The organism is Nitrosospira multiformis (assembly GCF_900110185.1).
Lineage (GTDB): Bacteria > Pseudomonadota > Gammaproteobacteria > Burkholderiales > Nitrosomonadaceae > Nitrosospira > Nitrosospira multiformis_A.
The window spans coordinates 1-56344 of sequence record NZ_FOCT01000016.1 but is presented as its reverse complement, the minus strand read 5'-3'; the positions used below and the strand labels follow the sequence as shown (position 1 = coordinate 56344).

General features: G+C 52.3%; 64 protein-coding genes and 3 pseudogenes (1 of these 67 cut by a window edge). 23 read left to right on the top strand and 44 right to left on the bottom strand.

Translation table 11 applies throughout. The features are described 5' to 3' along the window. The 4 genes in view from BMY01_RS14765 to BMY01_RS14750 are tightly spaced (at most 3 nt apart) and all read right to left on the bottom strand, a layout consistent with a single transcriptional unit that may run on beyond the window. Nucleotides 1–575: the 5' portion of an ABC-type transport auxiliary lipoprotein family protein gene (locus tag BMY01_RS14765; protein WP_074748888.1), read on the bottom strand. It extends 88 nt beyond the left edge of the window; only the first 575 of its 663 coding nucleotides appear in the window; the start codon lies at nt 573–575; its stop codon lies off the left edge, out of view. Next, entirely contained in the window at nt 572–1513 is a 942-nt protein-coding gene (locus BMY01_RS14760; RefSeq protein ID WP_074748887.1) for an MlaD family protein, read from the bottom strand. The genes BMY01_RS14765 and BMY01_RS14760 overlap by 4 nt, the downstream gene beginning before the upstream one ends. A 3-nt stretch (nt 1514–1516) precedes the next feature. Then, nucleotides 1517–2404 carry an ABC transporter ATP-binding protein gene (locus BMY01_RS14755; RefSeq protein ID WP_254772772.1) on the bottom strand — a complete coding sequence of 296 codons (888 nt, stop codon included), beginning with the start codon at nt 2402–2404 and terminating at the stop codon, nt 1517–1519. After that, nucleotides 2398–3555, bottom strand: coding sequence for an MlaE family ABC transporter permease (locus tag BMY01_RS14750; RefSeq protein ID WP_074748886.1), 1158 nt, complete (start codon nt 3553–3555; stop codon nt 2398–2400). Before BMY01_RS14750 ends, BMY01_RS14755 begins: the two co-directional genes overlap by 7 nt. A 15-nt stretch (nt 3556–3570) precedes the next feature. Here BMY01_RS14750 and BMY01_RS14745 point away from each other — a divergent pair, with 15 nt between their 5' ends. Continuing rightward, nucleotides 3571–3822, top strand: coding sequence for a hypothetical protein (locus tag BMY01_RS14745; RefSeq protein WP_074748885.1), 252 nt, complete (start codon nt 3571–3573; stop codon nt 3820–3822). A gap of 81 nt (nt 3823–3903) precedes the next feature. Here BMY01_RS14745 and BMY01_RS14740 read toward each other — a convergent pair whose 3' ends face one another. From BMY01_RS14740 to BMY01_RS14720, 5 genes are all read right to left on the bottom strand, one after another. Continuing rightward, entirely contained in the window at nt 3904–6483 is a 2580-nt protein-coding gene (locus tag BMY01_RS14740) for a PEP/pyruvate-binding domain-containing protein (protein WP_254772771.1), read from the bottom strand. Between the two features lie 31 nt (nt 6484–6514). Then, entirely contained in the window at nt 6515–8470 is a 1956-nt protein-coding gene (locus BMY01_RS14735; protein ID WP_254772770.1) for a S41 family peptidase, read from the bottom strand. Between the two features lie 18 nt (nt 8471–8488). After that, nucleotides 8489–10069, bottom strand: a complete 1581-nt coding sequence (locus tag BMY01_RS14730) for an amidohydrolase family protein (RefSeq protein ID WP_074748884.1) — start codon at nt 10067–10069, stop codon at nt 8489–8491. 64 nt (nt 10070–10133) lie between these two features. Further along, entirely contained in the window at nt 10134–10964 is an 831-nt protein-coding gene (locus BMY01_RS14725; RefSeq protein WP_074748883.1) for a uracil-DNA glycosylase family protein, read from the bottom strand. Between the two features lie 53 nt (nt 10965–11017). After that, nucleotides 11018–11338: a hypothetical protein gene (locus tag BMY01_RS14720; protein WP_254772769.1), complete on the bottom strand. Its 321-nt coding sequence runs from the start codon at nt 11336–11338 to the stop codon at nt 11018–11020. 324 nt (nt 11339–11662) lie between these two features. On the opposite strand from BMY01_RS14720, the gene BMY01_RS14715 reads away from it, so the two are divergent. The 4 genes from BMY01_RS14715 (at nt 11663) to BMY01_RS14700 (ending at nt 14915) form a co-directional block, all read left to right on the top strand. After that, nucleotides 11663–12478 (top strand): potassium channel family protein, encoded by an 816-nt coding sequence (locus tag BMY01_RS14715; protein ID WP_074748882.1) that lies wholly within the window; start codon nt 11663–11665, stop codon nt 12476–12478. A 90-nt stretch (nt 12479–12568) separates the two neighbouring features. After that, nucleotides 12569–12958, top strand: coding sequence for a LapA family protein (locus BMY01_RS14710; protein WP_074748881.1), 390 nt, complete (start codon nt 12569–12571; stop codon nt 12956–12958). 129 nt (nt 12959–13087) lie between these two features. After that, nucleotides 13088–14269: a PA0069 family radical SAM protein gene (locus BMY01_RS14705; protein ID WP_368086249.1), complete on the top strand. Its 1182-nt coding sequence runs from the start codon at nt 13088–13090 to the stop codon at nt 14267–14269. Nucleotides 14270–14399: 130 nt separating this feature from the next. Continuing rightward, a complete protein-coding gene (locus BMY01_RS14700) occupies nt 14400–14915 on the top strand; it encodes a hypothetical protein (RefSeq protein WP_074748878.1) in 516 nt (171 codons plus the stop codon). On the opposite strand, the gene dnaQ is transcribed toward BMY01_RS14700, so the two are convergent. The 3 genes from dnaQ to BMY01_RS14685 all read right to left on the bottom strand — a co-directional run bounded on the left by dnaQ (nt 14912) and on the right by BMY01_RS14685 (nt 16981). After that, nucleotides 14912–15619 carry a DNA polymerase III subunit epsilon gene (gene dnaQ / locus BMY01_RS14695; RefSeq protein WP_074748876.1) on the bottom strand — a complete coding sequence of 236 codons (708 nt, stop codon included), beginning with the start codon at nt 15617–15619 and terminating at the stop codon, nt 14912–14914. The genes BMY01_RS14700 and dnaQ overlap by 4 nt on opposite strands. A 118-nt stretch (nt 15620–15737) precedes the next feature. After that, on the bottom strand, nt 15738–16205 hold the full coding sequence (rnhA, locus tag BMY01_RS14690; RefSeq protein ID WP_074748874.1) for a ribonuclease HI: 468 nt from the start codon (nt 16203–16205) through the stop codon (nt 15738–15740). Further along, on the bottom strand, nt 16202–16981 hold the full coding sequence (locus tag BMY01_RS14685) for a class I SAM-dependent methyltransferase (protein WP_074748872.1): 780 nt from the start codon (nt 16979–16981) through the stop codon (nt 16202–16204). Before BMY01_RS14685 ends, rnhA begins: the two co-directional genes overlap by 4 nt. Before the next feature lie 158 nt (nt 16982–17139). Between BMY01_RS14685 and gloB the strand changes: the two genes are divergently transcribed. The 3 genes from gloB to gnd all read left to right on the top strand — a co-directional run bounded on the left by gloB (nt 17140) and on the right by gnd (nt 20263). Continuing rightward, a complete protein-coding gene (gene gloB, locus BMY01_RS14680; RefSeq protein WP_074748870.1) occupies nt 17140–17934 on the top strand; it encodes a hydroxyacylglutathione hydrolase in 795 nt (264 codons plus the stop codon). Between the two features lie 239 nt (nt 17935–18173). After that, a complete protein-coding gene (gene tal, locus BMY01_RS14675; protein ID WP_074748868.1) occupies nt 18174–19307 on the top strand; it encodes a transaldolase in 1134 nt (377 codons plus the stop codon). Nucleotides 19308–19357: 50 nt separating this feature from the next. Continuing rightward, the gene (gene gnd / locus BMY01_RS14670; protein WP_074748866.1) at nt 19358–20263 is read left to right on the top strand and encodes a phosphogluconate dehydrogenase (NAD(+)-dependent, decarboxylating); all 906 of its coding nucleotides are present in this window, start codon (nt 19358–19360) and stop codon (nt 20261–20263) included. 272 nt (nt 20264–20535) lie between these two features. Here the strand turns inward: gnd and BMY01_RS18460 are convergent, their stop codons facing one another. From BMY01_RS18460 to BMY01_RS18450, 3 genes are read right to left on the bottom strand one after another with little or no spacing between them, the layout of a single operon-like run. After that, a complete protein-coding gene (locus BMY01_RS18460; protein WP_074748864.1) occupies nt 20536–21000 on the bottom strand; it encodes a response regulator in 465 nt (154 codons plus the stop codon). Further along, on the bottom strand, nt 20990–21283 hold the full coding sequence (locus BMY01_RS18455; RefSeq protein ID WP_074748862.1) for a hypothetical protein: 294 nt from the start codon (nt 21281–21283) through the stop codon (nt 20990–20992). The genes BMY01_RS18460 and BMY01_RS18455 overlap by 11 nt, the downstream gene beginning before the upstream one ends. A 31-nt stretch (nt 21284–21314) precedes the next feature. Further along, a complete protein-coding gene (locus BMY01_RS18450) occupies nt 21315–21662 on the bottom strand; it encodes a PAS domain-containing protein (protein ID WP_074748860.1) in 348 nt (115 codons plus the stop codon). 249 nt (nt 21663–21911) lie between these two features. Here BMY01_RS18450 and BMY01_RS14650 point away from each other — a divergent pair, with 249 nt between their 5' ends. The 5 genes from BMY01_RS14650 (at nt 21912) to pgl (ending at nt 25451) form a co-directional block, all read left to right on the top strand. Next, nucleotides 21912–22367 carry a hypothetical protein gene (locus BMY01_RS14650; protein ID WP_254772768.1) on the top strand — a complete coding sequence of 152 codons (456 nt, stop codon included), beginning with the start codon at nt 21912–21914 and terminating at the stop codon, nt 22365–22367. A gap of 469 nt (nt 22368–22836) precedes the next feature. Next, nucleotides 22837–23028 carry a hypothetical protein gene (locus BMY01_RS14645; protein ID WP_139176938.1) on the top strand — a complete coding sequence of 64 codons (192 nt, stop codon included), beginning with the start codon at nt 22837–22839 and terminating at the stop codon, nt 23026–23028. Nucleotides 23029–23326: 298 nt separating this feature from the next. Beyond that, nucleotides 23327–23869: a hypothetical protein gene (locus BMY01_RS14640; RefSeq protein ID WP_139176937.1), complete on the top strand. Its 543-nt coding sequence runs from the start codon at nt 23327–23329 to the stop codon at nt 23867–23869. A 400-nt stretch (nt 23870–24269) separates the two neighbouring features. Continuing rightward, nucleotides 24270–24674 carry a DoxX family protein gene (locus BMY01_RS14635; protein ID WP_074748855.1) on the top strand — a complete coding sequence of 135 codons (405 nt, stop codon included), beginning with the start codon at nt 24270–24272 and terminating at the stop codon, nt 24672–24674. Nucleotides 24675–24737: 63 nt separating this feature from the next. Further along, nucleotides 24738–25451, top strand: coding sequence for a 6-phosphogluconolactonase (pgl, locus tag BMY01_RS14630; protein WP_074748853.1), 714 nt, complete (start codon nt 24738–24740; stop codon nt 25449–25451). Nucleotides 25452–25509: 58 nt separating this feature from the next. Here the strand turns inward: pgl and BMY01_RS14625 are convergent, their stop codons facing one another. After that, nucleotides 25510–26151, bottom strand: coding sequence for a helix-turn-helix transcriptional regulator (locus BMY01_RS14625; RefSeq protein ID WP_011380956.1), 642 nt, complete (start codon nt 26149–26151; stop codon nt 25510–25512). A gap of 312 nt (nt 26152–26463) precedes the next feature. Between BMY01_RS14625 and BMY01_RS14620 the strand changes: the two genes are divergently transcribed. Next, nucleotides 26464–26892, top strand: a complete 429-nt coding sequence (locus BMY01_RS14620; RefSeq protein WP_074748895.1) for a hypothetical protein — start codon at nt 26464–26466, stop codon at nt 26890–26892. Nucleotides 26893–26950: 58 nt separating this feature from the next. On the opposite strand, the gene BMY01_RS14615 is transcribed toward BMY01_RS14620, so the two are convergent. From BMY01_RS14615 to BMY01_RS14600, 4 genes are all read right to left on the bottom strand, one after another. Continuing rightward, nucleotides 26951–27733: an N-acyl homoserine lactonase family protein gene (locus tag BMY01_RS14615; protein ID WP_074748894.1), complete on the bottom strand. Its 783-nt coding sequence runs from the start codon at nt 27731–27733 to the stop codon at nt 26951–26953. Nucleotides 27734–27797: 64 nt separating this feature from the next. Beyond that, complete coding sequence (locus BMY01_RS14610) at nt 27798–28052, bottom strand: hypothetical protein (RefSeq protein WP_074748851.1); 255 nt, start codon at nt 28050–28052, stop codon at nt 27798–27800. Between the two features lie 82 nt (nt 28053–28134). Next, the gene (locus BMY01_RS14605; RefSeq protein WP_081353961.1) at nt 28135–29115 is read right to left on the bottom strand and encodes a bile acid:sodium symporter family protein; all 981 of its coding nucleotides are present in this window, start codon (nt 29113–29115) and stop codon (nt 28135–28137) included. Between the two features lie 37 nt (nt 29116–29152). Next, nucleotides 29153–29857 carry a class I SAM-dependent methyltransferase gene (locus BMY01_RS14600; protein WP_074748849.1) on the bottom strand — a complete coding sequence of 235 codons (705 nt, stop codon included), beginning with the start codon at nt 29855–29857 and terminating at the stop codon, nt 29153–29155. 372 nt (nt 29858–30229) lie between these two features. Between BMY01_RS14600 and BMY01_RS14595 the strand changes: the two genes are divergently transcribed. Further along, nucleotides 30230–30979, top strand: a complete 750-nt coding sequence (locus BMY01_RS14595) for a hypothetical protein (protein ID WP_074748847.1) — start codon at nt 30230–30232, stop codon at nt 30977–30979. 1 nt (nt 30980) lies between these two features. Here the strand turns inward: BMY01_RS14595 and BMY01_RS14590 are convergent, their stop codons facing one another. Further along, the gene (locus BMY01_RS14590; RefSeq protein ID WP_081353960.1) at nt 30981–32420 is read right to left on the bottom strand and encodes an ATP-binding protein; all 1440 of its coding nucleotides are present in this window, start codon (nt 32418–32420) and stop codon (nt 30981–30983) included. A gap of 1 nt (nt 32421) precedes the next feature. Then, entirely contained in the window at nt 32422–33120 is a 699-nt protein-coding gene (locus BMY01_RS14585) for a response regulator (protein WP_074748893.1), read from the bottom strand. Between the two features lie 216 nt (nt 33121–33336). Here BMY01_RS14585 and BMY01_RS14580 point away from each other — a divergent pair, with 216 nt between their 5' ends. After that, a complete protein-coding gene (locus tag BMY01_RS14580; RefSeq protein ID WP_074748845.1) occupies nt 33337–33825 on the top strand; it encodes a Spy/CpxP family protein refolding chaperone in 489 nt (162 codons plus the stop codon). A 185-nt stretch (nt 33826–34010) separates the two neighbouring features. Here the strand turns inward: BMY01_RS14580 and BMY01_RS14575 are convergent, their stop codons facing one another. The 4 genes from BMY01_RS14575 to BMY01_RS14560 are packed head-to-tail and all read right to left on the bottom strand — an operon-like array spanning nt 34011 to nt 37637. Then, entirely contained in the window at nt 34011–34610 is a 600-nt protein-coding gene (locus tag BMY01_RS14575; RefSeq protein WP_217638682.1) for a PqiC family protein, read from the bottom strand. Between the two features lie 26 nt (nt 34611–34636). After that, nucleotides 34637–36295 (bottom strand): PqiB family protein, encoded by a 1659-nt coding sequence (locus BMY01_RS14570; protein ID WP_074748841.1) that lies wholly within the window; start codon nt 36293–36295, stop codon nt 34637–34639. Further along, complete coding sequence (locus BMY01_RS14565) at nt 36282–36974, bottom strand: paraquat-inducible protein A (RefSeq protein WP_074748839.1); 693 nt, start codon at nt 36972–36974, stop codon at nt 36282–36284. Before BMY01_RS14565 ends, BMY01_RS14570 begins: the two co-directional genes overlap by 14 nt. A 3-nt stretch (nt 36975–36977) precedes the next feature. Continuing rightward, entirely contained in the window at nt 36978–37637 is a 660-nt protein-coding gene (locus BMY01_RS14560) for a paraquat-inducible protein A (protein WP_254772767.1), read from the bottom strand. A 415-nt stretch (nt 37638–38052) separates the two neighbouring features. On the opposite strand from BMY01_RS14560, the gene BMY01_RS18445 reads away from it, so the two are divergent. The 3 genes and pseudogenes from BMY01_RS18445 (at nt 38053) to BMY01_RS14540 (ending at nt 39507) form a co-directional block, all read left to right on the top strand. Next, on the top strand, nt 38053–38490 hold the full coding sequence (locus BMY01_RS18445) for a DsbA family protein (protein WP_074748837.1): 438 nt from the start codon (nt 38053–38055) through the stop codon (nt 38488–38490). Between the two features lie 189 nt (nt 38491–38679). After that, nucleotides 38680–39089: pseudogene (locus BMY01_RS18865) on the top strand (Na+/H+ antiporter NhaA). Between the two features lie 205 nt (nt 39090–39294). Continuing rightward, nucleotides 39295–39507, top strand: coding sequence for a hypothetical protein (locus tag BMY01_RS14540; protein ID WP_074748831.1), 213 nt, complete (start codon nt 39295–39297; stop codon nt 39505–39507). A gap of 421 nt (nt 39508–39928) precedes the next feature. Here the strand turns inward: BMY01_RS14540 and BMY01_RS14535 are convergent, their stop codons facing one another. The 6 genes from BMY01_RS14535 to BMY01_RS17890 all read right to left on the bottom strand — a co-directional run bounded on the left by BMY01_RS14535 (nt 39929) and on the right by BMY01_RS17890 (nt 45170). Further along, nucleotides 39929–40318, bottom strand: coding sequence for a hypothetical protein (locus BMY01_RS14535; RefSeq protein WP_074748830.1), 390 nt, complete (start codon nt 40316–40318; stop codon nt 39929–39931). Between the two features lie 410 nt (nt 40319–40728). After that, a complete protein-coding gene (locus BMY01_RS14530; protein ID WP_074748828.1) occupies nt 40729–41061 on the bottom strand; it encodes a hypothetical protein in 333 nt (110 codons plus the stop codon). Nucleotides 41062–41162: 101 nt separating this feature from the next. After that, entirely contained in the window at nt 41163–41348 is a 186-nt protein-coding gene (locus tag BMY01_RS14525; RefSeq protein WP_074748827.1) for a hypothetical protein, read from the bottom strand. Nucleotides 41349–41554: 206 nt separating this feature from the next. After that, the gene (locus tag BMY01_RS14520; protein ID WP_074748825.1) at nt 41555–41893 is read right to left on the bottom strand and encodes a P-II family nitrogen regulator; all 339 of its coding nucleotides are present in this window, start codon (nt 41891–41893) and stop codon (nt 41555–41557) included. Continuing rightward, complete coding sequence (locus tag BMY01_RS14515; protein ID WP_074748823.1) at nt 41890–44970, bottom strand: efflux RND transporter permease subunit; 3081 nt, start codon at nt 44968–44970, stop codon at nt 41890–41892. The genes BMY01_RS14520 and BMY01_RS14515 overlap by 4 nt, the downstream gene beginning before the upstream one ends. Next, nucleotides 44967–45170 (bottom strand): permuted SH3 domain-containing protein, encoded by a 204-nt coding sequence (locus BMY01_RS17890; RefSeq protein WP_175463285.1) that lies wholly within the window; start codon nt 45168–45170, stop codon nt 44967–44969. Before BMY01_RS17890 ends, BMY01_RS14515 begins: the two co-directional genes overlap by 4 nt. Before the next feature lie 347 nt (nt 45171–45517). On the opposite strand from BMY01_RS17890, the gene BMY01_RS14510 reads away from it, so the two are divergent. Continuing rightward, nucleotides 45518–46327, top strand: a complete 810-nt coding sequence (locus BMY01_RS14510; RefSeq protein WP_217638681.1) for a winged helix-turn-helix domain-containing protein — start codon at nt 45518–45520, stop codon at nt 46325–46327. Nucleotides 46328–46366: 39 nt separating this feature from the next. Here the strand turns inward: BMY01_RS14510 and BMY01_RS14505 are convergent, their stop codons facing one another. Further along, complete coding sequence (locus BMY01_RS14505; RefSeq protein WP_074748821.1) at nt 46367–47020, bottom strand: hypothetical protein; 654 nt, start codon at nt 47018–47020, stop codon at nt 46367–46369. 759 nt (nt 47021–47779) lie between these two features. Between BMY01_RS14505 and BMY01_RS14500 the strand changes: the two genes are divergently transcribed. Continuing rightward, entirely contained in the window at nt 47780–48340 is a 561-nt protein-coding gene (locus BMY01_RS14500; protein ID WP_368086247.1) for a lipocalin family protein, read from the top strand. Nucleotides 48341–48403: 63 nt separating this feature from the next. On the opposite strand, the gene BMY01_RS14495 is transcribed toward BMY01_RS14500, so the two are convergent. The 6 genes and pseudogenes from BMY01_RS14495 to BMY01_RS18860 form a co-directional block, all read right to left on the bottom strand. Next, entirely contained in the window at nt 48404–48856 is a 453-nt protein-coding gene (locus tag BMY01_RS14495; protein ID WP_074748817.1) for a PAS domain-containing protein, read from the bottom strand. Between the two features lie 70 nt (nt 48857–48926). Beyond that, a complete protein-coding gene (locus BMY01_RS14490) occupies nt 48927–49409 on the bottom strand; it encodes an SRPBCC family protein (RefSeq protein WP_368086246.1) in 483 nt (160 codons plus the stop codon). A 664-nt stretch (nt 49410–50073) separates the two neighbouring features. After that, nucleotides 50074–51192: pseudogene (locus tag BMY01_RS17570) on the bottom strand (IS3 family transposase). Nucleotides 51193–51260: 68 nt separating this feature from the next. Beyond that, a pseudogene (locus BMY01_RS18430) lies at nt 51261–51761 on the bottom strand (IS6 family transposase); the annotation flags it as partial. 125 nt (nt 51762–51886) lie between these two features. Beyond that, complete coding sequence (locus BMY01_RS14470; protein ID WP_074748809.1) at nt 51887–52117, bottom strand: hypothetical protein; 231 nt, start codon at nt 52115–52117, stop codon at nt 51887–51889. Between the two features lie 25 nt (nt 52118–52142). Then, on the bottom strand, nt 52143–52337 hold the full coding sequence (locus BMY01_RS18860) for a tetratricopeptide repeat protein (protein WP_368086250.1): 195 nt from the start codon (nt 52335–52337) through the stop codon (nt 52143–52145). Here BMY01_RS18860 and BMY01_RS17885 point away from each other — a divergent pair. Continuing rightward, nucleotides 52326–52745 (top strand): hypothetical protein, encoded by a 420-nt coding sequence (locus BMY01_RS17885; protein ID WP_074748807.1) that lies wholly within the window; start codon nt 52326–52328, stop codon nt 52743–52745. The two genes, BMY01_RS18860 and BMY01_RS17885, sit on opposite strands and share 12 nt — an antisense overlap. 165 nt (nt 52746–52910) lie before the next feature. On the opposite strand, the gene BMY01_RS17880 is transcribed toward BMY01_RS17885, so the two are convergent. Next, a complete protein-coding gene (locus BMY01_RS17880; protein WP_175463284.1) occupies nt 52911–53075 on the bottom strand; it encodes a hypothetical protein in 165 nt (54 codons plus the stop codon). 362 nt (nt 53076–53437) lie between these two features. On the opposite strand from BMY01_RS17880, the gene BMY01_RS17560 reads away from it, so the two are divergent. Further along, nucleotides 53438–53680: a hypothetical protein gene (locus tag BMY01_RS17560; protein WP_139176935.1), complete on the top strand. Its 243-nt coding sequence runs from the start codon at nt 53438–53440 to the stop codon at nt 53678–53680. A gap of 894 nt (nt 53681–54574) precedes the next feature. On the opposite strand, the gene BMY01_RS14455 is transcribed toward BMY01_RS17560, so the two are convergent. The 4 genes from BMY01_RS14455 to BMY01_RS18855 form a co-directional block, all read right to left on the bottom strand. After that, nucleotides 54575–54859, bottom strand: coding sequence for a type II toxin-antitoxin system RelE/ParE family toxin (locus BMY01_RS14455; RefSeq protein WP_074748803.1), 285 nt, complete (start codon nt 54857–54859; stop codon nt 54575–54577). Then, nucleotides 54856–55065, bottom strand: a complete 210-nt coding sequence (locus BMY01_RS14450; RefSeq protein WP_074748801.1) for an addiction module protein — start codon at nt 55063–55065, stop codon at nt 54856–54858. Before BMY01_RS14450 ends, BMY01_RS14455 begins: the two co-directional genes overlap by 4 nt. Then, entirely contained in the window at nt 55062–55643 is a 582-nt protein-coding gene (locus BMY01_RS14445; RefSeq protein ID WP_074748800.1) for a recombinase family protein, read from the bottom strand. Before BMY01_RS14445 ends, BMY01_RS14450 begins: the two co-directional genes overlap by 4 nt. 619 nt (nt 55644–56262) lie before the next feature. Further along, nucleotides 56263–56344 (bottom strand): PEP-CTERM sorting domain-containing protein (locus BMY01_RS18855; protein WP_139176940.1); only part of this gene is annotated, 82 nt, incomplete at its 5' end.

Here is a 56344-nt window from a genome sequence, read left to right as displayed (position 1 = left end):
AAAGCCGTGATGATTCCTGATGTCCCCCGGCTCTGCACAGGTTCGCTGACTTCAAAGCGGCGCACTGCTACGATACGGTTGCGCAGCGGCTGCGACAGGGTGGCGTAAAAATAAATGGTGGCCTGCGGTCCATCATTTTTATACTCCACCTGGAACGCACTCAGGTCACCGCCAAGCTCCAGATTGGCAATAAGATTATTGTTGTTGCCATTAATGATGGAATTGAACCTGTCATCCGCCCGGAAAGCCGCTGCCAGCCGGTTGCGAAGCAGAACCGGCACGGGATCGCTCCAGCGGATGCCCTTGTACGAGCTGAGCTGGCTACCTTGGCGCAGCACCAGCACGCGTGGACTATCCGTGATGTAGTTGCTGTGGGGCGTTGCAAGGCGCAACGTCCAGGGCAAGGGATTGCCGGACGAACGGGGAGCAGACTCGGCAGCAGGCAATTGATAGATTTCCAGATTTTCGGTCGCAGGCAATATCGAGCATGAGGACACGAAGAGAAGTATCGTCGCTATCCCGAAACGTCGAAGCAGGCGCAGATGGAAATAGCTTGCGCCAGGGGTTGGGTTCATGGTTCAAGCTCCTCGATTTTTTCCCGCCCTGTAAGGTAGGCAGCAGGGTTCTCATCGAGCCGGCGTACGGTTCTTGCCAGTGTAGACATGGTGTAACGTAGTTCCTGCAGGGCAGGTCCCAGCTCGTTCATGCCCTGCATGCCTCCGCTCAACGCGGCCTGATTCTCCAACAGTAACTGATCCACCGACGCGCTGACTTTCGCTAAGGAAGCTGTGGCGCGATCGAGGTTGCCAAGGGTTGGAGCGCCCTTCTCGCTCACGAGCGTGTTCGTTGCCGCCACCAGTTGCGTAGCCTCCCGCAGCGCGGAATTCGCCTGCGCGCTGGCGGCGGCCAGTTCGCCCACGATTCCCCGCACATTATCGTTCTGGCTCGCGATCACCTCGGTCGTCTGCTCCAGGTTCTCCAGCGTCCTGCTCAGGCGCTTGGCATTTTCTTGAGAAAGAATCTCCTTGGCGCGCATCACCAGCTGGGTGACATCGGCCATCATGTTGTCGCTGTGCTCCAGCAGCTTGGCGATAGGCGATGGGGTGGCCACGATGACCGGGTCCTTGTGGTCATCCTTTGCCACGAGGTCGGGGCTGTCGGGCGATCCGCCGCTGAATTCGATCACGGAATTGCCGGTGATGCCTGTTAGCGCGAGTCGTGCCTGAGTATCCTCTTTGATCGGCGTGCTGCCCTGCACGCGCACCCGCGCGATCACTTTGCGGGGGTCTTGCGGGTCCAGCGCGAGCTTGACCACGTCACCCACCGTGATGCCGCTGTACTGAACGGCGCTCCCTATGGAGAGACCTCTGACTGCCTCATTGAAGACCACGGTGTAGTAGCGCTGCACGGAGTCGCCCGGAGCCTTGCTCAGCCACAGGGTGAACAGCAGTGCGGCCGTTACCGTCATAACGGTAAAGAATCCGATCAGTACATGGTGCGCGCGCGGTTCCATCGGTTATCTCCCTATCTCCCTGGTCCTGACCATCGTACCGCCCGTCTCCGCCGCATGGCTGGCGGCGCGGCCGCGCGGTCCGTGAAAATACTCCTGCACCCATTCGTCCTCGACGGCTTCGACCGTTTGAAGCGGGCCCGTCACGAGAACACATTTCTGCGACAACACCGCAACGCGGTCGCAGATCGTATAGAGCGTATCGAGGTCGTGGGTCACGATAAAGACCGTGAGGCCCAGTGCATCGCGCAAGGTGGTGATGAGTTGGTCGAATTCCGCCGCGCCGATGGGATCGAGCCCTGCGGTGGGCTCGTCGAGAAAGAGGATGTCGGGGTCCAGCGCAAGCGCGCGCGCTAATGCTGCCCGCTTGATCATGCCACCCGATAGGGAGGACGGATATTTCGCGGCTGCACTCGCCGGCAGGCCGGCGAGCGCCAGCTTCACGATCGCCAGGTGCTCGGCATCGGCCCGGGTGAGGTCGGCATTTTCAATGAGTGGGAGCGCGATGTTTTCCACGACGGTTAGAGAGGAAAACAACGCCCCACGCTGGAAAAGCACACCGAAGCGCTGCTCCAGTGGCGCACGCTGCTCGGGTGCGAGCTGGAGCAAATCCGTGCCGAGAATACGCACACTGCCCGCAGTGGGGGTTTGCAGCCCAACGATGGAGCGTAGCAGGACCGATTTGCCCGAGCCGGATCCACCTATCACGCCGAGGATCTCGCCCCGATGGACGTCGAGGTCCAGCTTGTCGTGCACGAGTTGCCTGCCAAAACGGTTGGTCAGGCCCCGCACTTGGATAATCGCTTCACCGCTCCGCGCCGAAGTGCCGGTTGCCTGGCTGTCAGGGCTCGTCCGGTCGGTTTTGGACGGAAACAGCGCCTCGTCCGTTACCATCCCATCTCCATGAAAAACAGGGCCGCCACTGCGTCCAGAAAAATGACGACGAATATGGAATGTACCACACTGGCTGTCGTGTGCTGTCCCACGGACAATGCGCTGCCGCTGACCTTGAGCCCTTCGAGGCAGCCAACGACTCCGATCACGAAGGCGAATACGGGGGCCTTTGACATCCCCACCAGGAAATGCCGCAGCTCGATCTGATCATGGAAAATGGTGAGGAACATCGCCAGTGAAATATCCAGTTGCAGAGCGCACACCAGCGCGCCGCCCAGGATTCCGGAAATCATTCCCACGAAAGTGAGGATGGGCAGGGATACGAACAATGCCAGCACGCGCGGGAGCACCAGCAGGTTGACGGGGTTCAAGCCCAGCACGCGGGTTGCGTCGATCTCCTCGTTGATCTTCATGGAACCGAGCTGAGCAGTGAACGTGCTCGCGGTGCGGCCGGCCATGAGGATGGCGGTAAGCAGGACGCCCAGCTCCCGCAGGAAGGCGAAGGTCACGAGATTGACGGTGTAGATGCTCGCCCCGAAATTGGCCAGCACGGTTGCCCCCAGAAAGGCGATCACGGCGCCCACCATGAAATTGAGCAGACCGATGATGGGTACCGCATTCAGGCCCGTTTCGTGGATTTGCGCCACGATCGATGTCAGACGCCAGCGTTCCGGATATAGCAGGCCTCGGGCCAACGCATCAAGTGTGAAACCCATGAAGCCCAGCAGTGCCAGGATTTGCTGCCGGAAGATTTCCAGCGCAACTCCGGCGTGACCGAATATTTCGATAAAGGCACCCCGCTGCCGCCTTTCGGATACCTTGCCGGCAGCTCCCATCGCGTTGGTCACCATTAGCAGCAGCGCGCTCCGTTCGCGGCTCAGCGCCGCATCGGAAGCGGCAAGCTCTCCGGCGAGCTCCGCCCCGAGCAGTTCGTAAAGGCGTGCGGCACCCGCGGTATCCAACGCCGCAAGCTCGCCCAGGTTTACGTTGCGACGCGCTGCCGCCAGACCCCCTGACCGATGCCGGAGCAGGGCAATCTGCTCGCCCAAGGCAGCATAGTTTTCGAGTGTCCAATTGCCACGCACATTCAGCCGTGGGGGATTTTCAGAAGCATCCCAGAGCAGGAGTTCTGAATCAACGCCAGATGTCATGGAGTTGCAATTTTTTTGCGTGAAAGTGGCGCTATCGCGGGAGATAAATCAGGAGGCCGCAGCGCAACAACCGGGCGGATCAACCACACTCATCTGTTTCAGGCGAACCGGAATCGGGCATATATCACCCATGATATAAGGGTGGCCGCTGGGCATCACGCAAAAACAGGGATCAACAAAGTGGATTGGCTTGCTGTGGCCTGGCAACTGATTGAAACGCTAGTCGTTTATATCGTTGCTGTCAAGTCAGTCATATTGTCCAGCTGACAGTAGATAGCTAATTCGGTCACTGATTCGGGTTATTTTCCTCCTTTAGCCAAAGCGGTCCGTTATTGCTAAGGCGATCCGTTACTGCCCATTTCGTTCAAGCAACGTCACCCCGCCACTCATGCCATCGACTTCCACCATATCCCCATCCTTCAGTTCGGCCAACACTCCTGTCAGATTAACGACCGCAGGAATAGCAAACTCACGGGCAACGATTGCCCCGTGCGAGAGATAGCCGCCCGTCTCTACAACCAATCCTGCTGCCCTGAGGAAAAGAGGTGTCCAGCCGGGGTCAGTGGAGGAAGCAACCAGAATATCGCCCTGCTGCAATTTGTAGCCGTCAGCCGGGTGGAGCAGAAGGCGCGCTTTACCTCTCGCCAAGCCTGTGCCGGTCGGGATGCCCTGATAGCGACGCGAGTTATTTGAGGCTGTGGCTGAGGTTGTGGCGGACTCATGTGCCTGCCATTCCTGCCTTGAATACCTCGATGCCTCGACCAGAACATCCGGTGCTGCTTCCCGCGACCATTGTTCGAAAAGCCTGTTCCGTTCGCTCACGCGAGCCTTTACTCCAGTCTCGGGAATATCGCTATCTAGCACACGCAATATCTCGGAGAGCATGAGTTGAAAAATATCCGCTTCCTGCACCAGTACTCCCTGTTCAACCAAATAGCGTCCCGCTGCGAGCAGCAGGTGCCGCCCGGGCTCCATCAGTGCAGTCAGGGCGCTGCGTGCCGCTTCACGCTGATTGCATTCCTGCGTCGCTGCTTTTGCCAATTTCAGAATAAAAATACGTTTCCAGAACGGTACGCCAGATCGGATGCGCGCCAGTGCTTCAGTCACTGCCGCTTTCTGGCGAGCCCGCAACGCCGCTTCATCCACTTCGGCTAGTTGCTCCAGTTGCGATAGTAAATATTCCGGCGCCTCCCGCCACCTCGGATTCCGGAAGTAACTTTCATACAATCCTCGATGCCCGTAACGCTCAAGAAACTCATTGAAGGCACCCTGAAACTTGGGGTTCTCGGAATGCAGAGGATGGCTGGAAGCTTCTACGCTCTCCTTGTTTTCCCGCCACAAACGCGCCAGAGCCATCAGTTCATACGACTGGCATGCAGTAACGCTGGGCTCACCACCGGCGAGCAAAGCGGTAGCCAATGCATATCCTTCACCCGGAAAACACTTATCCAACTGCTCGACCAGCATTGCCAGGCTTCCGCCGCCTGAGCCCTGCAAGAAAAACAAATCGACGGCGCTACGGGCAACGTGAAAATGATGGAGAATTTCTGCCCGCAGCCCTGCCGCATCCTCGGGAAGGGACTCCTTGCGCCATTGGGCCCCCTCGGCCATGGCGCGCTCTACAGCACGCTGGCCGCGGCGACGCTGACCTGGGGATCGCAGCATATAACGCACCGCCCTTCGCAAACGTGTAAAGCCATCCCCAGGACTTGCGGGCGGCAGCGTGATTTCCGGCTGCTTGCCGCCGATCAGCGCATTCGTCAGCTTGGGAATCACACCTAATGCATCGAAAACTTCCCATTGCAACAGCGAAAGCTGTAAATAAAGACGACCATGGAACAGTCCTGCGCGTTGCAATCCTGGCAGCAATGGATAACCCGCCAGAATGTAGCCCTGTGTGAGCAGTTCGTTAACCAGCCTGCGCGCATTGCACCAGTCAATCGGTGACAGCGGCTCGGGGACTACTTCGCAGGTGTTGCCGCGCGTCCAGTAGGTCGGCTGTGTTTGCAGCGCGGGATAGGTGTAATGGGGCCGGGCAGTGACTGACCGGGCCTGCGTCAACCAGAACTGTTCGCCGTCCCATACCCATTCCAGATCATAGAACGGATGGGTGAAATCCAGGGCCACCGCCGCGTCGCGCAGCAGTTCAGCCAGGGCTAGGGCTTGATCGGATGAAAGAACAGACCCCGTTGCCTCGGCGGCGGATGTCGCGACCATTGTCGTTCCGCCTTCCTGCCGCGCGACTGCCTTGGCCGCCTTGCTGCCAATCTGCTCGTGCAGTAATACCCAGTGATCATCGAGCAAATCTTCGGCAAAAACGTATTCATCACCGGTTGCCTGTCCGCCGACCAATGATTCACCCAACCCCCATTGCGCATGGATGACAAGCCTGTCATCACGTCCGGTAATCGGGTCACAAGTGAAGGCGATGCCGGAAGCAATGGCAGGCAGCAGCGGCATGACGATTACTGCCATGCCTGGCATGGATGCATCTTGGTTCAATCTTTGACGGTAAGCAATAGCGGTGGGGGAGGATAACGAGGCCCACACCTCCCGAACGGCGAGCTGTACCTGTTCGATACCGCATACATTCAGGCAAGTACGGTAAATACCCGCGAACGAAGCCGTGGCTGAGTCTTCACCGGCAGCCGAAGAGCGTACTGCCAGCGGCTGATTCAACCAGCCACGGGTGGCAAGAGCCTTTTGCAATGCTGCTGACAATTCGGGAGGGATCGCGGGAGGGATCGCCTCATCGTCATGCAAGGGTCGCCATCCAGCCGGGATAACCACTCCCTCCGGCACCGGCAGACCCAATTGCTTCAATCGTGCCAGATGCCATGCCTTGCCGCCTACGGTCGCTGCATCCGCAGCTAGAACACTTTCCCAATCGAGAATTTCCAATTGCGTGATTTGTGTGATTACGGGCACTTCTCCAGTCCCTCTTGGTGAAAACGCCACCTCATCCGGCATTTAACACCAACCTTCGCCGCTGACAGATTTCGCCATTACGACGACCAACAAACTCGACTATTTCTGCGTCAGGCCGGGGCAGTTGAAGTGTTCCATCACTGATGCCGCGCACTGCTTCAAACGGGCGTCCGTTCATGTATGTTTCCAGTTCGTCCAGACCTCTTGTTGCTATGCTCATGGTACGCTCCTCAATCTGCACTTTCATCGCCGTCTGCGGGATGCCGGAAAGAAGGCCGGCGCAAAATGCGATCAAGTCCCGGTTTTCGTGTAGCAGATCGTCAAGTGTCATTTCATACGCGATTCCGGGAACCCCCAGGTCTTCGATTGGCAACCCGTCCGCCGCACCGCTACGCAGCGCGCGGCGGATGGCGAGAGTGTAGCCCACGTCCGGCGGCAGGGCGTTCAGTTCAAAGGATGTGCTGCGCAGGGCTTCGCGCAAGTCAAAATGCGTCCACACATTCGCTCCCCCAGCACCGGTAGCTTCTCCCACGCAAACCACTAGGCCTATTTCATTATCCGCGAAACCTGCGACGAATAAGTCACCCGACGAATAAGTATTTGGATCGACAACACATACAACAGGCCCGCTGTATTTCTGGCCGATATCGTTACACCACGCAGGATCGGTTAGCGGCAATGATTGTGAGTACGGCTCTCCCGTTGCTATCGCCGCCTCAAGTGAAGGCAGCCACGCTTCAAACTCCATGCGATTGAAGGGACTGGATGCCATGGCCCGTGTCATGGGAGAAGCGAGCAGGCTGAAGCGTGCCGGTTTTATCGGGTTTGGCGTAAAGAGCTGTAGCAAGCGCTCCGCCGCCCAGATCAGCCCGCCGGGGTTACCCCGCAGATCAAGGATCAGGCCGCTGTCAGGCAATATATCCAACAGGCGCATTATCTCGGCGATGAATGCGTCATCGTCCTCGACATCGAAGCTCCAGATACGCAAATAGCCCAGCTCGCCGGGTGAGCTGTTTTTGACAATGCGGACTGCCAATGCATCCTGGAACCGGGTCCTTATCCACTTTACCCACTTCTCATCGCGTGCAATGGCAACCCCACCGCGATCGGCCTCCCATACCTCCCCGGAAAACATGAGTTTCTTGGTGCGACGCACGGCTTCCGCCGCCGGATCAGCGGCAATATAGCGCGATGCGCGCGAACCTGGTTGATGATTGGTTTGCGCGCGTTCGGGCTGAACGACTCGCCATGGGATCCGTGTCTCCCGTAGCGTTCCGCGGGGTGAAGCGCGGTAAACGATATTCACTGCCATCTCGTCCGGCGGGGGTCCGCACTCCAGAGCGCGGAAAGTAAGAGATTCAAGGGCCCTTGCGCGCCGTGCATCCGGCCGTCCTCCGGTTTCCCGGTCTGCATGCAGATCAACTGCGCGAGCAAAGGGTATGCTGTTCCAGCTCTCCAGAATCACGCCAGATTTAAATCTGGCGTCCTTTATCAGCTCGGGTGCTGATACTTTGGATACGACAAAGGTGGGTGCATCATAAGGACCATACTGCTCGACCAGGAAAGGCAGCGCTGCGACCGCTCCCTGTTTTGCGCCCGGTCCTGAATAGCGCGTGTGCGCATCGCGCAAACCCGAGATGATCGAGGTCAGCGCCAGGTGAAATTCTCCTTCAGATAACGCAGCCACTTGCGCGCGCAGCAGCTGCAACGCTTGCACCGGATCAAGCGCGTAGGCGGCCCGTTTCTGGGGAAGATGACAATAGACGCCACCGATCACAGCAATCAGTGTATCGATAATCTGTAAACGTTCTCCACCGTCCAGCACCCGCGCTCTGGGAATGCGAAAGTCAGGCCGCCGTCCCTTCCCCTTTTCCCTCTCCCTTTCCCTCCCCCTTTGCTCGTCGTGTGGAGATTCCCCAAGCAGGAAATCGCTGAGAAGCTGCCCTGTCTGGGCTTGAAGAAGAGATGCAGCATGCTGATTATCCATGAAAATCAACCCTAAGAATCAGCCGTAAAACTCACCGAGCCCATCGAGCAATCCCTCGTGAAACCCGCGCCCTGGAATCGAAGCGAAGAATGCTTCGTCATGCACAAGCGGCTGGATAGGCGGAACAATGATCTTCGATAAATCTTTTGGCAAACCGCCTACCGGCACTCGACCGGTGGGCATATCCAGCGCAAGACGTAATGGCGCAGGCGCACCGGTGCGAATGGCGGCAAACGCAAGGCGGCGCGCGCTTTCGATCGCTGCCTGGGGATCATTCCGGACTTCTTCCAACCGTTTTAGAACATCCTTATAAGACCACGCCTCATCATTACCCACAAATCGGGTGAGGGCAAGACGCCGCGTTTCGCCATTTACGGATATCCTGCTGGTTTGCACTGAACTCGCCTGCTGCATGAGTTGCTCGGTTCCATAAAGCGGCTTTCCATTCACTATCACCAGGCGGACATCCGTTTCGGTAGCGCGAAGAATGGTTTTGAAAGGATCGGACCGGGAAGCCCCTTCAGTAGGGGATGCAATTACAACCACATCCCCCAGTGCCCCGGGTTGCAGCCGCCCTGCCTGCCGCTGCCATGCTTCGGCCAGCACATCCCCCGGATTGGCAGTAATCATTTTGACCAGATCGAAGGGAGACAATCCCCATCCTTTCGCTTCGCTTATCAAGGAAGCGACCTTCAATTCACCGAGTACATTTCGTGTTCCGGATGGGCCCCAGTCCGATCCTATGCAGAGGCTGATCTCTCGTGCCAATGCTGATGGAACATCAGTGGTCGTGCCATACAGCCACAGATTCGAGAATGGGGACCAGACTATTGCACCCGGATCGCTCCAGGTATTGTATGAAGCGGGGTCGATAGCATTGGTATGAATGGCGACCAGTCTCCGCTGCAAGCATCCCGCGGTATGAGCAGCGCGGTACTCGCGCTGGACGATCGAACCGGGACGGCCCTCCGCACAATGGTAAATGAAGGTGGCGCCCTGCCGCATGCTGATCGCACGCTCGCCAAGCTGCTCGGGTTTGAGGGTGAGCGTCGAGGCAAGTACTTGATGACGCCCGATTTCCCCATCGAGCGTTTCATCTTCGATATTTCGCACCAGCCAGCCGTCCAACGGACGGTTGCTAGGGGGAGACCCTTGTATGCTGGTGGTGCCGCCAACCAGTGCGCGAATTTCCGCATAGGCGAGCAATTCCGCGGGTGCAGCCTCGATAAACGCATATGCCGGCCAGGTGATGCTTTCCGCGTAAGTCGGCCGTGTAGGCCAGATGTCATGGTGCTGGAACGGTACTGTGCGATTGGGCTCGATCCAAAGGGGTAGCGTCGCGTAGGCGAGATGACTGTGCAGGTCAATAAACCCGGGGACGACGAGATCATTACCCACATCCACCACGGGAGCATTATCGAATTCAGCAGAGCGCACTGAATGCGCTACAGTCGCTGCAACCCCTGCCCCCCTGGTTACCGCAGCAATACGGCCATCATCGCCGATCCATACCCTGCCCTGGAAACTTGCATTCTCGCTTTGGGCAACCTTCCGATCGTTGGTCAATGGAACGATCCGGCCGGCGACGATCAGGCTCATGTGCTGAAAGAATGTCTATTCAACGAACGCAAGGCTGAACCGTAGTATGTTTAATGGGCGATGGCTACGTTTGCTGCGGCAGCACCTCTTTGGGTACACGCACTACAATGGTGCGGCGCTTGTCCAGCACAGTCTCGCCCTTCCTGTCTGCCCAACCCTCTTCGGTGCGCATCCATGACGGCAGGCCGGGTGGAAGATCATCCGGCGGAATATCCGGAAGATCGTCCGAGTCGAAAGCAGGGCCATACAATTCAAGCTCACCCGCCACGTCCGGATTCTGTATAGCCGGCTTGAGCGTTCGCAGCCCACCGTTCCAGTTCTCGAGCATTTTTGTCGTTGCAGCTTCCTGTTCCGCGCGAGTGTGAGCGGAACTCTGCGGCCAGGTAGGGTGCGTCAAATGCTGGAAGGGCGGCGAAGAGCTGAACTCCACCGCAGCGGGTGAAGCAAGCCAATCCTGCCAGGCGGTATTAGCAAGTCCACCAAATGCGACTACAGCCTCGATCGCATTGCCACGAAGAATCGCCGCAATCCACCGGTTGCGGTAAGCGGCAATCAACTGATTTGCGATATGACGTGTTCCTCCCCCTTGGCCATATACGCTGTAGAGGAAGGTATTGATGAAGACGTAGCTTCGGATGACACCGAGCCGCTTCAGAAATCCTTGTGCGCGCTTTCCGGCTGTGCCGACAAGAACCCGACGCACGATTGCCTCATGCTGCGCCGGATCCTGCCCCAAGATAAGTACGCGCGCGCTTCCATCCAGCCGTCCCCGATGAAAAATGGGCCCCCATTCCGTCCGAAAATCAGCGATGGGATAAGCATCCTCGCCAGGGTACTCCGACACCAATTTGACAAACGGTTGCTTGTAATACCCGCGATCAAACGGAATAGCCATGAAATATCTCCTTGGTTAGTCTCCGATCGAATGCGGCGCGCTACGCCGGGAGGCTAGCGGCCAGCCTGCGCCTGTTGGGCCAATTCCGTGAGCTGGTCCAGAAGTGCTCTCTTCTGATTTCCCAGTTCGGCATAGCGTGCATACAACTGGTTCAGGTCGCGGGTGTATTGCTGGATGCGTTCCGTGCGCTCCCGCTGCAGCCTGATATTGTCATCATAATTTGTCGGCGGTGCATCCTTCACCACGCCCATTGTCAGGTAGCCTTGCACGGTGAGTGGCTGGCTATCCTGTATTTCGTTGCGCCGCAATTCCTGAATCATCTGGAATTGCTGGTAAACAGTCTGTTGTTCCTGGCTCAGGTGATTCAAAGCCATCTCAAGCTCTGCCATACCGGGATCAGATCCGGGTCCATCACTCCTGAAAAAATCAGCAGCAGTGCAAGGATAATAGGTTTCATGTCATCCGGATAATTCCTTATGAATATTATGAGCCCGAAATCGCATGTTCATGGCAATCTCTGGCGATACTCTTTGGGCATCTTGCTCAACTGAATGGCATTCCATGCCGTCGCCACGCTTCGCAGGTATCCCATTGTGCTTAAATTAAGAAAGGGAAAGGTTATCAGCAACGATTTCGGCTTCCTTCTTCAAAGATAGCATGGATATAGAACCTGGATTGGCTTCGAGGAGAATTATGACATGAATGAACAACCGTTCCCCTTGCGGGACAGGATAGTGGATGAGCGCCGCACGCTTCTGCAACAGCTGCAGGATTGGCTGGAGATACCCATGCTGGTGCTCGCTTTCATATGGCTCGCATTGATGGTGGTGGAAATTGTCTGGGGACTCAACCCTCTGGTTGAATCTGTGGGCTACATCATCTGGGTAATTTTTATTCTCGATTTTATTTTGGAGTTTTGGCTGGCGCCGGAAAAACTGGACTATCTTAAAAAGAACTGGCTCAGCGGCATCGCCCTCATGGCGCCTGCATTACGCGCCCTCCGGCTCGTTCGCATCGTGCGGCTTGCGCGCCTCGGCAGGATCGCGGGAATGTCGCGTGGTCTGAGGTTGCTGCGGGTATTGAGCAGCGTCAACCGGGGCATGCGTGCACTGGGCGCCACGATGCGCAGGCGAGGCTTTGGCTACGTCCTCTTACTGACACTGATCGTTACCCTCGCCGGAGCAGCAGGAATGTATGGTTTCGAGAATAACCCGAATAATAATCCGGAGGTGGGCCTGCATAGCTATGGCGCCGCCCTGTGGTGGACAGCCATGATCATGACGACGATGGGCTCCGAGTATTGGCCGCAAACCGCGGAAGGGCGGGTGTTATGCTTTTTTCTTGCGCTGTACAGCTTTGCCATGTTCGGTTATGTCACCGCGACATTGGCTACTTTTTTCGTGGGACGGGATGCCGAAAATCCCGATACGGAGATTGCAGGAGCTGAATCCATCTCTGGGCTTCGGGCGGAGATCGCCGCCCTGCGTGAAGAAATTCAGGGATTGCGTAAATGATGGATTGGTTTTCTCGTCATAATATGTTTAGTGTTAAGCTTATTCCTGTTTCCGCCGATCCCTGACCGACCAATTATTGCGGGAAAAATCATGCAATATTATTTGATATTCGCCCTAGCCCTCGCCATTATTTCCATAGCATTCGCTCTGCAAAACGATATGATTGTGACAGTGACATTTGGCATATGGAGCTTCGATAGTTCGCTCGCCATGATGCTGGTGATTGCGGCAGGCATAGGAGCAACCATTTCTGTCTTGTTGTCGTGGCCCAGTCTAATCAAGAATCAATGGGTGAGTGCTCGTCTGCGCAGACAGGTGAGCAAACTGGAGGAAGACAAGGCTGCCCTGGAGCAGCGCACTACGCAACTGGAAGAAGAACTGGCAAAACTCACTCCTGAGCCTATCCCCGAACCGCCTCCACGCTATCTCGGACTAAAATCGATGCTCCTCGGAAGCGATAAACCAAACACAAGCGAATAACGTATGCCTGGGGATCGAGCCTCATTTCATCGCTTCTAACCATGGCCATACAACGTCTATTTCTAATGCACTCCCATGTCCGACGCTGATTCACACAGGGAAGCTGAGCTGCCATTTGTGCAGCCCCCCTTGAAAGCAAAGAAAGGAAGAGGAGCGGTATCCAATCTCCAGGGGCGGTACGAGCAATGGACGCGTGAAGCCATCGATGATGGCTGGGGAAATGGCGGTATCATCGGAACCGCCGACAGAGACAAGACAGAAGATGACGAGCCGGATACAAGCTTGACATGGAAGACCCAGATCATCGAGGAACATGCCAAAACCATACTAAGCCGCAATCAATCGCCGGATGTGCCGTTCAGTATTTCGCTCAATCCTTATCGCGGATGCGAACATGGGTGCATCTACTGTTTCGCGCGCCCCACTCACAGTTACCTGGGATTGTCGCCTGGGCTGGATTTCGAAAGGAAAATATTTGCCAAGATCAATGCGCCGGAGCTTTTGAGACGGGAGCTGGCAAAACAATCGTATGTGCCGGAACCCATCGCGCTCGGCGTCAATACGGACGCATACCAGCCCTGCGAGCGCGACTTGCGGTTGACACGGCGCGTGCTGGAAGTGCTACGTGAGTGCGAACATCCGGTCGCGCTGATTTCCAAGTCATCGCTGATGGAGCGCGACATGGATTTGCTCTCCGATATGGCTTCAAGACGATTGGCTGTGGCCGCGGTGACAATCACCACTCTCGATCCTGCGGTTGCGCGCACGCTCGAACCGCGGGCAAGTGCTCCAGCACGCCGTCTACGGACGATTCGCACGCTGGCCGATGCCGGAATTCCGGTCGGCGTCAGCGTTGCACCGGTGATTCCGTTTGTCACCGAGCCCGATCTGGAGCGAGTACTGACGGCAGCAGCAGAAGCCGGAGCAATCAATGCAGGCTATGTCATGTTGCGCCTGCCCTGGGAAATCAGCCCGCTGTTCAGGCAGTGGCTGGAAGCCCATTTTCCTGATCGCGCTGCCCGGGTCATGAGCCGGATACGCGACATCAGGGGTGGCAAGGATTACGATTCGAGCTTCGGTAGGCGCATGCGCGGCGAGGGGATCTGGGCCGACTTGATTCGGCAGCGATTCGACAAAACGGTGAAACGCCTGGGGCTCAATGCCCATTCGCGCCGTTTCAAGAGACTGGATAGCTCGCGTTTCCGTGCGCCTGCCATTACCAACTCAATAAAGTCAGTGACACTTCCAGAAGTTAGCAGCAAAGCAAATGACAAAAAGCCAAAAGGCACTGGCCAATTCGAGTTATTTTAATAGCTCCCTGTTTTGATAATCAACTTAAACGCTCGGAACATCCTGTCAGAAATCTTTCTTCAAAAACATCTCATCACACTATTCATTAATCATACGCCCCATTCACTGCTGCCAATTCTCAGTCCTCAGCATGAAAATACCTGTATTCGTTTCTTCCCCTACCACCTTATCTCCATCACAGGCGGCTGCCCGTGCGGTCCTCATTCGGCAGCTTGAAGACAACGATTTGGAACCTCGTGCCTTAGGACGTTCGGATTACCCCACCGAGCTTCCATTGCGTGAAGTCCTTCTGATTGCTCGACACTGCTCGGGAGGCATCGTACTTGGGTTCGAACAATTTCGTGCTGAGATCGGAATAATCAAGCCGGGTACTCCGGATGAGAAGCGGGTCAGCGTACCAACCCCGTTTCCCACCGCATGGAATCACTTGGAATCCGGCATTCTCTTTGGACTGCGTCTTCCTATTCTAGTCTTTCGCGAAAATGGGATTTCGGGTGGTGTTTTCGATAACGGTGTTTCCGATGTATTTGTCCACTCTATTCCGCCACCCGAAATCAAAGGTACCGCAAAAGATGCATTGAGGCAGATCTTTCAGCGATGGGCAGGTAAGGTTCGCGATCACTACTACTATGACTTTAAACGTTAAACCTCTGCCGGAATAAGCCGCATCCATAGGCATTTACCCTTGCTTTCCTTTTCGATCATTTCCAGTTGACGGGCGTGCGCTTCCAGTTCTTCGGCGCTGGCAGGCAGGACGACCAGTTGCAAATCATGCAGACTACTGATATCGAGATCAAGCGGCGATGGCGCTTCGAGTTCCATGAGCAGGCTCTCCTGCCCGCGCGTCATGGCAAGATAAACTTCCGCAAGCAGTTCCGCATCCAGCAGCGCACCGTGCAGCGCGCGCCGCGAGTTATCCACCTCGTACCGCTCACACAACGCATCCAGACTGTTCCTTTTACCGGGAAACAGCTCTTTCGCCATTTTTAAGGTATCGGTCACCGAGTGGCAACATTCGCAGAGAGCCGGCAAGCTGGCAAGCCCCAGCTCATGGTCAAGGAATGCGACGTCGAACGCTGCATTATGCATGATCAGCTCGGCGCCATCGATGAACTCGAGCAGCTCGTGCACGACGTCAGCGAATCTTCGCTTGTCAAGAAGGAATTCGCTGGTTATTCCATGCACCTGCAAGGCGCCCTCCTCGATCTCGCGTTCCGGATTGAGATAATGATGGAAGCGTCGTCCTGTCAATCGCCGGCTCATCATTTCCACCGCTCCGATTTCGATAATTCGATGACCCAGCTTAGGCTCGAGTCCTGTGGTTTCCGTATCTATGAAAATCTGCCGCATCAACCAGCCTTTCTCTTGTATTGCGGATAATCACCCGGTTTAACTCTTCCCTCTTTGTCTTACAGAAACTCACTCCCGGCTGAATGACTTTCAGAAGATTGAGCGGGTGGCTATCCGTCTAATTTGCGGAAACACCCCGCAGCGCCGTCTGAACGCCTCGATTGGCAAGCATATCGGCATATTCGTTGCCATCATGGCCCGAATGCCCCCGCACCCATAGCCATTCTATTTTGTGGCGCTGCGTCAGCAGATCGAGTTCTCTCCACAAGTCATCATTTTTTACCGGTTTTTTGTCGGCGGTACGCCAATCGCGCTTTTTCCAGGCGTGTATCCACTCGCTGATACCCTTCTGTACATACAACGAGTCGGTGTGCAAGCGTACTTCACACGGCTTGGTCAGCGCTTCCAGCGCTCGGATGACAGCGAGCAGCTCCATGCGATTATTGGTGGTCATTTTCTCTCCACCGAATAATTCGCGTCTATGCCCGTTGTATTGCAGCAAGGCGCCCCACCCGCCCACCCCCGGATTCCCCTTGCACGCTCCATCGGTAAATATTTCGACTACCTCGGCGTGTTTCACTTTCACTTCTCGCCTCGCGGTAAAATTCCACTGCGCGCAGCCCTGCGTGGCTCATTCGCGGCAGCTGTGCCTTTGATCTGGGGTGCAATCGGCGACATTGCTCTCCTCCTCGCCCGCACTTCTTTCCATTCAGGCTTGATAACGCGCATGCCATGGACACGCTTGACTGCGGTGAGGAAATAGACGCCCCCGGAGAAGCGCCCCCAGCGGTCTCCTGCTTCCTCCATGAAATGAAAACGCGTCAGCCATTTCTCCTGACTGAATGGGGGTGCGTAGCAGCATTGGCGATCTTCCGTGATTTCAAAATCCAATAATGTCAGCCAATCCTTGAGCCGTGGCAACGCGATGAAATTACCCCGCCATGGAAAACTCCCCTCCCGCGGCGAGCCGAACAAACCTCTTATGCCCCAGAGGCTGCGGGGATTGAAACCGGAGATAATAAGGTTGCCTTCCGGCATCAGTACCCGCTGCACTTCCCGAAGTATCTGATGAGGATTGGAGCTGAATTCGAGCATATGGGGCATAAGCACGAGATCGGTGCTGTTCGTTTCGATCGGCAGAAAATCAGGAGTGGCAAGAACGTCAGCTCCTTTTTCAGGGGCCGCACAAAACTTGAGCGGCATACGGTTTGTGTGCAGGAAATCGTATTGCGGAAACCCGATCTGCATGGCGTTGTAACCGAATACGTTTGCCACCGCCCTATCGAAATATTTTTGCTCCCGTTCCAGCAGATACTGACCCAGGCAGGTTTCAAACCACTCGACTATACTTTTGGTTTGCATATTTAGCGTCAACTGGCGTTCAACCAGGAGTGTCTATGACTCGATCATGTAAAATCTCTCAGCTCATGAATCAGCAGAAATCTGCCTGACTTGTTGCTCACCCTTCGGGCACCTCCGCCGGCTGCTAGCCGCCCCAAAATACCTGAATAGCGCCCATCATGACTACTACTCCCAATATCGTTCCGATTCACGCTTTCAAGGACAATTACATCTGGCTCATCCGCGATCATTACCATGCTGCCGTTATAGACCCTGGCGATGCGTCCCCTGTTCTGGATTATCTGAGCCGCGAAAAGCTGAAGCTCATCGCCATTCTCAATACTCATCACCATCCCGATCACGTGGGCGGAAATGCTGAACTGTTGCGGGAATTTGCCGTACCCGTCTTTGGTCCGGCGAAAGAATCAATTCCGACGCTCACCCATCGTCTCAAGGAATGCAGTGATATAGAAAACGAAGAAGGCTGTGTATATCTTCCGGAATTCTCACTCAGCTTCCGGGTGCTCGATATCCCTGGCCACACCTCCGGACATATCGCCTATTATGGCGCAAACATGCTCTTTTGTGGTGATACCCTGTTTGGCTGCGGGTGCGGACGGTTGTTCGAAGGTACAGCGCAGCAAATGGTCGACTCACTGGAAAAACTGGCGGATTTGCCCAAGGACACGCTGATCTATTGCGGCCATGAATACACGCTCAGCAATATCCGCTTCGCAAGAACAGTCGAACCTGGCAATCAAGCATTGGCGAAGCGCGAAGTGGAAGCCGAAAAATTGCGTAACGAAGGCCTGCCCACCCTGCCCTCCACCATTGCGCTGGAAAAAGCGACCAATCCGTTCCTGCGCTGTACTGAAGTGGAAGTCATCGAAAGCGCCAGCAGCCATGCGGGGAAACCGCTAAACGATCGTGTCAGCGTATTTGCCGCCATCCGGGAATGGAAAAATCACTTTTGACATTATCTTTTTCTATACGCCGGTTCTCCAAAAGCTTGTCCCGAAAATAAATTTGAATGGTGAAGCAATTGCGTTGTCCTAATTTTGTGCTTTACTTGGGGTACTCACTACAACCCCTGCACGCACGCAAAAAATAGCAAGATTAGCGCGCTCCAGTCATGGAATACTGATTTCCGAATCCATGACGTCATCCACTCCGCCGCTCACTGTAGCGGCGCCACGCTTCCGGAGGACAATACATGAACCCATTGGAACAGCTATTGCAATGCAGACAAGCCATCTGGCTGGATTCGATCAGCCGCGACCTCATCAAGAGTGGGCAACTGCAGCGCCTGGTAACCGGGGACAAGCTGCATGGCCTGACAAGCAATCCCACTATTTTCGAGCAGGCAATCGGGCACAGCGATGCTTACGACAACGCGCTGCGCCAGCTATTGCGGACCAATGAAAAACAAACCGAAAAGACCCTGTTCGAGGCGCTGGCTATCGAGGATATTCGCATGGCTGCAGATGTGTTGCGGCCCGTATATGATGAAACCCATGGGGGAGACGGGTACGTCAGCCTGGAGGTATCACCCCACTTGGCACGTGATACCGGAGGCAGCATCGCGGAAGCCAAGCGCTTATGGCAAGCCGTGGAGCGGCCCAATCTCATGATTAAAATTCCCGCCACCCCCGAGGGAATTCCAGCAATTGAGCAACTGATAAGCGAAGGCATCAACGTCAATGTCACCCTGATGTTTTCTCTGTACCACTATGAGGCCGTGGCACATGCGTACATTACGGGGCTTGAACGCCGGGATGCTTATTCGCCCGGCGGAAACAAAATATGGCCTGTTTCGGTCGCCTCGTTTTTCGTCAGCCGGGTGGATAACATAATCGATCCCATGCTGGAAAAGATCGGCACCCAGGAAGCGCTCGCCTTGCGCGGGAAAATTGCCATTGCCAATGCCAAACTTGCCTATCAACGCTTCCGTGAGACATTTTACGGAGAGCCATTTAGTTGCTGGCGCAAAAAAGGCGTACACGTCCAGCGGCCATTGTGGGCCAGCACCAGCACAAAAAATCCCGCATATTCAGATGTGTTGTACGTCGAGGAATTGGTCGGCCCCGACACCATCAATACGATGCCACTCAAAACGCTGGAAGCATTCCGGGATCACGGGCGGGTTAGCGAAACTCTTGGAAAAGGACTCGCACAAGCTGAAGCCGACGTGGTGCAGCTTAAGGAGCTGGGGATCGATCTCAACGCAGTTACCGAAAAACTTCAAAATGATGGGGTCGATTCGTTCGCTGCATCCTATGACAAGCTTCTTGCCTCACTGAAGAAAAAACGCCAGGAAATTCTCACTACCAGCGACCAGACAGCCTGAACCGGTCCAAGATTATTATTCAGCAGAGAACAATTGCCAAGGGAGGGATCATGGAACTGGGAATGATTGGATTGGGGCGAATGGGAGGCGCGATGTCGCAACGGCTGCTGCAGGCGGGACACCAGGTGGCGGGTTACGCTCGCAGCACTGATACGGTGAAGCAGTTGGAAGAAAAGGGCCTCGTCGCGGCTTCCTCGGTGGAGGATCTGGTTAGTAAATTGAAGCCACAACGCATCATCTGGCTGATGATTCCGTCAGGAAAACCGGTGGATGAAACCATCGGCATTTTGATGCCGCTGCTGGAGGCTGATGACGTTATCATCGATGGCGGAAACTCGGATTACAAGGATACTCTGCGCCGGGCGGAAACGCTCAGAACGCGTCAGATTCACTATGTCGACGTGGGCACCAGCGGCGGTGTCTGGGGCCTTGAAAACGGCTACAGCATGATGGTGGGCGGCGACGATGCGGTGGTGGCACACCTGCGACCCCTCTTTGAAACTCTTGCTCCCGGCCCAGATAAAGGATGGGGTCACGTTGGTCCATGTGGCGCGGGTCATTTTACCAAAATGATCCACAATGGCATCGAGTACGGAATAATGCAGGCCTACGGCGAAGGTTTTGCAATCATGCACCATAAGGAAGAATTCAAGCTGGACTTGCATCAGGTTGCGGAAATCTGGCGCTACGGCAGCGTGATTCAATCCTGGCTGCTCAACCTGACCGCTGCTGCCCTGGAAAAAAACCCGGGTCTCGAAGGTATCGCCCCCTATGTTGCCGATTCCGGAGAGGGACGCTGGACGGTAGCCGAGGCGATAGACCTGAACGTCGCCGCGCCTGTCATTACCTTGTCGTTGTTGCAACGATTGCAATCACGGGATTCCGATTCGTTCTCCGACAAGCTGCTATCGGCGCTCCGCAATCAGTTCGGCGGACATGCAATGAAGAAGGAGTAACCGTACGATCAAACCCTTAGGCGCGGGAAGAGTTATAGCTTTAAGATTGAAGGTTGCGATATTTACGCTTGGAGCAACAGCAACGCTAAAACGCCGAGCCTGCTGAGGAAGTGGACAAAGAACTAGCAAGTGGCTTATGGATTGTTTCGCACACGCGAAACAATCCAGCAAAATTCAACGGCTGATCGAAGCTTTCCTTTGCTCCCTAGCAAATTGCTCTGGCTTGGGAAAACTTTTTCAACCAAGATGGCGTCCCTGATGGGGAAATTACACTAATCCGCCATTCGGAGCATTTTGGCTATTTCTGAAATACGATAAGGCTTCCTTACAAATCTAAAGTTTTCCATGGGAGAATTTTCTGCTCTCGATGCAGGAAAGTTATAACCCGAAGCCAAGATTACTTTGATATTGATATTGGGAAGAAGGATACGTGCCTCTCGGGCAAGATCAATACCGTTCATCCCTGGCATGACAACATCACTGAATAGAACATCGATATCCGGCGTCTTTTTGAGGATTTCCAGTGCATTCTCACCCGTGTTTGCGGATAGCACGTCGTAGCCCATGTTCTGGAACAATTCAATGGTGATATCCAGAACATCCGCCTGATCATCCACCCCCAATGCCTTCTCATTTCCGCTTGCCAGGCTTCCGGAACCTTCATTCGTATCCCCTTCCAGTGCTGGCACGAATAGGGAAATAGCAGTGCCTCTGCCCACCGTTGTCTCAATTACCATATCCCCGCCGAATTGCTTGATCGTCCCGTATACCTGACTCATCCCCAACCCTGACCCTTTGCCAACCTCCTTCGTGGTAAAGAACGGTTCCACGGCCTGGGCCACCAATCCCGTTGACAATGACGTTAAGCAGGTTATTGAAGTCGTGAGCGATACCGCCCGTCAATTTGCCGATCGCTTCCAGTTTCTGGGACTGGAACAAGGCTTCTTTGGCACGCTCCAGCGCCTGCCCGGCCTCTCGCTTTTCCGTGATATCACGCGTGATTTTTGCAAAACCAATCAATCGCCAAGATCGTTTCTAATTGGACCTATCACTACACTTGCCCAAAGCCTGGAGCATCTTTCCGTACCCGCCAGCCTTCGCCTTCAAAGCGACCCTCCGCTTCCGCGGTCTGTAATGCCACCAATGGCAAGCCCTCGGCCTTGTCTTCCTCTATATAAAAGCGGGAGAAATGAGTGCCAACGGCTTCAGTTCGGGTGAAACCAGTGATCCCGCGTGCCCCTGGATTCCAATTGGTAATGGTGCCATCCACCGACAACATATAGATCGCGTAGTCTGTCACGCCCTCGACCAGTAACCGGAATTGCTCTTCACTGGCATGCAAAGCCTCGGTTGCCTTCTTGCGCTCGGTAATGTCACGGGTGATTTTAGCAAATGCCAATCAGCGTGCCCTTGGTATCCCGAATTGGATCAATGACGATGCTGGCCCAGAACCGATTACCATCCTTGAGGAGAAGGTTCCATTGCGAATAATCCAGTTCCAAATCAGCAAAAGTTGACGGATCGCATTCTAATTACACTTAAAACATAAACAAGTTGACAAAGTCTCGAAATTCACATATTCTTCATAAAGAGGCTGGATGTTGTTAACGTGACTGATTCGGTTATTCCAAAGTGCTGAAGAGGTGTGATGATGAAGATCGATAAAATTATCGCTACATTCTTCCTGTTCAGCCTTATAGTCGCAATGAGTTTGCCCGTCCAGGCAACGGCCGAGGTGGAAAGTTTCGATGTCGATGCAGCGCGTAACGCGGTGACTAGAAGTGATCACGAAGCCGTCGCCAGATATTACGACAATGCGGCCGTGGAGACGCATGCAAAAGCACAAGAGCAGAAACGCCTGCTCGAGCAGTATGAGGATAAAAGCTATCTCTACGGTAGAGAAGCCCAGGACATGCTGGCCCATACTTACGCATTAGCGCGCAAATATGAGAAGGAGACGCAAGCCAATACCAGGGAAGCGGCCCTGCACCGGCAAATGGCTTCGCAACTTGAAGAGAACGGCCTCATCCCCCTCAGTCTCAGTCTCAGTCTCAGTCTCAGTCTCAGTCTTCAAAAGCTGAGCACGATTTCCGACTTGAATTAGGATCTGTTCCTGCCTGGGTTAATCTCAGGGGTAATGTAATCAGAAACGGCAATGTATGGATGAACATCTGTATATTGCTACCAGTATTTCATACCTTCAGGCTATCTTACCCCTCGGTTCCGAGGATACTTTTCCTCTTTTCTAAATTGTTGCGGAATCTCAACCGTAACAAAACTCGCTGCATATTCCCTAATAAAATCGGTTCACACGCCGCTGTGAAATAACGTTCTCACAAACGCCTTTCTAATCAAGCAGAAGGAACCATGCTGGATCAATCATTCTTCAACTGATCGAAAAACGGAAATTAACGCAAGATTGACAGGACTCAACTAAAGCAAGTTTTTATCGAAAAATACTTTACAAATGTGATTTCTTCACATATTCTTCACACATGCTTCACAAACGTAGTAAGAAGTAACAAACGTAGCTTTAAAAAGTAGCTTTTTTCGCTATTGATTTCGTGGAGGGTATGATGATTAAAGGCAGAACAGTGGGCATTTTCTATTCAATGAGCCTGGCCGTTGCGCTGGTTTTTGCTGGGTTTAATGCTGCGGGTGTCGCCACTGCCAAGGAAAACAGCTATTCCATCGCAATTATTGATAAGAACAGTTACAGAGTAGCCGCCTTACAAAAACCCGTAGCACTTACAGAAGTTCGCTGATACTTTTCCCAAAATAGCAACAAACTCGCCGATGCAATGTTGAGTGTATTTTTCTCCATATTGCATCGGCTCCCCTCCTCGTAGCATTCCCTTCAGTAAAATCCGTGCTCTTGCTGTGAGTGCGCACATTCGAACAACCGATACGGGGATTCGGTCTATTCCCTATCTGCCTCGCTGCCATGAGCATAGGTACAGCTCTGTACTCTCGCGCGAACCACCTCTGTACTCTCGCGCGAACCACTTTAAACATAAAAAAATTGACGAAGTAACGTACATAAACTAATATTAAACAAAATAATTGGTTCTTTTTTACCCAATAAAAGCAACTACGTTTGATATTCCTGTTCCTGGTAAAACAATGATAGCGAGACAGACTTACGCCCTGCTTAGCGTATTGATTTTACTAACGCCACTCACTCAGGCGGCTGGGCATCCTGATACCCGGATCACCCAGACCATTGCGCAGAATGATGAGCAGAACTCAAATGCACATGAGGCAGCCGAGAAACATTTCGAAGATGAACTCATGAAAAAACATGAGACGGTTGCCAAATACTACGAAGATGAAGCAAGAAAGTCGCGAGCGAAGGTAAAGGAACTGGAGATAATGCTTGCGCATTACGAGGAAAAAAGCTACCTGTACGGAAAAAAAGCGCAGGACCTGCAAGCGCATACTGCAGCCCTGGTAAGAAAATATGAAGAAGCTGCAAAGGCAGATGCAAGAGAAGCTGCCTCTCACCGTCAAATTGCTTTGACACTTAAAGAAAAAAATCACCCTGCGTCAAAAACTCAAAAGTTGAGCGTTGTTGAATCCTATGGCCCAACTGTTTTATCGAAATAAGAGTAAGGGGCGGAGATAAGAGCATACGGAGAAATTCCGCAGCGGCATAGCCAAACTCCCACTTTTTCCCTTCATCCTCACGGACGGCAGGCAGTCCTGCTCCAGTCCCTCAAGATACTTCCCCAGGATTTCTTTACTGGCGACTCATTGGAGCCGGCTGAAATTCCGCTAAATAGTGATAACCTGGGGGCTACCGATACCCGCTAAAACTTGGTTGTTTGTCCTGTCAACTGCCGACCCGGCTTCCAGCCGTGATATGCTGAACAGGTTATCTGGAATATGAGCGTCACAAATAATTACCTGCGGGACGGGTCCACAATAATTTGTGAAGCGGTGAAGTTCAGATAAATAAGAAGCGAATGGATTTGGGCCTTCGATATCCAACTTCTCAAGGATACTTATGCAAAATTTCCTCCGAAATGATGATTTAGGCAAATTGATTCTGCGCCTGACTGTAGGAGTATTGATACTATTTCATGGGTTGCACAAAATACTTAACCCGGCATCCCTTGATTTCATCAGCAAGCAACTGATCGGCATCGATTTACCACCCGTACTGGCTTACGGAGTTTACCTCGGTGAAGTCGTCGCGGCGCTAATGGTGATCTTCGGTTTTTTCTCGCGTCTCGGCGGTTTGCTGATCTTCGGTAACATGATTTTTGCGCTTTTATTGGCCCACTCTGATCAGTTATTTACGTTCACCAACATGGGAGGCTGGGCGCTTGAATTGCAAGGGTTTTATTTATTTTCAGGTCTTACGATATTTTTCCTGGGTAGCGGAAGATGGGCCGTCCGGCAAGACTGACGAAGCCACCCGCGTCAATCTTCATTATGGTTACACATCAAAATAACAAAGGAATCTCTACTGATGGAGTCAACCGGTCTCCAACAATACAGATGGCATGAATACGCCGACCTGACCGCCCTCCAGGATGCAGCCGTGGCTGCTATCCTGGATAGCGCCGCCTCTGCCATTCAGGAGCGTGGACGCTTTAATCTCGTCCTTGCCGGGGGTGAATCGCCGCGCGAAATCTATCGGAGATTATGCAGTGCGCCAGCAGATTGGTCTCTCTGGCATATCTATTATGGAGACGAACGCTGCATGCCGCCCACTCAGGAAGAACTGAATTCCCATATGGCAGAAGAAGCATGGCTTAGCCATGTGCCCATTCCTCCGGCCCAGATTCATGCTATCCCCAATGGTCCCCGCGCAGATAAAGCTGCGGAAGCGTATGCACAAACACTGCGCGGTGTAGGTTATTTCGACTTGACGCTACTCGGACTCGGTTCCGATGGCCATACCGCAAGCCTGTTCCCGGGTAATGATTGGGGAATGGCGCCGGATTCGCCTGATACACTGGCAATATTCAATTCCCCCAAGCGTCCCCCACAGCGCGTGTCACTGAGTGCGGCGCGTTTAAATCGTTCACGAAGGATAATATTTCTGGTAAGCGGTGAATCAAAGCGTAATGCGGTAGCAAGATGGCGCGCTGGGGAGAATATACCGGCCAAGGCTATAATGGGGGAAAACGGTGTGGATATACTTGTGGAATCGACGTTACTGTTACCCTCGAAGGGGTGATGGGATTAAATCAATAAAAAGAAAAACAGAAAATGGAGGCAAAAAAAAGGAGTAGAAACTACTCCTTTTTGGATACAAACCTGAATCGACATAATTCTCCCCCGCGAGCCATACATTCATGTTGCTCAACCTTGCTGTCGGTAAAAGTCTCCATGAGTCCGCGGTCCAGATGACAAATTTCCATGTCTTTTGCCGCCATCTGGTGAAATACGCAATTATCCGCTTCAATCACCTTTTCGCCGTTTGGTAAGGTAGCACTTTTCGCGTTGTAGCCAAGCTGATCCATTACTTCTGTCAGCTTGTCAATTTTTTCCTCCTTTGTATTCAAATCCGGATATTGACCGCGTATCTGCTCTGCGATACCTGCACCGATTTCAGACAGGCGCTTACCCATGTTTTCAACGCCTTCTTCGCGCCGAACCGAGGCCAATACCAGTTGTGCCAGCCAAGAATACTGACGGGGAAAACTCTCCTTGCCAAGTTCGGTAAGAACGTAAAGCTGTTGAGGTCTTCCGCCTCCTGAGGGGCGCGTATTTCCAGCCGTTACCAGACCGGCACCCTCCAGAGAGGAAAGATGTTGCCGAACTGCATTTCTTGTAATCTCCAGACCTTTTGAAAGTTCATCCACGCTCAGACCTGGCCTGCTTCCACGCAAAAGCTTAAGTAACTGCTTCTGCCGTTCACCTATCGTATTTAGCATCTGATATACCCCCTTCCACCCCCGTCATATAAGAATTACCGGCTTCATTATAGACCACTGACAGCCTGCGCCTTGTCTTTAGACACTTTAAACATAAAATAGTTGACAAAATAGCTATAATTTCTTACAATTCTTTCACAAATAAAGAATAATCGGGGTTTGATCCGCCTTGATTCTACTTTCACCCAACCCTGCCCCCTGATTTTCAGGCAGAGTTGTCCTGAAATTGTGATTTATTCTACTCCACTGTTTTTTGTAATCTTTTCGCTATCTTTTGGCATTAACCGCTTTGATTTTAAAGGAAAGCGCAACATGAAAACAAGGAGAATTTTCGCGATTTTATCCTTCAGTTTACTGGCTGCATGTGCCCAAATGAGTCCGCATGAGGCTGTTCAGAACACGAATATTCGCAGAGCAGCGCAGAACGCCAGAACTCCCAGTGATCATGATGCGTTGAGCAAGTATTTTGAGAACGCAGCCAAGGAAATGCAAACCAAGGCTGACGAGCAAAAAAAATTACTCGAGCATTATGAAGAGAAGAGCTATCTCTATGGACGCCAGGCGCAGGATTTGAAGTCGCATACCGCTGCTCTCCTTCACAAATACGAAGCAAATGTGGATGAGAACATCAGAGCAGCTGCCATCCACCGGCAAATGGCGGTAGAGCAGGCGAAACGTGAATTTGCCACACGTGAAGGACGGGTTGTGAACGCAGAGAGTCGCACGCACCCCTCGAAGTAAGCAGAGCGCGCAGTAAAAATATCAGGAATCACCTTGCCACGGTCGTGAACCGTCTTTTTCAGTCTCTCCAGGCAGGGAAACGTGGCAAGCTCATGAAAAAATCCATATCGTGGTTAGGCCAGAGCTCGCACTTTTCCCTGCTCTCCAGCGCCTTTAACTTGCGGATGCTGGCCAGGGCCAGGGACGCGTTATCCTGCCAGCAGTATCCCGGCGCAATTTCCTCCACCAAATTCTCCCTCAGATCGGCAGCATCTCCACACAAGATAACCGGCGGTCCCTTTTGAAGCTCGATGAAGAGCGACATATGTCCAGCCGTGTGCCCAGGACTGCTAACCGCATGCACTCCCGGCGCGACGAGGTATTCGCCTGTCTTGATTTCCCACTGATTTGAGTTGGCCAACTCGTCGGCAAAGACGCTTCCGTCCGATCCAGTGCTCGCCGCGGCAAGCTCATCCGCCTGCACATGGATAGTGCAGCCTGGCAAATCATGGAGCCCCCCGATGTGATCGAAATGCAAATGGCCTATAAAAACGATGTCCACATCCCGTGGCCCGAAGCCCAGTTTCTCCAGATAACGGGGAATGCGCTGCCCTTCCTGCATGTTGGGCGGCTCAACCAGGGGACGCATGGGATCAAAATGACGTGCGCGCAAGATGGGATCTGAAATCTTGCGATAGTCGCAACCCGTATCATATAAGATGCGTCCGTTCGGCGTTTCGATCAAATAAGCAAGAATTGGTGCCGCGATAAATTCCCCATGCCCACGGTTACGAGTCGAAATGGTCTTTTCATAACGAATTGTTCCCGTCAGCAGCGGCCAGATTTTCATGATATGAGGCATATCGGTTCGCCGGTTCGGCATGTACGATCATCTCAGCTATGAGACGAAAGTAAATCGGCGCAAGCTAATAATCACCCTGCTGGGAAGACACCTCTTCCGAGTGGCCGGAACGATGTCCAATGCTGGATATCAGATGAGCGGAAAAATTCATGGCGAAAGGCACGAGCAGCATGGCTGCGAGGAGCACCAGAAGCACGACGTGACCGCCCATGCTGATTTCTCCCCGCGCCATTTTTCGGAAGAACCACACGACCAGTAGAAAGAAACCTGCCAGAGCGAGGATGGCGAGGATGCTGATCGTTACAAAGCTGCTATCCATCTATCACTGTCCCTTCAGCTCGCTCTGTCTGCACTTGATGAGCGCTATATTACTGCAATTTCCTGCAGTCACGAAAATAGCACTATTCCTCCTGCCGCACGGAGATTGTCAGCGGTACCGGCGGAATGACCCCTTCCTGAACTGGAGTTGGGTTTTGGCGCCATAATGCCGCGAGCACACTGCCCAATAGCGAATGCATAACCGCGGAAACCGCACCAACGACGGGTGCAAGCGGCAATAATGGAAAAGCCTGTTTGGCCAGCACGACGGCAAGTCCCGAGTTTTGCATCCCCACCTCGATGGCAATCGTGCGTGCGCTGTTACCGTAACAGCCAAACAAGCGGGCAAAGTAATAACCGAACAGGAAGCCAACCCCATGCAATAGCGCAGTCGCCAGGATAAGCTCTCCGCTATAGGCAAGAATAGCCTCTGCATTGGCGGCAAATATCACCGTACAGATAAAAACCACGCCTGCCACTGAAAGCAGCGGAGCAACAGGCAGAACCCGCATGACCAGGCGAGGCGCCCACCGGTTGAGCAGCACGCCCAGAAAGACAGGGATAATCACGACTTGAAAGGTCTGCTTGAACAACAACCAGGCATCGACCGGCACGAGAGCGCCCGCGAAAATCTGGGTCAGCAAGGGTGTGAGCACAACGGCTGCGAGCGTGGAGCAGATCGTCATGACGACTGAAAGCGCGACATCGGCGCCGGCGATGTAGCTGATCAGGTTTGAGGCGGTACCCCCCGGAGCGCATCCCACCAGGATAAGTCCCACCGCGAAATGAGGAGGCAGGCTCAACGCCTGGGCGACTATCCAGGCCGTCAAAGGCATGATGGAATACTGCGCGGCGAAGCCGATGGCTACCGCTCGCGGGCTCCGCCCGATGCGGCGAAAATCCTCTATGGATAGCGTGAGCCCCATGCCCAGCATAATGCAGGCAAGAACCGCCACCATCAGGGGACCCTGGTTGAACGAAGCCAGTGATTCCGGTGCATACAAGGCAAACAGCCCCGAGAGAATCATCCAGAGGGGGAACAGGAGGGTCAACTTCTGCAACATGGAGCTGGGTATCCGGTATAGCTGCTTATAGCTGCTATCAGTCGTTTCGCGAAAATAGAAGCGTATGATGCTGTGCGTGACGGCTGATCAGCCGGGTAGAACGAAGCCCCGCTTCCCCGGCCATTCTTCGCAGGGTGGAAAGGCATTCAGGATAATCATGATCGCGAACGTGCGCGCATGCTTCTTCCAGCTGCTCCGGCGGCACGCTCGTCCACTTTTCCCGCATGAAATTGAGATAACCGTCCAGAAAATCCTCCCGCGCCTCATTTTCTTCACGCACCACATCCACCAGTATCAGCCAGCCTTCTTTTGAGAGGCAGCGTCCCGCTGCCCGGAAAAACCGCGCCTTTTCATCCAGACTCAGATGATGAATGGCAAACCCGGAGAAAATAACATCCCACGTCTGATTCATGGACTCGATGGTCTGCAGGAGCTCTCCTTCGGTCAGGCTGGTTTCGCCTGGCAATCCTGCGAGGTATTCCCTCGCCTCCTTCAGCGCAGCCTCGGACAAATCCACGCCTTCGTATATCAAAGGAGGAGAGCGTTTCAGGCAAGGCGCAAGATAGCGGGCGTTGCCACAACCGAGATCCAGTAGGCGATACTCTCCCCGATCAGCACGCGACCTCAAAAGCTCCCCAACTCCGGCGTAGATCTCCCGGTGAAACATGTAGTTGTGCTCCGTGATCAGATCATAGAGCGACCAGGACCGGGTGAAGATGGCAACAGGTTCAGCGGATAGCATGAATCGGGAAGGCGTTCATTACGATGGTAAAATTTCGGCCGATTTTCACAATAGACGGGAGAATTCCTTTATTTTAACCTTTTGAAAATGCGTTGGCGACGACCAACTCATTGATAAGACAAGAGGGCTTTGCACCTGGCATGCTCATACGCCCGCGTTTTTTACTACAATATGGTGGGAACCTGCGGTAAAGCCACAATAGGGAGGCGAAAGGAGTCCTCCAGGGTATCCCATACCAAAATGCATGGAAGATCGATAGGGAATTTGGAGTCTCCCAAATAGAACAGAGAATACGAACGCCTAGATATGAGTGGCGAACACTACGGGTGCAAAGTCCGGGAGGCATCACTTTCTTGATTATGAGGAAATGGAATGAACATACCAGCGGGATTCGATAAAGAAGCTTTGCGATACGTAGCCGACGCTCTTGAGATGAAGTCAAAAACTGTTGAAGTGGACAATGCGACAGATTATCCATGCCATCCAGAGAGCGCCCCCGCGCAAGCGGCTCGCTTTATCCGGGCTGTAATTGCCGATGCCCCAGTGCCCCCTGCACATTCAATTGCACCCAAGCCATTCCACGTCGAGAGCCTTCCTGATCAGGAGGACCAGAGCATGGACTGGTGGCAAGATGCCATCAAAAATGCATTGGAGGCTGAGCACGAGCATTATCAGGAACGGAAGGAGAACGCTTCGACACTGCAAGCACAGAACAGCGAACGTGAAAACAATGAGCGTGAAAACAGCGGGCATGAAATGTGGCAGCTTGCAAGCGAGCGCGACAGCGCTACCGAATGGGCCGATAAACTGGCTCATGCGATAGCGGAACGTCTTGGTCTTGATATTGGCGAACTCAGCAATGCAAGCAATCCATGGCAGAAAGCGCTGGATTATTGCGAAACGCCAGCTCAAGAGATTGCTCCTCACGAGCACATGCTAAGACACGTTGCTTCTCATAATGAGTGGAATGCCAGTGATGCTGATGACAAACTCAGGAGAGCGGCCGAGGAAGTTGTTAACTTCCTGGATATGGACGTCAACGAGGAGCAGCTCGTAGATGGATTGAAGCTACTTGAAGGCGCTATTGAAAATCTCCGCGACGCATTGAAGGGGAAGTCCTGAGTCAGGGAAGTTCAGTGTTTTGCCCTTCTCCGCCATGCAACAGATTACTGCCATTGCCCTGATTCAAATTTTCATCAGATCTCATGGACAGCAAGTGAATCTGGATACTGAGCCCTTCATCCGATGCGTTTCTCGCTACGATTTTTCCACCATGTAGTCGAACAGCCCGCTCAGCGATGGCAAGCCCAAGCCCATGTCCACCTGTTGAGCGATCCCGGGCTTCTTCCAACCTGACGAAGGGTTGAAAAAGATGGGGCAGCATGTCTTTGGGTGCGCCAGGTCCGTGATCCCGAACCTGAACAACGATTCCATCACGACAGGTCGGGTCTGTCAGCATGCTTATTTCAACCGCCGTAGCGGGTTTTGTATATTTGATGGCATTGCGTACAACGTTTTCTATCGCACTGTGCAGAAGCCCGGGATTTGCCCATACGACCGCTGAGAAAGTATTCCTTAATTCTATCCGGCAGCCCATCGCTGATGCTTCGAATTGCGCATCCTCCACGAGTTCTTCAAGTAGTTCCCGTATGTCCACCTTTTCAGCATGAACGGAATCCACGCCTGCTTCCAGACGGGAGAGTTCGAGTAGACGCCCGAGGAGCTCATTCAAGCGTTCTATTTCCGTCTCCATGCGGTTCAATTCCTTTTCAGCCTGCCCGCCTGACCGCTGCCGCGCAAGCTCCAGCGCAGCCTGTAACCTTGCGAGAGGGGAACGAAGCTCATGTGAGGCGTCGCTCAGCAATTGCCGCTGCGCGCCAAATACCCTCTCGAGTCGCTCGGTCATCTTGTCAAATGCACTTGCCAGTTCCCCGATCTCGTCACGCCGTCCAGCCATGGAGGGAACGACGCGCTGTGCCAGATCGCCGTTTGCAATATGCTGCGCAGCATACCGTAAACGTTCGAGCGGAAAAGTGAGGTAGCGACTAAGCAGCAGGCAGATCAACGCGCTTAGCAGCGCGGCGATCGCTACGGGAAGCGCAATCACTCGCGGGCGCTGCAATATCCTGCGCAAGGTGATGCTTTGGAAGTCGGGAACCATGTAATAAAGACTTCCATCTGCAAGGCGTATGGGCTGATGGTGCGGATATCCTCTCCTGTTCAGACGATTGGGGTGTTGTCGCCTCCGCTCCAGCCTTGATGCGATATCAGGAGGAATTTCCCGATCGAGCAGATCGCGACCTGTCTCATCGATCAGGAAAATAGGAATTGCTTCACTCCGATCCAGGTAGTCGAGCCATTCCTTGAGGCCCTCAACACCCTTCTCCCTTGCGGCCGTCCGTCCCTGATCAAAATATCCCGATAGACGCTCTCGCATATTCCCGGCATCCTGCTGTACCCGGTTATGTTCAAGATAAGTGGAAGCAGCAAACAGAAGCAGCGCAGTGAAAATGATCAGCGTGAACCAGAAAGACAGGAATATTTTCCAGAAGAGCCTGTGCATGTCAGTTTCGTGAATAAATATAACCGACACCGCGGACCGTCTTGATGCGCTCCTGCCCATCGGGCATTGGCCCCAATTTTTTACGAAGACTGCTTACATGCACATCTAGGCTGCGGTCATAGCGGCTCAATTTCCGGCCAAGCGCGCGCTCGGACAAATCCGCCTTCGATACGACATTGCCGGCTTCCCGCAACAACACATCCAGCAAGCTGAATTCAGTGCTCGTCACAAATACGGGATTGTTGCCGCAGGTAACAGTACGTGAACCTGTATGCATAACGAGATCGTCCAATATGATCTTATCAGGCTCACCACTTCCATTGCGCCGATCACCTTGTATCTCTGCTCTTCTTAAAATTGCGCGAATCCGTGCCACCATTACACGGGGATTGGATGGCTTCGCCAGATAGTCATCTGCCCCGAGCTCAAGACCGACAATACTGTCGATGTCGTTCCCTCTCGCCGTCAGCATCAATACGGGAAGCAGAGATTGCATGCGCAGCTCACGTAATACATCGAAACCGTTCTGGTGCGGCATCATCACATCAAGTATCAACAGGTCATACCGGTTCACCGATATCTTGTTCAAGGTCGTGAGGCCGTCATAAGCCACATCGACGTCGAAGCCCTCGTCAGTGAAGTAATCCACCAGCATCCCACTCAATTCAATATCGTCATCCGCCAGTAATATCCGCGCCATCATTTCCCCAGGTCAGAATTTTGCAGGTTTCCAGATGCGGTGCATTTGCCTGCTACCGATATTGCCAAATCAAAGCAATCAAATATAGAAATTTATGGTTTTACATAACTTTACATTCCCATAACCCTAATTGACATTGCCTGGCCTTATTCTTTTCCAAGCCGTGCACATTCACGGTGGCATTCGCAAACATCACCATCAAGAGGAGTTGGCTAAATGAAAACAATCATGAAACTTTCATTGATCAGCGGGTTATTAGCAAGTGGCATTGTTTTGGCTGATCCACATTCTGATGCTTATCAGAAATATGCATCATCAGGCTACCATCACAGTGCAGACTCTCGCTCCGAGGGGCAAGGTATGGAAGGTAAAAAGGCATTCTGGGACAAAATGGCCGATCGCCTCCAGCTTACTTCGGAGCAACGCGCATCGATTGAAGCGATTATGGAAAAATCAAAACCGCAAACAGCAGCCATAAGGGAGAAAATACGAACAAATCGAAGGGAATTACGGGAACTGGCAAGAAACCCCCAAATTGACGATAGCCGCGTACAACAATTGGCGCGTGAACGAGGAAATCTGGTAACCGAATTGGTAACGGAGCGCACGAGAACGCGCCATGCCATTAACCAGATATTAACTGATGCCCAACAAGAACAGATGAAACAAATGCGTGAGAAGAACAGGCATCATGGTAAGGGCTGAAGCATAAACGGAAGCTTCATCTGCAACGACGGAGGCATGCAGGTCTATATCAATTAGCTCGATATTCATGAAGTCTTGACGGCCAGGCACCAGAACTGCTTGGCCGCCCCAACCCCAGTCCCCATATGGGGAAGAGTTGTAACAGAGCAGTGGCCGTATCAAAGTCACAGCGCAAGTCAAAGCGCTTATTCCTGCACAGCACACGTTGGAACACGGCCCATATCCAGCTCGATCACGTTCCTTGAAATGCTTCTGACCACGCTTGTTACTGCACGCTGCACGCCCTCTACAACACCTTCGACACCTGTGGCAACGGGCTCCGTAATCACCGCATAACAGGCGGCGCTACGAGCATCGGTAGGACGCGTAATCGTCCAACTGAATCTTGCCTTTACGCTGTCATCGATTATTGCATCGAACTGGCTAAGTTCAATTGCGATCCTGTAGACGATTTGATCGGGAGTACGGCCCCTGTGTGCCTTGTTTACGGCCCCGGTCCAGCCAGCGATACCAGAGGCGAACGCATCTCGCAGTTCATAGTTGAAGGGTGAAGACCAGCGATCTTGTTCAAGGATGAAAAGCTGTGTTTCAGGACCAGAATCTCCGTACCGTACAACCAATTGCGGGCGCGCAAGCCGTTCTGGAACATTGACTGGCAATATGTCAATGAAAATCGGGGTGGACAGATCTCGTGGCCGGGCCTTCATCTCGGGAGGCTCCGACAGCGTATAAAACCGCGTCTCCGGAACCGATACGCAGCCAGCGATCAATGATGCTGCTATCATAAAAAATGCGCTTCGCCCCAGGGCCGTCATTGTTTGTCTTCCCGCTTGCCCCGAATTATCGATTCAGGATGACGCTCCAGATAATCCGTCACAACTCTGAGTGAAATCGCCGCGCGCGACAATTCCTGCAATGTCTGACGTAAGTCCTGCTGCAGAGGCGCCTCTTCGGACAATGTCTGCCCCGCAGCATTTAGAGTCTCATGCACGTCCTTCATTGCCATGGCTATTTCGGGTGCCACATTGTTATTCAATTTCTCCGTCAGTTGCCCGGCGCTGTTCAGCGTCCTTTGGAGGCTTTTTAATGACTCCTGTAATTCGCTGCCAATTTGATCGAAAGGTACCTTGTTCAACTTTCGCGCTATCTCGGAAATCTGCGTTTGAGTTTCCTCTGCCGTATTGGGAATGGTGGGTATTGCCAACAGCGCCTGGGAAGCAGTTACATCGGCTTTACGCTTTGAAACATCTCCTTTTTTTGTGACGACGCCAGGAAAGAAATCGAAGGCCACATAAAGTTGTCCGGTAAGGAGATCAGCGCTTCGCAACTGCGCGCGCAAGCCGCGATCGATCATGAACTGCAAACGCTGTTGGGCTGTATATGTTGGTTCTTTTCGAAACTGTGCGTATCTCCGGCCCAGACGCTCCGGATAAACCTGAACCAGGACTGGCATAGTGAATTCGCGCAGCTTGGGGTCATAATCAATGCCTATCGATTTAACCTGTCCCAATACCAGTCCCCGGAAACTCACTTCTGCACCCGGTCTTAGACCACGGAGGGATTGTTTGAAATTAAGCAATATTATTTGCGCCTCGCCATCCGGCTCCTTTAATGCTTCAGTCTGATTCTCAGCCAGGATAAAGGCCGTGTCCTCTTTGGCGAGAGTGCCGGGATTGTCATCAGGGGATTGGAAGGAAAGACCGCCAAACAGAACAGTATCCATTGATTGCGACCTGATCTTTAACCCATCGGCATTAAGCTGCACATCGAAGCCGCTGGCGTGCCAGAAGCGGGTATTGATACCCACGAATCTGTCATAGGGCGAGTTAATGAATATCCGCATGATAATGCCTTTGCCATTTTCATCCAGATCATATGCGGTCACTTGCCCTACTTTGATCCCATGGAAATAGACAGGCGAACCTATATCCACCGAGCCGATATCGGCCGCATGTAAAAAATACTGCTTTCCGGAAGCACCGCGGGTAACTATTGGCGGCGTCTCAAGTCCCATAAATTTGTTTGCCTGCTCGGCGGAAATGCCCTCATCCGCTCCGATGTAGGTGCCTGATACCAGGGTCGCAAGCCCGGACACCTGCAAACCTGAGATACGTGGACGCACGACCCAGAAACGGCTGTCGGCTGCGGTGAAACTTTGGGCTTCCTTCTTCAATCGCACGGTTACCGAAACGTGAGTGCGATCTTCGCTGAGCGCGATTGACTGAACGGTGCCGATCTCGACTTCTTTGTACTTGACCTTGGTTTTGCCTGCCTCGAGTCCTTCGCCGGAGAGAAATGTAATGGTGATCGCAGGACCGCGCTGAATCCAGGCCTGAGCCAGAAGCGAAATTCCAATAACCGCGGCAAGTATCGGAACCAGCCAGATTAACGAGGAGAGCCAGTTTCGCTGGCCCACCTTCTTTGGCAAAGGAACGCCCTGTGCGGGATCATTTGCCTCATCTTGATTCATGTGATCTTCCGGGATCATGTTCAGTCACATCCCACATCAAACGAGGATCAAAGCTGATCGAAGCAAGCATGGTCAGTACCACCACTGCGGCAAAGGCAGCGATACCCTCCCCCGGGTGCACCGTGGCAAAGCCTTTGATCTGTATGAGCCCGGTCATCAGCGTTACTACAAAAACATCCAGCATCGACCAACGGCCAATTACCGCGATAACGCGATAAAGTTTCGCTCGTAGCAAGAGGTGCCGCTTACTGTGGTCTTGTACCGCGATCAATAGCTGAGTAAGGACCGCCAGCTTGAATAAAGGCACGAGAAAGCTGGCAGTAAAAACAATAAGCGCCAATCCCCAGGAACCGGAATTCCAGAAATAAATGATGCCACTCATGATCGTGTCTTGCTGTTCCTTTCCGAGGAAAGGAACAGTGATCATGACCGGTAATATATTGGCCGGGACATACATTATGTAGGCGGCGATCACTAAAGCCCAGGTGCGGCGGAGACTGTCAGGTTTACGCAGGTGCAATCCTGCACCGCAGCGGCCGCAGCGGTCATGAGCCTTTACATCTTCCCATAAGGTCGCACAATGAGGACATGACACCATGCCCAGCTTCGCCGCAGTCTTTACGGACACTCCGCTCTCCGGCGGCTGGCTGGCTGGTTGAACGGTTCTATTTGCTGGCACGCTTTATTTCCCCTGTTTCTTGTAGCCACATCTGCTGATATAGAGACAACGCGGGTCAAACGAAAACACCGCGGTCAGCAGGAAAGCAAGAGCACCAAATGCCCACAGCGCAATGCCAGGCAGTACGGTTGCCATACTCGTCAGTTTGACGAACGCAACGATGACACCGAGCAGAAATACCTCCACCATTACCCATGGTCGCAAGACCTGGATCAGGCGTCCCGATAAATTAAACGTTGTTGGGTGTCCAAATCTTCTAAATCTGATTGGAAAGGTAAGCAAATAAATCAAAGCCAGAAGTTGAATCAAGGGAAACAGAATTGTTGTGGCCAACACCAGCAATGCCACGAAGAGCATCCCCTCGCCTCTCAAGGAACGGACCGAGCCTATAAGCGTTGCCTGGCTGAACAAACCACTCCGCAGTTCCAGTTCAAGGATTGGAAAGACGTTTGCAACGAGATACATACATAAGCCGGCAATTGCCAGTGGCAAGACATGCCTGCGCTGAGCACGCCTGTCGCGTTCCAGCTCGGCGCCGCAACGGCGGCAGAATGCGACTTCGCTGCGGCCCAGCGCTAATCTGCGATAAACCGCATCGCATTCTTCACAAGCAATCAAGCCAGGCACTTCCCGCATGGTTAATTTATTGAGATTGTCTTTCATTCATACAATGTGGACTCCAAATGACATTCCTGAATGATGGCTTCTCGGAGTCGACATACCCTATATATATACTGTAGTAGTTAATATGATGACTTGCATCGATGCAGACGAGGGGGTCGAACGGACGTGCCGGATGATAAATCGCGCTGGCTTTTATCCGGATGACCGGGTCAATTCCTCAGAGAAGAAGCAGGATGAGAATGCGATGGGGTGTGATCCGCACAAACGAACAGAGGTATAGAGGTGCGGTAAATCGGAGACGAATGCCTATCGGCTACCCGGCCTTGAATCATCTTGAGTACGCTGAGTACGCCAGGGCATCCGGTTTCCCGGAGCCACTACTATAATATTTTCATTAGCTACTCAGCCGAAAACGAAGTGATTGTAAATATTGTCCATTGAGTGAGGCCATTCAGTGTCGCAGGTGAAATTAAGCAACAAGCTTGATCGCCCGGTCGATAACGACTACGACCATACGCTCGGGCCAGCGAACGTTGAAATAACCCTGGTGGAGTACGGAAGCTACGCATGCTCGTATTGCCGCGCTGCGAATGAAAGAATCGCTGAGGTTCGTGATCAGCTGGGCGATCGCCTTCGTTATGTATTCCGGCATTACCCTCTGGCTGGAAGCGATATTGCTCTCCGCGCTGCCGAGCTGGTGGAGCATGCGAAAGACACCAAAAGCTTTTGGGATGCCCACATCGCGTTGATGACACGTTCCGAAACGTTGACGGAGGAGGATTTGGTTGCGGTTGCCCACGATCTGGGGGTGCCCTTGCCAGATCCTGTCAAAGCCGGAGAAGCCGATGAGCGCGCCAAGGCGCGCGTCCAGGCAGACGTAAAGAGCGCCTAGGTCAGTCACGCTTTTATCACGCCGACATTCTTTATCAACGGTCGGCGCTATGATGACCCATGGGATGAAAGCTCTTTCGCCGATGCGATGCTTGGTTAGCCAGGGCACCGGTTACGGGGTGCCGCTCTCGACTTTGCCGACTGGGCGCCTTCCGCAGGTATCCTGCTCTTACTGGCAACGATCCTTGCTGTGGTTCTTACGAATTCCGGCCTTGGGCCCTCTTTCGCGGCACTATGGGAGCTGTATCTGGGCGTTTCACTCGGTAGCGCCGAGTTCAAGATGTCCTTACTCCATTGGATCAATGACGGTCTGCTCATGATCTTCTTCCTGGTCGTGGGGCTGGAAATCAAGCGAGAATTCACGGTGGGCCGCCTCGCCAGCGTACAATCGGGGCGTTGCCGGTTGCTGCAGCTATCGGCGGCATGGTGGTGCCGGCGATCGTTTATCTGCTATTGATTCCTGCAGGAGCCTGGTCCCACGGTTGGGGGGTTCCGACGACAACCGATAGGGCGTTCGCCGTGGCGCTGATCATGATGATGGGAAATCGCGTCCCGGCTGAGTTACGTATCTTCCTGACAGCGGCGGCTATGGGTCGATGATATTGGAGCAATCGTCCTCAGGTCATCGCGGTTGAGGCTTTCGAAGCCCCCTGTAGCTCATCCGGAAAAGTGATTACAAAATGAGCTGGCCTTTATCTGCTATTAATAACTCCGAGAGCGATCAGAATCCAAGCTTCACTATCTGCATTGATACTGCAATAAACCGCCGTCAAAATAGAAGCTTCGATACAACTGGGAAGGAGTTATGCCTAAATACGCCGTCTATACGAGAACTCTTACAGGACATGTCAAACGAGTAAGAAATTTTTCCAGCAATTATCCCCACGATCTTTTGAAGCGCCATTTCCATCAAGGATCGCTCACGGGTTTTCCAGAAAACACCGTATTCTGGATAAACCCTGAAGGCCCTAGCATCGGCTTTGCGCCGCGCCTCGAAGTACAAAAAACAGCTGATTAAGAAAAGGCAGAAACAAAAAAACCAGCCGAGTTAGGAGCTGGTTTCAAAATGAGCATTGCTCAGTCGATCCGTTCGCCCTGTTTGCTGCTCTGAGAATGACAGGTTTACTTCCAATGAGAAGGAAAGAACTTTTAATGAACCCTCATCTATTCTCGATCTGGGTGGTACTGTTTTTAGCCTCGACAGAGGGCTCGCCTACCCCGGACCTACTCCGGAATCAGTACCGATCTAAAGTGGAAAATTCCGGCTTCGTAGGCCTGCCCACCGATATCGGGGAGTAGATCGCTGAATGCTAACTACAGGCCCTGAGAAGGGCCTGTAACTGCAGCTGGATGGAGTGGGGTAGGCTGCTTCGCGTGATCGGCGATGAGCTACATGTAGAACGATTTGTTACCGTGTGCTGTCCGAGCCAGCGATACGGTTAGCAACCTCTGGTGAGCTTGTAGAGCTTCCCGTTCTCACTCAGCCGATAAACCCTCTTGTCTTTCATACCGGCCTTAACCGTGACGCATTTCGTAAAATCTGCGAGATCGCCGAGGTGGGCCGTGACCTTCACCGCATGCGAGCAGTGGTTGTTGTAGTAGACGGTGGTTGGGAGATTGCCTTCCACCCATGAGAAATTGGCTGTATCTCCGGGCATCTCGCATGCGACAGTGAAGTGGCGTTTCTCTTGATCTTCGGCGGCCGAATCGGCACCTTGGGGTGCGGCTGATTCATTTGCAGCCACTATGGCGGGGGCTGTACTGACTAAGAGGAGGATGATCACTGTAGTTCCTATCCCGATTGCCAGCGTTATCCTGAGCTTTTCCATGTCGTTTCCTCTCCTATATATGAACTCCTTTAAAGAGCTTTTCCATAAATCGCAATTTGGAGAATCCTGCGATTCCCTTTCATTGCACGAAGCCTATTTATAGAACAAAAGATCCGTGGATGCTTTCGACAAGATATCCTTCCCCTTCCCTCTAGCAGCCTGTAATCAGATGAGGATATCTTCCTGAAGGCGAAAATCTCCTGTCTGGTCGCGACCAGAGATTTATAAGCGTGGAAACCGGGATTACAGAGGGATCAAGAGGAATTCGATCCGGTAAGAGTCTTGTTCATCAGGAACGAAGAGGTCATTCCTGGAGTTACCTCAAAAACTTTTCAATCATGCTGCTCATAGAAATTCCTGTGGCATTCTTCATGATCGATCACAGCCTTTCCTTAATGTAGTGCAACAACTTACATTTTCCTCATTCGCTTTATTTGTTCGAGCACGATTTGATCCAGAGCACTAGAAGTGCCCATCGCCATACAGCTTCCAGTCCCGCTGGCAGCTTGGGTGCCCAGAACATCTGCGGCAATGCCACATACGAGGGTAGCTACAGAAACAGGTGCTTGCACAGTGGCTGGGATCTGATTGACATCAACATTGATGTCTTTCGCAATATCGTTCGCGACGTTTCTGAGATCCACACTGATCAGGCCAGGCTGCGCCTGAACAACTGTATTTGGCCCCATACTGAATAATATAGCTGCGCCGATTCCTGCTAATACCGCCTTTGCAGTCTTCATGATAAAACTCCTTTTCCCTCTCTTATATAAAGATTTCTCAGCTATTCAAAAATTTATAGCCAAGGGTATGCGGCTTTCAGGGTTTATTTAGATATAGCACCTCATGCCCGGAGCGCAAGAGACAATCGCACCTCTAAAGCACCGAGGACTAGAGGGATGCCGGACACAACGACTGTGAGTTGCTGCTTTAGCAACGCAAGTTTCTCGATGACGTGACAGTCATCACTCGCGTAAGCTGCCGTGATGGTAAAGGCAAAGAGCAAACCAAAGCCGATATGATGTCGCATCGGTCTCATCGTTGAGTAACCAGGATGATTGAGGAAGAGCAGGAAACAACGTCCCGCATGGCCAAGCTGCTAAAAGTCACACTACACTTTGCATAGATCCTCGAACTGAAAAGGATGAGGATTTTGATACTTCAGGCTGTGCTTGAGGGTGGTTATATGTCGAAATAATTAATATTGGACATGAAAACAACATCTTTTGATGATCGTTACTTCGGTCTGGAAGGGAAATCTTCCTGATGACGTTCTCCACTGCTGATGTTCCCACTTCCGCTCACGTCCATGATATAAATTTTGCCTGCGCCGCGCTGATAGGTATTGGCGGCCTGCATGACCGTGCTGAAAATATCGTCCACTTGCTCATCGGAAGCAAAAATTTCGATGCGTTTTTTCAGCATATAAGGATCGAAACTGCTATCGGCGATCCGCTCTCCGCCAAACCCGTAGCAATCGGAGACGCTCATGCCCGGGAAATCTGGAATTTCAAGTAATGCCTGCGTTACTTTGGATAACATGAAGGGTTCAATGTACGCGCGGATTTCTTTCACGGAATCACCTTGGTTTTAACCCACTCTTCGGAGGTGCGGTAAAGTACGGGGAGCATGGTCAGGGTCAAAAGAGTCGCACTGATCAATCCTCCGATGATTACCACTGCAAAAGGCTTGACTGTTTCCGAGCCGACACTGGTGGACAACGCAGCGGGCAAAAGACCGAGCATTGCCATGAGAGCAGTCATTACGACTGGCCGGAGCCGGCTGATGGAACCTTGAACAACCGCTTCAGCTATCGGAACTCCTTCGCGCCTGAGCGAGTTGATCTGTGAGAGCAGAATGACGCCGTTCTGTACGGCAATACCGAACAGGGCGATAAATCCGACCGCTGCGGAAACGCTCAGGTGAATGCCGGTGAGCAACAGCGCAATCAACCCCCCGATCAGCGAAAACGGGACATTGAGTACAATCAACGAAGCATTTCTGACCGAACGGAAAGTCCAGAACAGCAGTACAAAAATCAGGGCAAAGCTTACCGGAACGATGATGGAAAGCCGCTTCATTGCACGTTGCTGATTTTCGAACTGGCCACTCCAGACCATGCGATAGCTCGGCTCGAGCACCACCTGGCGGGCAACTTCCTGTTGCGCTTCCGCAACAAAGCTTCCCAGATCACGGCCGATCAGATTGCATTTGATGGCAATGCGGCGCATGTTGTTCTCGCGCGTGATTCTGGCTGCCCCCTGATTTATTCTGATATCTGCCAGTTCCGCCAGTGGAATGCGGCTGCCATTCGAGGATAGAACAGTAATGTTTTCGATTGTGCTCACCGAGTCACGCGCCGATTTGTCCAGCCGGACTGTAACATCGAAGCGGCGCTCACCCTCAAGCATCTGCGTCGCGGGCAGGCCGCCCACGGCCATGGCGATGACATCTTCCACCTGCGTGATATTCATGCCGTAACGCGCAATCTTTTCCCTGTCGATCGAAATAATCAGCTGAGTCAATCCGGACTGCTGCTCCGCCGCCACATCTGTGGCCCCTTCGATGGAGCGGAGAATGCCAGTAACCTGATCCGCTTTTTCCTGAAGTATGTCGAGATTGCTTCCGAATATCTTGATGGAGATCTCGCCTTTTACGCCGGAAATTGCCTCTTCCACGTTATCCTGGATGATCTGGGAAAAATTAAGCTGCAGTCCCGGAAATGCTGCCAGTTTTTTCTCCATGACGGCTACCAGCTCATCCTTGTTGCGATAGCGCCAGGTTTCCCTGGGTTTGAGATCAATCAGGATTTCAAGATTGTTGAAGCCCTTGGGATCGGTTCCATCCTCGGGACGCCCCAATTGCGTGACGATGGATTTCACCTCCGGGAGCTCGGAGAGGCGAGCGCGTATATCCCTTTCCAATTCTTTTGCTTTGTTCAATGACACTGACGTCGGCAAAGTGATGGTCAGCCAGACATTCCCCTCATCCAGTTTAGGCATGAATTCGGTGCCTATCAGTGGCCATGTAGCCAGAGAGAGGGCCAGCATGATACCCGCGCTGGAAAACAGCTTGTAGGGATGGCGAAGCGCTGCCTGCAGGATGCGCAGGTACCCCTCTTCCATTTTCCGGATGAGCGGATTGGGCAACTCCACGAGATGCGGTCCGAGCAAATAACTCAGCAGTACGGGGACCAGCGTCATGCTGATGATCAGTGAACCGAGAAGCGCAAAGGTCAGCGTGAACGCCATGGGAGAAAAAATTTTCTCCTCCACCTGCTGGAAGGTAAAGATGGGTATGAAGGCGATGATAAGAATAGCCTTCGAGAAAAGGATGGGGCGGGCCATCTCTGCCGTCGTTATCAGCATGGACTGGCGCATGTGCGCCTTGCTTGCTCCCTGATGCATGTCTAGGCTCACCTTGACCATAATGGCTTCGACCAGGACTACGGCGCTATCCACAATGATGCCGAAATCCACCGCTCCCAGGGAAATGAGGTTCGCGGAGACATGCATCATGTCGATCAGTATGAATGCAACCAGCAGCGAAAGCGGCACGACCGTGATAACGACCAGAGACGCCCAGAATCGGCGAAGAAAGATGATCAGCACGAGAAGGATGAGCACTATTCCCTCTATCATGTTGTGCCCGACCGTATTGACGGTATGCTGGATCAGCTCGGTGCGGTCATAAATGGGAATTATCCTCACCCCGGGAGGCAGCCCATAACTGTTGAGATATTCGATCTTTTCCTTTACTCCGTTCAATACAACAGTTGCATTCTTGCCTTTGATCAGCAACACGATGCCTTGCACCACGTCGTCGAGCTCGTTGAAGCCCACTATGCCGGTGCGGGGCTGCGGGCCAATAGCGACCGTGGCGACATTCTTCACAAAGACAGGAATGCCTTCACGGGTGACAATGACGATATTTTCAATCTCATCTATCGATTTTAATAAACCGGTTCCCCGCACAATCATTGCCTCGCTGCCGTGCTCGATATAGCCCCCGCCAGTATTCGCATTGTTGGAGGATATAGCCTCGTACACGTCGGATAGCGTCAGGTTGTAATTCCTGAGCTTGCCGGAATCAACCTGGACCTGGTATTGCTTGATTCCTCCTCCAAACGCGACGACGTCCGCCACCCCTTGGACCGAGCGGAGCGTGGGCTCGACCAGCCAGTCCTGTAGAGCCCGTTGCTCTACCAGTGGCATCCTGGCTGCTTCTATCCGATAGCGGTAGATTTCGCCGATACCCGTTGTCAATGGGCCTAAGGTGGGCTTTACGCCTGCAGGCAGGCTGACTGCTTTAAGCCGCTCCAGTACCTGCTGGCGGGAAAAGTAGTCTTCGGCATCATCATCGAAGGTGAGCGTTACCACCGATAGCCCGAAGATGGATATGGACCGCATGTTGATCATATGCGGCAGCCCGTTCATTTCCTTTTCTATCGGCAGACTAATGAGCTTTTCCACTTCCTCGGGGGCTTGGCCGGGATATTGGGTTACAACCTGGACAAACACATTCTGCACATCGGGAAAAGCCTGAACAGGAAGGTGCTCGAATGAGAGAACGCCTATCACCGCCAGCACTATCGACGTGCTGATGATTAACAGCCGCTGCTGCAGGCAAAAAGCGATGAGCTTGCCAATCATCGCTGGTCTTGCCTTTTTTGTAGGGCGCTGCCTTGCTCGGCGCGCAGCAACAGCGCACCTTCAATCACGACATGTTCACCCGGGTTCAGGCCCTCATGAATGACGGCACGATCCTTTAGGCGGGGGCCCACCTTGACCGGGCGTTTCTGGTAGTGGTGATTGCCCATATTCACATATACCCAGTCAGAGTCATAGCGCAATTAAAAAAAGCGCGAGACCGAGCAGTGAAAATTGGCCATGGACGAAGCGCGTCGCTCACCAGCACAACAATCGCTCCGGATACAGGCACGACACGATTTTACCAACGCCTCCCTTGACCATACTGTACCTAGATCCAATTGCTGACTCTGTATTGAGGCATAAAATAGCTCGCTTTGTTGTTATTGCAAAAAGAGTAGAACATCGAGTTCTATAGAAGAGTATGAGCTAGACCTCGGGAACCGCAAGGCGTCCCGTGGCGGAGAGTCTTCTTCTTCAACGGACGACGAGTCCTTCATCAAATACCCAGGAAGTCGCTTCGACGATCCTTGAGTAACAGGAGATTACTTTGGAAAGAACTTGGCGTGACGCCATTATTCGAGTTTTGCGTGAAGCACAGAAGCCGCTTGAATATGCGGAAATCGCTGAACGAATCCTGACCCAAGGCTACTACGAGACGGATGGCGCCACACCTCGTGCCACAGTAAATGCGCAGATAACAAGCTCAATCAGGCGCGGGGGAGAGGCATCGCCATTCGTTAAGATTGCGAGAGGAGTATTCGGTCTGAGAGAGATGGCGAATGCAGAGTCTGCCGCCATTCAGCCGCCAGTAATAGTCTCCTCCGAAGCATTTGTAGCAGTAACTGAAGCGGAAGTTGAGAATTCTGATTCCATCATTCGCTCTTTTGGCATGTATTGGCAACGGGATCTGGTTATCGCGGTGATCCAAAGATATTTGGCAAGCAGCAGGCAATGGCAACCCCTGTTGATTTTGGCAGGCAGAAAGGTATCTACATCCTCTATGACCATCATACTGTTGTGTATGTCGAGGTCGATCGACAGGCCCCTCGGACGAAGGCTTTATGAGCACACCATTGATCGACTTGGAAGCCGTTGGAACCGATTCTCATGGTTCGGGCTACTTGACGTCACGCCGGAGGGTGGCCTGCGTGAACTCCCCCTGGTACCAAGCCTCGTCTCAATGATCGGCACGCTTGAAGCACTTTTGATCGAGTCCCTCGAACCCCCACAGAATAGAAAGCGCGGGGACGACTTCTCTGCGGTAGAGCACATCCAGGATATTGACCCTGAAATACATGAGCGTGAAATCCAGAATACCCTGCGGTCGATTGAGCAAAACATGCGTGGCAATTCATGATAATTGTGTATTGGGTATAGCTGAACCAACCTAGTGCTATCATCTAATATCAAATGAATCGACGGCGAAATCATTGCCCCCGTTACCGCCTTCCTGAAAAATAAGGGTGAGATAGTCAATAGATTTGAAGTCATTTTCAGTAGGAGGCTCTCCGGTTTTGCCTGAACGAAAATCAGCCAGAGGGAAAGAGACATCAAAGCTACTACCTATGACGGGCGGAGTTACCTGTTTGCTAATCTGAAAAACCTCTCTGGACGATGTGACTGCCTGAATAATTACGTCGACCTGGTTCTGCATGTCGATTGAATGGAAGTGCAGCGTGAATTGGCCATTAGCCAAGTCCTGGCTCAAGTCCAGATTTAGTGGTGTCACGCTTCCGTGTTGCTCAATCCCATAGGACACTTGGAGCCTACTTGCCGCATGCACGCCGTCCTCAACGATCAGGTGCCCTTTCGTGACTGCGGACCTGCCTGTTCTGCTCAATGAAGGGTTGATTTGATCGACTCTATGAACGACGTGGCGCTGCCCGCCTAGCATTGAACCTTTCTGGATATATAGTTCAGATTCGGATACCAGGGACGCCCCCTGATATGGACCGGTGTTAAAGTCATCAATTGTTCTGGGCGCTGCCTGAACAAACTGAGCTAAAAGCATCAACATCGTAATATTAATGGCGTTGGTTAATGGTTTCATCGACTTTCTCCAAAAGAGGGAAAAGTACTAAAGGGCCGAGTGCCCTATTCTGCAACGGCTTGCGATCTAGCCGTCGCATCCTCCGACGAGGTGGCGTTTAACTTCCATTGTTCAACTTAGTTGATGAAATTGAAGCTGTCAAAGACAGGCTGCGGCACGCACCTGAGACTTTAAACGCCGGACAGCTTTAGGCATCGGTAGGAAAGCTAGAGGTTTTGGCTGCGCGTTTACGAAATCAATCCGAAGACGTTGGACCTATAAAGTAGACAAGGAAAGGCTCTGCGCTTTCAGGGGACTTACAGGCTTCAGCAGTTCTTTCCTGTTGCTATATGGATCAGCATGGTTGATTTCCCTGCTCATCACGCGCCACCGCATGAATCCTTCAGTCGGCAGCGACCTGTTCAGGGCAAGGTGAGCTGCTTCCTAGCCGGCGTCTCCAGATCATCCAGCGCCAAGCATCCTCTGGCTTGAAAAATACGGCCGCTAGTCATGGAGAACGCACAAAAACGTAATGTTGTAAATCTGAGGTGCACCCCATCATGACAAATTTGCCTGACACTTTTGTCCCCTATTTTTGTCAAGATAGACTTTTGATTACTATTAATTGACACTCCTCAGTGAGAGCTATAGACTCTATCCTGACAAATCATGGTGGGAAGTTTGAGTGAGTAGAATGGCCCGATGAGGGAGCGATCTGTTCGAACAATGGCCTAACTGCCATTTAACATGGATATTACAGGGCCTCGAATGGAAAAATTATTGCTTACATTATTAGTGGCGGGCTCGACGATATTGGGGGGATGCACCGGGATTCCCAATGGGGTTACCCCGGTCAAGAACTTCGAAGTCCAGCGATACCTGGGAGAGTGGTATGAAATCGCACGCTTGGAGCATTCCTTTGAGAAAGGTTTGTGCGGCATTACGGCTAATTATAGCCTCCGTGATGATGGGGGTCTCCGGGTCTTGAACCGCGGATATGATCCACAAAAAAGAGAGTGGCGAAAGGCAGAAGGTAAAGCCTATTTCATGAAAAGTCCCGAAATTGGCTATCTCAAGGTGTCATTCTTTGGTCCATTTTACGGTTCATATGTGATATTCGATGTGAATGAAGCGGATTATCGGTATTCGTTCGTGAGCGGAGCGGATAAAAGTTATTTATGGCTTCTTGCAAGAGCATCTCGCGTCGAAGATGAGGTATTGGACAGGTTCATAAAAAAGGCTGATATGCTTGGCTTCGATACAGCCAAACTTATTTATGTGGAACACGGGGCTCGCTGCGGCGGCACAATGTTGCAGAAGGATGGCGAAAAGGACGCATGAGATGATCAAAGGCCCCTGCCATTTTTACGAAGATAAAGAAGTCTAACGGAAGAACCAATTTGACTATTTTGTGAGGGACTCAATATGAGCCTTTAGCCTTTCTATTTCTTTCTCCGCGAGAACTTGCTTGGTGACATCATATTGCACGCCCAAATAATAAAGTACCCGCCCCTCCGAATCGAACAACGGGGTAATGGCTAAGCGGTTATAAAACAACTCTCCGGTTTTACGATAGTTCCTTAATGTAACTTCTATGGGCTGTGCATTTTTTATCGCATTGCGTATGAGGCCTTTTTCCTCTTGTTTCTGATCTGTGCCTTGCAAGAAACGGCAATTCTTTCCTATGGTTTCTTCCTGCCTATATCCCGTCATCACCGCAAACGCGTTGTTGGCATAAACCAATGGCAAATCTTCCAGGTCAGGATCCGCTAACGTTACTCCATTCACACAAGAATCCAGAATAGCGCATAGAGTTCGAGGAATTAATCCCGGGTCTTTATCATCCATAAAAAACATTATTCTCTCCTATACTATTTCTATTCTGCTGAAAGTGCTCCTCCAGAGAGGAAGCAACATTCACTAGCGATCAGGTCCGAGTAGGCATATCCGCGATCTCCGCTTCAACCAATTTCTTAATACTTCTTACAGTTTTTTCAGTTCCCTCCTGTACCGCTATACGGATAAGTTTCTCGAAAGGTCTCATGAACATCTCCAGACTATGCAGCTCGAAGGTAAAAGTGATGCGGCTTGCAGAGGGAGGATTGGATGGCTCAAAAACGTAATCGCACCGGTAGGGGTTGGATACTCCTTCAAAGCATATACGCTGCCCTGGGTGAAATGCCATGACTTTGAACGTCGATTCCGAACGTCTACCCTGGTCGACCCGAACCTGGTGGCACATAGTTCCCACCTTTACAGGTCCCTCAGTTAATGGCTTCAACTCGACAACTTCTGGTGACCATCGAGGATAATTGGTGAGGAAATTAGCACCAACAAAATCAAAAACATCCTGAGGAGGCCGTTGAATCAAGGCGTTTGCTTTCCCGATCACAGGAGTATCCTTAAACATGCCAAGCATTAACCATTTCCTCCGTTATTTTTCCGCATAGAAGGCATTGTAGTACAGTGCTTTTTCGGTGTCAGACTTGAGCACATCAGAAGAAGCTCGGTTCTCTGACGGAGTGGCATTCAAGAAGAGTGAGAATGGTGGTTATGACTATAGAAAAGGAAGGGTAGTTGCCTCCATTGGTCAAACAATCCACACTGATATCGACCTGGCCATGAATGCGAACGCCTGGGGATGCCTCCCGAAATACAGCCCCTCAAATTTTGCTGGAGACAGGTGGCCCATGTATGCCTGGTCGTCGCGGCTGCGCTGCCTCCATGCATCCTTATAGACATACTGTCAGGCTCCATTCGGAGCGCCTTCAGCCAAAGAGGAGACATTATCGTATATGAGTAAATATAGAGTAGGGAACCTTGACTGAGAGACCCCCTAGGGCTTTTAGGTGGAAGGGGGTCTAGATTGCTTCTGTTCCCGGAAATTTTTCCGGCACTTGACGCCTTCAAGTTCCTCGGGCTGTGCCTCGAAGCCGGCAGTTTGATCGATCTTTGATGTTCTAGCGTAGACGATGATCATTTGTCCTCACACGGATTAAAGATGCTGTGATAGAGAGCCTGATGTGCCCCCGGTGGTAGTGCCAGGGGCGTTCTAGCAAAGTCCCAGTTAAAAATCAGTTTTTGTTTCTTTCACAGCCTTTATTTCTTTATGCATGCGGCGGTTGGCGGCGAATTCTGCCGGAGTTTGATAATTCAATGCGCTGTGCGGTCGATGCTCGTTGTAGTCGCGCCGCCAGGCTGATATCCGAATCCGTGCCTCAGCCAGGCTGGTAAACCAGTGATCGTTCAAGCACTCATCCCGAAACCGACCGTTGAAGCTCTCGATGTACGCATTTTGCGTCGGCTTGCCCGCCTCAATCAATTTGAGCTGGACGCCATTCTTATAAGCCCACTGATCCAGTGCCTTGCTGGTGAACTCCGGTCCCTGATCGGTGCGAATGGCCAAGGGCAACCCACGAAACGTGCCGCCCGCTCCAGGACACGCACGACATATTGTCCTGAAATGCCATGTTCAGCTACCAGATCAATGGATTCCTTGGTAAAGTCATCAACGATGGTCAATACCTTGATGCGTCTGCCATTCGCCAGTGCATCACAGATGAAATCCATTGACCATACCTCATTGGGCTGGCTTGGCAATGCCAATCGCTCACGCTCAACTGCTACGCCCCCTCGCCTGCGTCGGCGCTTTACTGCTAATCCGGCAGCCTGGTAAAGGCGAAAGATACGTTTGTGATTGGCTTCAACACCCTCACGCCGCAGCAGAGCATGAATGCGTCGATAACCAAAACGGCGACGTTCAGAAGCCAACTCAACCATTCGACCTTGCAACCGCTCATTCTCCAGCCGCACCTTGGGCATGTAGTGCAATACCGTACGTGATATATCCACAAGCAGGCAGGCACAGCGTTCGGAAACGTTCGTCTGCTCAAGCATCGCCATCACTGCCTCACGCTTGGCCTGTGGAGTTAATGCTTTCGGCCCAAAGCAACCTTCAAGGCTTGACCATCCAGAAGCGACTCGGCTAAAAGCTTCTTGAGCTGAGCATTCTCTGCTTCAAGATCTCGCAACCGCTTGGCATCCGATACTGTCATCCCACCAAACTTGGCACGCCAAGTGTAAAACGCCGCATCGGAAAAACCATGCTGGCGGCACAATTCCCTGACCGGAATGCCTCCATCTGCCTGCTTCAGAAATCCAATAATTTGCTCATCCGTAAATCGCTTCTTCACGTCCGTTCTCCTCTCGAAAAACGAACTTTACTAGATTCCAAATGGCACGTTTTAGGGGGAGCACATCAGTTCAAGTATTTGACCTGCCGGTGCACAGTATCCGGCGGACACTTTCCTTCCGCTTTTAATTCGGCAAGGGCGGACTTGTAAGCGGGCGCCTTGTCGGTATTGATAGCACCGGTACGCCACCAGGGCTTCATGGATTTCAGGGCTTTGCCCAGAAAACGTTTGGCAGCGTGGGTATTGCGAGTAGCGGAGAGATAGAAATCAATCGTATGGCCTTTTTTATCAAGCGCCCGGTAGAGATACGTCCATTCCCCTTTTACTTTTACGTAGGTTTCATCCACCCGCCAACTGTAGCCCACGGAAGGTTTCCAATGCCACTCAGGCGCTTTTCCATTTCAGCGCGTAGTGCTAAACCCAACGGTAGAGCGTCGTGTGATCCACATTAAGACACGTTCCAGCATCATTTCCGCCAAATCACGATAGCTGATCCCGTATTTGCAATACCACCTGATACAACTCGGAATCATCTCCCCACGGAAATGACGCCACTTAAAATCTGACATTTGAGGATCTGTCCTGAAAAATACAATGGTGCACCTCGCTTCTCTAAATGTGGACCGGACTACTTTGTATCGGGCATTTCAGCGAACGCCTTAATAATTTACCAGCCCCAATTCTATTTCTGCAATTATGAATTACCTCCTCCTCTAAGCATTTCTCGTAATTTAATCGCTGCTTGGACTATTTCGCGCGGGCCGGGCTCGGGCGCGTCCCGGTAGCGCGCATCCACCTCGTCATAGCAGGCAATCACCTCTTCCTTCCCGCCGAGTTCCCACAGCACCAACCCCTTGTTGAAGAGCGCCCTGGCGACCGATTCTCGCAGGGCGGGCTCGGGCGCGTCCCGGTAGCCCCCGATCACCTCGTCACAGCAGGCGACCGCCTCATTATTTCTGCTGAGTTCCCCCAGGGCGCCCCCCTTGTTGACCAGCGCTTGGGCGACCTGTTCGCGCAGGGCAAGCTCGGTCGCATCCCGGTAGCCCGATCACTTCGTCATAGCAGTCGATCGCCTCATCAAGTCTGCCAAGCTGTCCTAAGGTGACTGCCTTGTTGACGAACGCGTTGGCGACATGTTCGCGCACGTCCCGGTAGCGCCCGATCACGTCGTCATAGCAGATGATTGCTTTATCAAGCCTGCCCACTGCTTCAGCACGACGGATAGGGACGGTTTCCTCAGCGTGTTCGGAGATACCGCCATCATCATCGACGGTATTGCGCCCTATCGCTGGTTGAACCCAAATGCTCCCGCCAATTGGCTCGCTGACGTCGAGAAATGGCGCGAGGACCTCGGCGTGACCTCTGAGCACTTGTCCTTCGAGTTGGGCTTTTGGAATGTCGAGGGCGCGTACGCATATGCGGTCATATTGGGGACTCTCACAGTTACTATCAGGGGCAGCTCCGTCGTTCGCACCGGTACCCTCGCATATACGTTCAGGAACATCGATGGGGTCTGGAAGATTGAGGTGCAGGCTTGGGGCCGCACGTCGTAACCTATTTTTGAGCGTGTGGATGATGGTTTGGAAGCGGTCTAGCCTTCGAATCGCACCTCTTCCAGTAAGGTGGAATAACCGGCTATTGAGCACCTTGGTACGATAGTACCGAAGGGTTTGATGAAAGCGTTCTAATTCGGCTTACCCCGCTGAATGAAACGTAATTTATTGCACCAAATCGGCCAGCGTGAAGTGCACAGCTGGGCGAACCCACAGGGGGCAATATAATTCGATGGTGGCCCACAACGAGGGATACTCGCCGCGGTGCTCCAGCACCATGCGCACAGCGCGTTCACGTACTTCGGGGGAAAATTTGTTCTGTTTCTTCATGGCTCCATTCTCTCAGATGTTGGAGCCTCTACAAAACCCGGGGCGGTTCAGTATTTACATTTGCTTTCATAACACCGGCACGAGAGTCGAACCCACTTTACGCTGCTCTTCAACGGTGAATTGTATGGACACGTAACTCGCTGCGTAGAGGATACGTTTGCTGTTGGTTAATTCCATCTGTTTGCTCCTTCCGATAAACCTGAAACTTCGTGCGTGCTTACTAAATAGGGGCAACTCTACACACCAAGTTGAATTGACATTACATCAAAATAACCTATCGTCAAATAGGACATACCCTAGTCCAAGATTTTCCCTTTGCCATTTGTAAGTAACAATATCCATTACCTAATGGAGGTTAACAAATGAGTAGATCATTCCATATATTGGCTCTTTTTGATCCAGCTTTTCTTTGGCATATGACTCATAGTGATGATCCATTTGATCCTTGGGATTCATCAAAATTGAAAAGGGTCAATACTATCCCAGGGAAGGCTTTTAACAATATTGCGTGTGCAGTTAATCAAAATGATGATTTACAGGTATGTTCTGTGACTCAGGATGGAGGATTATTCCACGCTATTCGCGGGGGAGGTGATGGGACCTGATCTCCTTGGGGTGATGTTATCGCAGAGATAAAGAGAGAGCATCCGGGGAGTAGCAATCCAACGCTGGTTGTGCACATCGCCTGCTCCACAAATCAAGGTAACGACTTGCATGTATGCGCTGTGAATAAGGACGGGGAGCTATTCCATACTATTCGCCGGGGAAATGATGGGACCTGGTTTCCTTGGGGTAACGTCATCGCAGAGATAAAGAGAGAGCATCCGAGTACTACTATCGATCCAGTGCCAGTTGGGCCAATCGCTTGTTCCGTAAATCCCGCTGATGGAAATTTGCATGTTAGCCTTGCGACTGCTGTGCAGGGTCTTCCTACAGATGGCAGATGGTGGTATGCATTCCGTTTCAGTAATACAGGCGGATGGTATTTTCTTGTAAATGTAGATGTGGAGGGCTATCTAATTGATATATGTACAGGCCATTGACCTTGATGAATACTGCATATACACCTTCCCTATAGAATGCAGTGACAGTGCGTTTACATAATCGCATTCTGACTTGCAAAGGGATTATCGCAGCAGGTCAGCATGTCAAATTGCTGGGGTAAGCCAACTTAAACGTGTCACTCATTTAGCCGGGGCGCTGAAGACGGATTGAGAAGGTTCAGGAGCGGGAGTTTTCGCCTCCGTCCCTAGGACATTTATTGTTTGTACGTTGAAAAATGGAAGCCAGGCCTGCCACGCTAGAACAGGAACTGGCAGCCGTGGAGCGGTCGGAAACGAGCTGCCCGACCTGACCTGCTATTGATTTACGAATCGGCGCTCTATCACATCTCTTTAAGATGTGTGAGAGCAAATGATCATTGGCTAGCGGTTTGCCACGAATGGATAGATGGGATTAAGCAGGAATCTATTTCGTGAGACTACGGACGTATTGAAGGATTAAGGAGTGCGACCTTTTATCACAGTCGGGTTTCTGCGATGGTGTAGACAGGCAATGACGACAGGCACCTCCTCTACCTTGAACCATATTCCGTAGGGGAACCTCTTCATATTTGCCCGACGCGCATCTTTGACTAATGCCGGGTAGAGCAGAGGATTGCTTTCAATCATTTCCAAAGCTTCCTCGACCTTGGAGATAAAATCATTACCTAATCCCGGACGCTGCTTTTCGTACCAGTCTCTTGCTTGTGCCACATCATTGAATGCCTGAAGAGTAACGATCAAGGCGCAAGCTGACGCAGCGCGTCCCTCCACGGCAGGGCCGTTTTCTTGTCTTCATCGTATGTCTTCAGTCGGGATTCTACTTCGTCCCTCACTTCTGGAGACACCGGGATATGATCTTCTTCAAGACTTTCCGATAACAGGTCCATCAGCTCAAGCTTCTGATCCGCTGTAAGGGCCTTTACATCTTCTTTTGTGAGCATCTTCATGATGCGACCTCCTCCAGACTTTCTGCACGGGCAGCAGGCAGGTGATTGTAGAGAGTTGATAGGGAAACACCAAGACGCTTCGCAACCTCTGCTACCGTTATCGCCGGATCCTTCAACAGGGCTTTTGCGGCCTGTAAATCTTTATCAGATAACAGCCTCGGTCTGCCACCAATGCGGCCCCGTTCCTGTGCTGACTTCAAGCCTGCTTTGGTCCGATCCCGGATAACCCCCCGTTCAAATTCGGCCAGCGCGGCGAAAATGTGAAAGACCAGTTTTCCGCTTGCTGAGCTGGTGTCAATCGGGTCCTGCAAGGATTTCAACCCGATCCCCCGGGTCTCGAAATCCTCGACCGTTTCAATCAGTTGTTTCATGGACCGGGCAAGACGGTCCAGCTTCCAGACTATCAGAATATCCCCTGCACGCATGTACGACAGCGCAGCCTTCAGCTCCGGTCTGTCCCGCTGAGCACCTGGGGCTTTTTCCTGAAAGATTTTCTCGCAACCCTCTTTCGTCAGGGCGTCGATCTGCAAAGCCAAATCCTGATCCTGAGTACTGACCCGCGCATATCCAATTTTCATTTTTACCTTTTTCTTCTCCAAAAACTCGTCTCCATGTTAGCTTTTTGGAGAGATTGTTTCAAGATACAGTTTTTGGATACCTTTAGGGCTAAAAAGACAGAAATTTGCCTTGCCCCTTATACCTCCCAATAAACGGTCGTTTTATGGAAATGTAATGGGAAATAGGGAGGCGAGGAAAGAAACGTTTTTATGAAGAGAATTCAGTTCTCCTCCGCTCTATCCTTAAAGAACAGGACGAAGGGCCGCTTGCCAGAATTAAGTTCACTAACCAAAATATCCATAACTACCCCGACAAGGTCGAGATTAATACTATCCTATAGCCAATCCTACCCGGCTTACTGGCGGGTCTATTAATCGCTTGCCCTTGTGCCTTTGGAAAGACTGGAAGATGTGCTGTGGACTGTCCAAGTAGCAGATTGCGTCCCGGGATGGGGATTCCACAACCTAAAGTATCTGCGCTACTGCGCCGCGACTCGAGATACATTGAAAGTGATTCGTTGAAAGAGGAAATATTGAAAAAAGTGAAAGGGCAGGATGTAAAGGAGTAGCGAAAGGAAGTCTTTATGCTACTTATCGACTCGCCCAAAAAGGGCAATATTGCAGAATAAGAGACGAGAGCTCAATAACGTTGTAAATTCTCCATCTTCTTTCGTCTCGCCATAAACCCGATCAAGCCCAAACCTGCAAGCATCAAGGCATAG

Coding starts and splice junctions, on each gene's coding strand:
- BMY01_RS14735 (WP_254772770.1), bottom strand. CDS start 8,470: ATGGATAATCAGCATGCTGCATCTCTTCTTCAAGCCCAGACAGGGCAG.
- BMY01_RS14685 (WP_074748872.1), bottom strand. CDS start 16,981: ATGCAAACCAAAAGTATAGTCGAGTGGTTTGAAACCTGCCTGGGTCAG.
- BMY01_RS14720 (WP_254772769.1), bottom strand. CDS start 11,338: ATGGCTTTGAATCACCTGAGCCAGGAACAACAGACTGTTTACCAGCAA.
- BMY01_RS17885 (WP_074748807.1), top strand. CDS start 52,326: ATGTTCGCGCACGTCCCGGTAGCGCCCGATCACGTCGTCATAGCAGAT.
- BMY01_RS14760 (WP_074748887.1), bottom strand. CDS start 1,513: ATGGAACCGCGCGCGCACCATGTACTGATCGGATTCTTTACCGTTATG.
- BMY01_RS14605 (WP_081353961.1), bottom strand. CDS start 29,115: ATGTTGCAGAAGTTGACCCTCCTGTTCCCCCTCTGGATGATTCTCTCG.
- pgl (WP_074748853.1), top strand. CDS start 24,738: ATGGAGTCAACCGGTCTCCAACAATACAGATGGCATGAATACGCCGAC.
- BMY01_RS14600 (WP_074748849.1), bottom strand. CDS start 29,857: ATGCTATCCGCTGAACCTGTTGCCATCTTCACCCGGTCCTGGTCGCTC.
- BMY01_RS17880 (WP_175463284.1), bottom strand. CDS start 53,075: ATGAAGAAACAGAACAAATTTTCCCCCGAAGTACGTGAACGCGCTGTG.
- BMY01_RS14725 (WP_074748883.1), bottom strand. CDS start 10,964: ATGGCTATTCCGTTTGATCGCGGGTATTACAAGCAACCGTTTGTCAAA.
- BMY01_RS14620 (WP_074748895.1), top strand. CDS start 26,464: ATGAAAACAAGGAGAATTTTCGCGATTTTATCCTTCAGTTTACTGGCT.
- tal (WP_074748868.1), top strand. CDS start 18,174: ATGAACCCATTGGAACAGCTATTGCAATGCAGACAAGCCATCTGGCTG.
- BMY01_RS14515 (WP_074748823.1), bottom strand. CDS start 44,970: ATGATTGGCAAGCTCATCGCTTTTTGCCTGCAGCAGCGGCTGTTAATC.
- BMY01_RS14650 (WP_254772768.1), top strand. CDS start 21,912: ATGATGAAGATCGATAAAATTATCGCTACATTCTTCCTGTTCAGCCTT.
- BMY01_RS14525 (WP_074748827.1), bottom strand. CDS start 41,348: ATGCGACATCATATCGGCTTTGGTTTGCTCTTTGCCTTTACCATCACG.
- BMY01_RS14490 (WP_368086246.1), bottom strand. CDS start 49,409: ATGTTTAAGGATACTCCTGTGATCGGGAAAGCAAACGCCTTGATTCAA.
- BMY01_RS14625 (WP_011380956.1), bottom strand. CDS start 26,151: ATGCTAAATACGATAGGTGAACGGCAGAAGCAGTTACTTAAGCTTTTG.
- BMY01_RS14560 (WP_254772767.1), bottom strand. CDS start 37,637: ATGAAAGACAATCTCAATAAATTAACCATGCGGGAAGTGCCTGGCTTG.
- BMY01_RS14645 (WP_139176938.1), top strand. CDS start 22,837: ATGATGATTAAAGGCAGAACAGTGGGCATTTTCTATTCAATGAGCCTG.
- BMY01_RS14540 (WP_074748831.1), top strand. CDS start 39,295: ATGCCTAAATACGCCGTCTATACGAGAACTCTTACAGGACATGTCAAA.
- gloB (WP_074748870.1), top strand. CDS start 17,140: ATGACTACTACTCCCAATATCGTTCCGATTCACGCTTTCAAGGACAAT.
- gnd (WP_074748866.1), top strand. CDS start 19,358: ATGGAACTGGGAATGATTGGATTGGGGCGAATGGGAGGCGCGATGTCG.
- BMY01_RS14570 (WP_074748841.1), bottom strand. CDS start 36,295: ATGAATCAAGATGAGGCAAATGATCCCGCACAGGGCGTTCCTTTGCCA.
- BMY01_RS14585 (WP_074748893.1), bottom strand. CDS start 33,120: ATGGCGCGGATATTACTGGCGGATGACGATATTGAATTGAGTGGGATG.
- BMY01_RS14595 (WP_074748847.1), top strand. CDS start 30,230: ATGAACATACCAGCGGGATTCGATAAAGAAGCTTTGCGATACGTAGCC.
- BMY01_RS14445 (WP_074748800.1), bottom strand. CDS start 55,643: ATGAAAATTGGATATGCGCGGGTCAGTACTCAGGATCAGGATTTGGCT.
- BMY01_RS14755 (WP_254772772.1), bottom strand. CDS start 2,404: ATGGTAACGGACGAGGCGCTGTTTCCGTCCAAAACCGACCGGACGAGC.
- BMY01_RS14700 (WP_074748878.1), top strand. CDS start 14,400: ATGAAAATACCTGTATTCGTTTCTTCCCCTACCACCTTATCTCCATCA.
- BMY01_RS14575 (WP_217638682.1), bottom strand. CDS start 34,610: ATGATAGCAGCATCATTGATCGCTGGCTGCGTATCGGTTCCGGAGACG.
- BMY01_RS14750 (WP_074748886.1), bottom strand. CDS start 3,555: ATGACATCTGGCGTTGATTCAGAACTCCTGCTCTGGGATGCTTCTGAA.
- BMY01_RS14530 (WP_074748828.1), bottom strand. CDS start 41,061: ATGAAGACTGCAAAGGCGGTATTAGCAGGAATCGGCGCAGCTATATTA.
- BMY01_RS14505 (WP_074748821.1), bottom strand. CDS start 47,020: ATGAAACCATTAACCAACGCCATTAATATTACGATGTTGATGCTTTTA.
- BMY01_RS14710 (WP_074748881.1), top strand. CDS start 12,569: ATGCAATATTATTTGATATTCGCCCTAGCCCTCGCCATTATTTCCATA.
- dnaQ (WP_074748876.1), bottom strand. CDS start 15,619: ATGCGGCAGATTTTCATAGATACGGAAACCACAGGACTCGAGCCTAAG.
- BMY01_RS14715 (WP_074748882.1), top strand. CDS start 11,663: ATGAATGAACAACCGTTCCCCTTGCGGGACAGGATAGTGGATGAGCGC.
- BMY01_RS14450 (WP_074748801.1), bottom strand. CDS start 55,065: ATGAAGATGCTCACAAAAGAAGATGTAAAGGCCCTTACAGCGGATCAG.
- BMY01_RS14635 (WP_074748855.1), top strand. CDS start 24,270: ATGCAAAATTTCCTCCGAAATGATGATTTAGGCAAATTGATTCTGCGC.
- BMY01_RS14590 (WP_081353960.1), bottom strand. CDS start 32,420: ATGCACAGGCTCTTCTGGAAAATATTCCTGTCTTTCTGGTTCACGCTG.
- BMY01_RS14495 (WP_074748817.1), bottom strand. CDS start 48,856: ATGTTTTTTATGGATGATAAAGACCCGGGATTAATTCCTCGAACTCTA.
- BMY01_RS14730 (WP_074748884.1), bottom strand. CDS start 10,069: ATGAGCCTGATCGTCGCCGGCCGGATCGTTCCATTGACCAACGATCGG.
- BMY01_RS14610 (WP_074748851.1), bottom strand. CDS start 28,052: ATGGATAGCAGCTTTGTAACGATCAGCATCCTCGCCATCCTCGCTCTG.
- BMY01_RS18460 (WP_074748864.1), bottom strand. CDS start 21,000: ATGGTAATTGAGACAACGGTGGGCAGAGGCACTGCTATTTCCCTATTC.
- BMY01_RS14535 (WP_074748830.1), bottom strand. CDS start 40,318: ATGGAAAAGCTCAGGATAACGCTGGCAATCGGGATAGGAACTACAGTG.
- BMY01_RS14580 (WP_074748845.1), top strand. CDS start 33,337: ATGAAAACAATCATGAAACTTTCATTGATCAGCGGGTTATTAGCAAGT.
- BMY01_RS14615 (WP_074748894.1), bottom strand. CDS start 27,733: ATGCCTCATATCATGAAAATCTGGCCGCTGCTGACGGGAACAATTCGT.
- BMY01_RS17560 (WP_139176935.1), top strand. CDS start 53,438: ATGAGTAGATCATTCCATATATTGGCTCTTTTTGATCCAGCTTTTCTT.